This is a genomic window from Flavobacterium psychraerolatum (assembly GCF_025960985.1).
Classification (GTDB): Bacteria; Bacteroidota; Bacteroidia; order Flavobacteriales; family Flavobacteriaceae; genus Flavobacterium.
On record NZ_JAOQMX010000032.1, the window covers coordinates 1 to 57,671 of the forward strand.

General features: G+C 33.8%; 50 protein-coding genes and 1 pseudogene. 15 read left to right on the forward strand and 36 right to left on the reverse strand.

Annotation, left to right across the window (positions count from 1 at the left end):
* Both M2326_RS12125 and M2326_RS12130 read left to right on the forward strand, forming a co-directional pair.
* A pseudogene (locus M2326_RS12125) lies at nt 1-221 on the forward strand (IS4 family transposase); the annotation flags it as partial.
* Between the two features lie 318 nt (nt 222-539).
* The gene (locus M2326_RS12130) at nt 540-1,466 is read left to right on the forward strand and encodes a magnesium transporter CorA family protein (protein ID WP_264619825.1); all 927 of its coding nucleotides are present in this window, start codon (nt 540-542) and stop codon (nt 1,464-1,466) included.
* 268 nt (nt 1,467-1,734) lie between these two features.
* On the opposite strand, the gene rluF is transcribed toward M2326_RS12130, so the two are convergent.
* The 4 genes from rluF to M2326_RS12150 all read right to left on the reverse strand — a co-directional run bounded on the left by rluF (nt 1,735) and on the right by M2326_RS12150 (nt 5,403).
* Nucleotides 1,735-2,547, reverse strand: coding sequence for a 23S rRNA pseudouridine(2604) synthase RluF (gene rluF, locus M2326_RS12135; protein ID WP_264619826.1), 813 nt, complete (start codon nt 2,545-2,547; stop codon nt 1,735-1,737).
* 85 nt (nt 2,548-2,632) lie between these two features.
* A complete protein-coding gene (locus M2326_RS12140) occupies nt 2,633-3,484 on the reverse strand; it encodes an alpha/beta fold hydrolase (protein ID WP_264619827.1) in 852 nt (283 codons plus the stop codon).
* 41 nt (nt 3,485-3,525) lie between these two features.
* Nucleotides 3,526-4,305, reverse strand: coding sequence for a zinc ribbon domain-containing protein (locus tag M2326_RS12145; RefSeq protein WP_264619828.1), 780 nt, complete (start codon nt 4,303-4,305; stop codon nt 3,526-3,528).
* Between the two features lie 3 nt (nt 4,306-4,308).
* Nucleotides 4,309-5,403 carry a Nif3-like dinuclear metal center hexameric protein gene (locus M2326_RS12150; protein ID WP_264619829.1) on the reverse strand — a complete coding sequence of 365 codons (1,095 nt, stop codon included), beginning with the start codon at nt 5,401-5,403 and terminating at the stop codon, nt 4,309-4,311.
* A gap of 822 nt (nt 5,404-6,225) precedes the next feature.
* Here M2326_RS12150 and lpxK point away from each other — a divergent pair.
* Nucleotides 6,226-7,248, forward strand: a complete 1,023-nt coding sequence (lpxK, locus tag M2326_RS12155; RefSeq protein WP_264619830.1) for a tetraacyldisaccharide 4'-kinase — start codon at nt 6,226-6,228, stop codon at nt 7,246-7,248.
* 112 nt (nt 7,249-7,360) lie between these two features.
* Here lpxK and M2326_RS12160 read toward each other — a convergent pair whose 3' ends face one another.
* On the reverse strand, nt 7,361-7,870 hold the full coding sequence (locus M2326_RS12160; RefSeq protein ID WP_264619831.1) for a hypothetical protein: 510 nt from the start codon (nt 7,868-7,870) through the stop codon (nt 7,361-7,363).
* Nucleotides 7,871-8,105: 235 nt separating this feature from the next.
* Between M2326_RS12160 and M2326_RS12165 the strand changes: the two genes are divergently transcribed.
* The 3 genes from M2326_RS12165 to M2326_RS12175 all read left to right on the forward strand — a co-directional run bounded on the left by M2326_RS12165 (nt 8,106) and on the right by M2326_RS12175 (nt 10,739).
* On the forward strand, nt 8,106-9,473 hold the full coding sequence (locus M2326_RS12165; protein WP_264619832.1) for an MATE family efflux transporter: 1,368 nt from the start codon (nt 8,106-8,108) through the stop codon (nt 9,471-9,473).
* Nucleotides 9,474-9,501: 28 nt separating this feature from the next.
* Nucleotides 9,502-10,410, forward strand: coding sequence for a prohibitin family protein (locus M2326_RS12170; RefSeq protein ID WP_264619833.1), 909 nt, complete (start codon nt 9,502-9,504; stop codon nt 10,408-10,410).
* A gap of 98 nt (nt 10,411-10,508) precedes the next feature.
* Nucleotides 10,509-10,739 (forward strand): hypothetical protein, encoded by a 231-nt coding sequence (locus M2326_RS12175; RefSeq protein ID WP_239865807.1) that lies wholly within the window; start codon nt 10,509-10,511, stop codon nt 10,737-10,739.
* Between the two features lie 422 nt (nt 10,740-11,161).
* Here M2326_RS12175 and lpdA read toward each other — a convergent pair whose 3' ends face one another.
* The 3 genes from lpdA to truA form a co-directional block, all read right to left on the reverse strand.
* Nucleotides 11,162-12,550, reverse strand: a complete 1,389-nt coding sequence (gene lpdA / locus M2326_RS12180; protein WP_264619834.1) for a dihydrolipoyl dehydrogenase — start codon at nt 12,548-12,550, stop codon at nt 11,162-11,164.
* A gap of 245 nt (nt 12,551-12,795) precedes the next feature.
* The gene (locus M2326_RS12185) at nt 12,796-14,550 is read right to left on the reverse strand and encodes an ABC transporter ATP-binding protein (protein ID WP_264619835.1); all 1,755 of its coding nucleotides are present in this window, start codon (nt 14,548-14,550) and stop codon (nt 12,796-12,798) included.
* 167 nt (nt 14,551-14,717) lie between these two features.
* Complete coding sequence (gene truA / locus M2326_RS12190) at nt 14,718-15,455, reverse strand: tRNA pseudouridine(38-40) synthase TruA (RefSeq protein ID WP_264619836.1); 738 nt, start codon at nt 15,453-15,455, stop codon at nt 14,718-14,720.
* Between the two features lie 442 nt (nt 15,456-15,897).
* Here truA and M2326_RS12195 point away from each other — a divergent pair, with 442 nt between their 5' ends.
* Nucleotides 15,898-16,395, forward strand: coding sequence for a metallophosphoesterase family protein (locus M2326_RS12195; RefSeq protein ID WP_264619837.1), 498 nt, complete (start codon nt 15,898-15,900; stop codon nt 16,393-16,395).
* Here the strand turns inward: M2326_RS12195 and M2326_RS12200 are convergent, their stop codons facing one another.
* The 3 genes from M2326_RS12200 to M2326_RS12210 all read right to left on the reverse strand — a co-directional run bounded on the left by M2326_RS12200 (nt 16,396) and on the right by M2326_RS12210 (nt 19,404).
* Nucleotides 16,396-18,096 (reverse strand): ATP-binding protein, encoded by a 1,701-nt coding sequence (locus tag M2326_RS12200; RefSeq protein ID WP_264619838.1) that lies wholly within the window; start codon nt 18,094-18,096, stop codon nt 16,396-16,398.
* Nucleotides 18,097-18,117: 21 nt separating this feature from the next.
* Entirely contained in the window at nt 18,118-18,780 is a 663-nt protein-coding gene (locus tag M2326_RS12205; RefSeq protein WP_264619839.1) for a response regulator, read from the reverse strand.
* A gap of 210 nt (nt 18,781-18,990) precedes the next feature.
* On the reverse strand, nt 18,991-19,404 hold the full coding sequence (locus M2326_RS12210; RefSeq protein ID WP_264619840.1) for a DUF4293 domain-containing protein: 414 nt from the start codon (nt 19,402-19,404) through the stop codon (nt 18,991-18,993).
* A 183-nt stretch (nt 19,405-19,587) separates the two neighbouring features.
* Between M2326_RS12210 and rho the strand changes: the two genes are divergently transcribed.
* Entirely contained in the window at nt 19,588-21,321 is a 1,734-nt protein-coding gene (gene rho / locus M2326_RS12215; RefSeq protein ID WP_264619841.1) for a transcription termination factor Rho, read from the forward strand.
* A gap of 185 nt (nt 21,322-21,506) precedes the next feature.
* On the opposite strand, the gene M2326_RS12220 is transcribed toward rho, so the two are convergent.
* From M2326_RS12220 to M2326_RS12250, 7 genes are all read right to left on the reverse strand, one after another.
* Nucleotides 21,507-22,721: an RsmB/NOP family class I SAM-dependent RNA methyltransferase gene (locus tag M2326_RS12220; protein WP_264619842.1), complete on the reverse strand. Its 1,215-nt coding sequence runs from the start codon at nt 22,719-22,721 to the stop codon at nt 21,507-21,509.
* A 129-nt stretch (nt 22,722-22,850) separates the two neighbouring features.
* On the reverse strand, nt 22,851-24,827 hold the full coding sequence (locus M2326_RS12225) for a KUP/HAK/KT family potassium transporter (RefSeq protein ID WP_264619843.1): 1,977 nt from the start codon (nt 24,825-24,827) through the stop codon (nt 22,851-22,853).
* Between the two features lie 123 nt (nt 24,828-24,950).
* Nucleotides 24,951-26,153 carry a hypothetical protein gene (locus tag M2326_RS12230; protein ID WP_264619844.1) on the reverse strand — a complete coding sequence of 401 codons (1,203 nt, stop codon included), beginning with the start codon at nt 26,151-26,153 and terminating at the stop codon, nt 24,951-24,953.
* A 174-nt stretch (nt 26,154-26,327) separates the two neighbouring features.
* Nucleotides 26,328-26,780 (reverse strand): sensor of ECF-type sigma factor, encoded by a 453-nt coding sequence (locus M2326_RS12235; RefSeq protein ID WP_264619845.1) that lies wholly within the window; start codon nt 26,778-26,780, stop codon nt 26,328-26,330.
* Nucleotides 26,781-26,790: 10 nt separating this feature from the next.
* Nucleotides 26,791-27,180, reverse strand: coding sequence for a hypothetical protein (locus M2326_RS12240; RefSeq protein ID WP_264619846.1), 390 nt, complete (start codon nt 27,178-27,180; stop codon nt 26,791-26,793).
* A gap of 33 nt (nt 27,181-27,213) precedes the next feature.
* The gene (locus M2326_RS12245) at nt 27,214-27,756 is read right to left on the reverse strand and encodes an RNA polymerase sigma factor (protein WP_264619847.1); all 543 of its coding nucleotides are present in this window, start codon (nt 27,754-27,756) and stop codon (nt 27,214-27,216) included.
* 35 nt (nt 27,757-27,791) lie between these two features.
* Nucleotides 27,792-29,075: an SRPBCC family protein gene (locus M2326_RS12250; protein ID WP_264619848.1), complete on the reverse strand. Its 1,284-nt coding sequence runs from the start codon at nt 29,073-29,075 to the stop codon at nt 27,792-27,794.
* 228 nt (nt 29,076-29,303) lie between these two features.
* Here M2326_RS12250 and M2326_RS12255 point away from each other — a divergent pair, with 228 nt between their 5' ends.
* A complete protein-coding gene (locus tag M2326_RS12255) occupies nt 29,304-31,334 on the forward strand; it encodes a dipeptidyl peptidase 3 (RefSeq protein ID WP_264619849.1) in 2,031 nt (676 codons plus the stop codon).
* A 392-nt stretch (nt 31,335-31,726) separates the two neighbouring features.
* On the opposite strand, the gene gap is transcribed toward M2326_RS12255, so the two are convergent.
* From gap to recF, 12 genes are all read right to left on the reverse strand, one after another.
* Entirely contained in the window at nt 31,727-32,728 is a 1,002-nt protein-coding gene (gene gap, locus M2326_RS12260; protein WP_264619850.1) for a type I glyceraldehyde-3-phosphate dehydrogenase, read from the reverse strand.
* Between the two features lie 68 nt (nt 32,729-32,796).
* The gene (lipA, locus tag M2326_RS12265) at nt 32,797-33,666 is read right to left on the reverse strand and encodes a lipoyl synthase (RefSeq protein ID WP_264619851.1); all 870 of its coding nucleotides are present in this window, start codon (nt 33,664-33,666) and stop codon (nt 32,797-32,799) included.
* A gap of 205 nt (nt 33,667-33,871) precedes the next feature.
* Nucleotides 33,872-34,717 carry an energy transducer TonB gene (locus M2326_RS12270; RefSeq protein WP_264619852.1) on the reverse strand — a complete coding sequence of 282 codons (846 nt, stop codon included), beginning with the start codon at nt 34,715-34,717 and terminating at the stop codon, nt 33,872-33,874.
* 320 nt (nt 34,718-35,037) lie between these two features.
* Nucleotides 35,038-35,592 carry an RNA polymerase sigma factor gene (locus M2326_RS12275; protein ID WP_264619853.1) on the reverse strand — a complete coding sequence of 185 codons (555 nt, stop codon included), beginning with the start codon at nt 35,590-35,592 and terminating at the stop codon, nt 35,038-35,040.
* Nucleotides 35,583-36,689, reverse strand: a complete 1,107-nt coding sequence (locus M2326_RS12280) for a glycosyltransferase (RefSeq protein ID WP_264619854.1) — start codon at nt 36,687-36,689, stop codon at nt 35,583-35,585. The genes M2326_RS12275 and M2326_RS12280 overlap by 10 nt, the downstream gene beginning before the upstream one ends.
* Before the next feature lie 121 nt (nt 36,690-36,810).
* Nucleotides 36,811-37,824: a UDP-N-acetylmuramate dehydrogenase gene (gene murB / locus M2326_RS12285; RefSeq protein ID WP_264619855.1), complete on the reverse strand. Its 1,014-nt coding sequence runs from the start codon at nt 37,822-37,824 to the stop codon at nt 36,811-36,813.
* 47 nt (nt 37,825-37,871) lie between these two features.
* The gene (asnB, locus tag M2326_RS12290) at nt 37,872-39,719 is read right to left on the reverse strand and encodes an asparagine synthase (glutamine-hydrolyzing) (RefSeq protein ID WP_264619856.1); all 1,848 of its coding nucleotides are present in this window, start codon (nt 39,717-39,719) and stop codon (nt 37,872-37,874) included.
* Between the two features lie 6 nt (nt 39,720-39,725).
* Nucleotides 39,726-40,793, reverse strand: coding sequence for a glycosyltransferase family 4 protein (locus M2326_RS12295; RefSeq protein ID WP_264619857.1), 1,068 nt, complete (start codon nt 40,791-40,793; stop codon nt 39,726-39,728).
* Nucleotides 40,794-40,802: 9 nt separating this feature from the next.
* Entirely contained in the window at nt 40,803-41,483 is a 681-nt protein-coding gene (locus tag M2326_RS12300; protein WP_264619858.1) for a DUF2461 domain-containing protein, read from the reverse strand.
* A gap of 41 nt (nt 41,484-41,524) precedes the next feature.
* Entirely contained in the window at nt 41,525-43,651 is a 2,127-nt protein-coding gene (locus M2326_RS12305; RefSeq protein ID WP_264619859.1) for an ATP-binding response regulator, read from the reverse strand.
* Nucleotides 43,652-43,734: 83 nt separating this feature from the next.
* A complete protein-coding gene (locus tag M2326_RS12310) occupies nt 43,735-44,130 on the reverse strand; it encodes a rhodanese-like domain-containing protein (protein WP_264619860.1) in 396 nt (131 codons plus the stop codon).
* A 40-nt stretch (nt 44,131-44,170) separates the two neighbouring features.
* Nucleotides 44,171-45,250: a DNA replication/repair protein RecF gene (recF, locus tag M2326_RS12315; protein WP_264619861.1), complete on the reverse strand. Its 1,080-nt coding sequence runs from the start codon at nt 45,248-45,250 to the stop codon at nt 44,171-44,173.
* A 248-nt stretch (nt 45,251-45,498) separates the two neighbouring features.
* On the opposite strand from recF, the gene M2326_RS12320 reads away from it, so the two are divergent.
* The 6 genes from M2326_RS12320 (at nt 45,499) to M2326_RS12345 (ending at nt 51,719) form a co-directional block, all read left to right on the forward strand.
* Entirely contained in the window at nt 45,499-46,272 is a 774-nt protein-coding gene (locus tag M2326_RS12320) for a tetratricopeptide repeat protein (RefSeq protein WP_264619862.1), read from the forward strand.
* A 41-nt stretch (nt 46,273-46,313) separates the two neighbouring features.
* Nucleotides 46,314-46,886 (forward strand): 6,7-dimethyl-8-ribityllumazine synthase, encoded by a 573-nt coding sequence (gene ribH / locus M2326_RS12325; protein ID WP_264619863.1) that lies wholly within the window; start codon nt 46,314-46,316, stop codon nt 46,884-46,886.
* A 148-nt stretch (nt 46,887-47,034) separates the two neighbouring features.
* A complete protein-coding gene (mutL, locus tag M2326_RS12330) occupies nt 47,035-48,906 on the forward strand; it encodes a DNA mismatch repair endonuclease MutL (protein ID WP_264619864.1) in 1,872 nt (623 codons plus the stop codon).
* A complete protein-coding gene (locus tag M2326_RS12335) occupies nt 48,903-49,658 on the forward strand; it encodes a rhomboid family intramembrane serine protease (RefSeq protein WP_264619865.1) in 756 nt (251 codons plus the stop codon). Before mutL ends, M2326_RS12335 begins: the two co-directional genes overlap by 4 nt.
* An 80-nt stretch (nt 49,659-49,738) precedes the next feature.
* Nucleotides 49,739-50,602, forward strand: a complete 864-nt coding sequence (locus tag M2326_RS12340) for a rhomboid family intramembrane serine protease (protein ID WP_264619866.1) — start codon at nt 49,739-49,741, stop codon at nt 50,600-50,602.
* A gap of 70 nt (nt 50,603-50,672) precedes the next feature.
* Nucleotides 50,673-51,719: an endonuclease/exonuclease/phosphatase family protein gene (locus M2326_RS12345; RefSeq protein WP_264619867.1), complete on the forward strand. Its 1,047-nt coding sequence runs from the start codon at nt 50,673-50,675 to the stop codon at nt 51,717-51,719.
* Between the two features lie 150 nt (nt 51,720-51,869).
* Here the strand turns inward: M2326_RS12345 and M2326_RS12350 are convergent, their stop codons facing one another.
* The 6 genes from M2326_RS12350 to M2326_RS12375 all read right to left on the reverse strand — a co-directional run bounded on the left by M2326_RS12350 (nt 51,870) and on the right by M2326_RS12375 (nt 57,354).
* Complete coding sequence (locus M2326_RS12350; RefSeq protein WP_264619868.1) at nt 51,870-52,496, reverse strand: WbqC family protein; 627 nt, start codon at nt 52,494-52,496, stop codon at nt 51,870-51,872.
* A 231-nt stretch (nt 52,497-52,727) separates the two neighbouring features.
* Nucleotides 52,728-54,305: a signal peptidase I gene (gene lepB / locus M2326_RS12355; protein WP_264619869.1), complete on the reverse strand. Its 1,578-nt coding sequence runs from the start codon at nt 54,303-54,305 to the stop codon at nt 52,728-52,730.
* 34 nt (nt 54,306-54,339) lie between these two features.
* A complete protein-coding gene (dapB, locus tag M2326_RS12360; RefSeq protein WP_264619870.1) occupies nt 54,340-55,041 on the reverse strand; it encodes a 4-hydroxy-tetrahydrodipicolinate reductase in 702 nt (233 codons plus the stop codon).
* A 54-nt stretch (nt 55,042-55,095) separates the two neighbouring features.
* Nucleotides 55,096-55,683: a DUF5683 domain-containing protein gene (locus M2326_RS12365; RefSeq protein ID WP_264619871.1), complete on the reverse strand. Its 588-nt coding sequence runs from the start codon at nt 55,681-55,683 to the stop codon at nt 55,096-55,098.
* Entirely contained in the window at nt 55,683-56,582 is a 900-nt protein-coding gene (locus M2326_RS12370) for a ParB/RepB/Spo0J family partition protein (protein ID WP_264619872.1), read from the reverse strand. The genes M2326_RS12365 and M2326_RS12370 overlap by 1 nt, the downstream gene beginning before the upstream one ends.
* Before the next feature lie 4 nt (nt 56,583-56,586).
* On the reverse strand, nt 56,587-57,354 hold the full coding sequence (locus tag M2326_RS12375; protein ID WP_264619873.1) for a ParA family protein: 768 nt from the start codon (nt 57,352-57,354) through the stop codon (nt 56,587-56,589).
* Nucleotides 57,355-57,671 lie beyond the last annotated feature (317 nt).

Sequence of the window (57,671 nt, forward strand, 5' to 3'; positions counted from 1 at the left end):
TCTCAAATATACGTAGCCTTAATCAGTTACTTGTTATTAGAACTCATAAACAGAACAATTGCCAAGAAAGTAAAAACATTTTCTAACTTTGTTGAAAAGATAAGGGTATGTTTGGCTTTTATTTAAGTTTAGAATATGTTTGCAATCAAGTAAATGAAGGGGCTAAAAAAGTGATAAACCAAAATAAAATAGTATTTAAACCTGACTTGTTTTCTCAATAAATAAAAACAAATTCAATACTTAACGAAGGTTTTGTGAGTTTTATTTAAAACTTTCGGATAGTAGTGATACTAGTTATACTTTTTTCGTAAGGATTTAATGTAGTATTATGTGTGGTAATCGGTATTTTTATCAGGATAACACGTACGTTTTTAAATTTGTTATTTATAGTTTTAAATTTTTTTAGCATCTATTTAAAGGATACTTTTGCAGTAGTCTAAAAACTAAGAATACAATGGACGATTATTATTGGCAAAGGTAGAATTGATATAGTTCTCGAATAAATTTCAGGCAGCTATATTGTAATATATAATTTTGAAATGAGAGTTTTTTACAAAAATAATACTGGATTGACAACAACTTCTACTTGGGAGTCTAATTGTTGGATAAATATAGAATGCCCTACTCCTGAAGAAAAAGAATATTTACTTGAAGAGCTCCAATTTCCTGAATCTTTTTATAATGATATTGAAGATATTGACGAGAGACCTCGGATCGAAATAGAAAATGGTTGGTGTCTTATTTTAATGCGTATTCCAGTGAAAAGCAATGATGTGAAATTGCCTTTTCATACCATTCCGGTTGGGATAGTTTTTAAAGAAGATGTTTTTGTGACACTCAGTTTTCAAAAGACCGAGATGCTATCAGATTTTGTTCTTTATACTCAAAAGAAAAAAATAACAATCAAAGATCATTTTGATTTGGTACTAAGATTATTATTGTCGTCAAGTATTTGGTATTTAAAATATTTGAAACAAGTCAATCAGAAAATTAAATTGGCAGAAGATAATCTGGAGAAATCTATAAAAAATGAAGAATTACAAGCCTTATTACAAATCGAAAAGTGTCTGGTGTTCTTTATGACTTCTCTCAAAGGAAATGATATTTTATTACACCGCATTCGCAATATCAAATCTATAAAAGTTGTACTTGATGCCGAATTGTTAGAAGATGTAGAAATTGAATTACGTCAAGCACAAGAGACAACTAATATTTATAGTGATATCTTAACAGGTACTATGGATGCATATGCTTCGGTGATTTCCAACAATATGAACACTATTATGAAGCAAATGACATCGATCTCCATTATATTGATGATACCCACCGTAATAGCTAGCTTTTATGGAATGAATGTTCCAAATACCTTGCAACAAAATCCTCTTGGATTGTGGATTATCGTATCCGTTTCTATCGTGTTTTCTATTTTTGGTGTTCTATTGTTCAAAAGAAAGCGGTGGTTTTGATAGAATAAGAACGAATAAAAGTGGTTTCATGACATTTATTAGTGTCTTCGTAACATGTTTTTCTTTACAATGCGTTTATTAGGGTAGTTTTATGGTATACTAATACATCGCTCCATGAGAAATTATATTAATTCTGTCCGTGAACCTTTTGGAGGTTGTACGCTCTTTACATTGCTTCGCTTGATGATTACTGCATTTCTTGTCATCTTATTTTTTGTAATGTCAATTGAATTTTTGCTTGTATAGTGGTGAAGTTTATTAGCTAGGATTAATAATCTCCACGTTTCCTAAACCTCGGGTCATTTCTATTAATGAACTGAGTCCTTCTATCAGTTGGTTCTGTCTTAGGTAAACTTGCTTCTTCAGTTTTGCTAGAAGGTTCTATTAGTTCGTTCAGTTCTTTGATTTCAGTTTCGGTCAAATCACGGTAGCGTCCCACAGGAGTGTCTAGTGAAATATTGATGATTCGAATACGTTTCAAAGCGGTTACATCATAACCAAGATATTCTGTCATTCTACGAATTTGACGATTCAATCCTTGTGTTAAGACAATTTTAAAAATATATTTGGAAATTTGTTCCACTTTACATTTTCTTGTGACAGTATCAAGTATAGGGATACCGTTGCTCATGCGCTCTATAAAACGATCGGTAATCGGTTTGTTTACAGTTACAGTATATTCTTTTTCATGATTGTTTCTAGCACGGAGGATTTTGTTGACAATATCACCATCATTGGTCATAAAAATCAAACCTTCACTGGCTTTGTCCAATCGACCAATCGGAAAAATACGTTTGGGATAATTAATATAATCAACTATATTGTCATGCACATCAAGATTGGTGGTGCACTCAATTCCTACAGGTTTGTTAAAGGCTAGGTAGACTGGTTTATCGCGACTTTCTCGAATCAATTTACCATCAATGCGTACTTCGTCAGATGGAGTTACTTTTGTACCCAATTCTGGAACAAGTCCATTAATGGTCACTCTTCCTTGTTCGATATATTTGTCAGCTTCACGTCGAGAACAGAAACCTGTCTCTCCGATGAATTTATTGAGGCGTTTTATATTGTCTTCCATTCTGCAAAAATAGCGAAATTAGTTCGTGTAGTTGCGATATTGTAAGAATGAATTAAAGCTAAAAAGCAAAAAGTAACTTCTTAATTTATTTTTCAGTATCAAATAGAAATGCAATGATCTGATTGTATAAAGTATCATCATGCAATCCATGTCCTAAACCAGTAGTTTCGATAAAAACAACATCTTTCCAGGCAGCTGCTATAGCTTTTCCTTCCTTGAAGTTTACAATCTTATCATTGATGTCGTGAGCAATCAAACCTTTGGTATTTAATTGTGAAGCAAAATCTTTTCCTGTAAATTGCTGTAAGTTTATTTTTGATACAGTACTGCATTTTTCATGTAGACCTGTTACTATTTTTTTATTCAAACTAAGTAAATTAATGTAATTGTTTAGAATAATATTAAATTCATTAGGTGCGCCCAATGAAACTACTTTTTCGATAGAAGTATTTTTGTAGTGTGATTGATAGTATAAGCATGTTTTTCCTCCAAATGAATGGCCGATTAAGTATTTTGGTCGGTAACGTGTTACTAATACATCAATAGCAGATGCGTATTTAGGAATTGTAAATTCTTCTCCGCTTGATAATCCATGAGCAGGACCATCTAGAGCAATTATTGTACTTCCTGTTGCTTTTAGGTACGGTAGCATTTTCTTCCATCGAGAGGAATTGCTTTCCCATCCATGAATTAATAGGATAATGGTATCGTTTCCTTTCCAAGTATAGGTAGCGAATTCTTGTCCTTCGTTTTTAAAGGTATTGATTGTAGCAGAAGATAATGTTGCGGGTAGTTTATCGGGTGTTAATTGTCCTTTTCTGGGTTTGCTAAATAAAGTATAAGCTAAGTCATTTGCTTTTTTAGGAAAAACAAAGCTCAAGGAATTTAGATATAGACCAACCGATTTTGTAAAAATAAAATAAATTGCTTTTTTCATATAAAAAAAGCCACGCTTGAAGGCGTGGCTCATATTATGTTTTAGAAAGTAGAAAATAATTTTTCCATTTTTTCTTTTTCTTCTTCAGCTAATAGGCTATCAACTAAGATTCTTCCAGAGTGTTCATCAGTAATGATTTTCTTTCTTGAAGCAATTTCAACTTGAGTTTGCGGAGGAATAGTAAAGAAAGATCCTGCTGATGCACCTCTTTCAATAGAAACCACTGCTAATCCATTACGCACGCTAGAACGAATTCTATCGTATGCAGCTAACAAACGGTCTTCGATAGTTCCTCTATATTCAGCTGATTTTTCAGTTAATAAAGCTTCCTCTTTAGCAGTTTCAGATAGAATGTCTTCCAATTCTGCTTTCTTATGTTTCAAGTGATTTGATTTGATTTCCAATCTTTCTTTAGACTGAGAAATAACTTCTTTTTTGTGCTCGATAGAAGCTTTCATTTCTTTAATTTGCTTTTCAGCCAATTGAATTTCAAGTTCTTGAAATTCAACTTCTTTAGTTAAAGAGTTAAATTCTCTGTTATTACGAACAGTTTCTTGTTGCTTTGTGTATTTTTTTATAGATTCTTTATGTTCATCTATTGCGTTTTTTTTCGCTTTGATTTGATCTTCAATAGTCTCAAGATCAGTCTTTAATTTTTCAGAACGTGTACTTAAGCCTGCTACTTCATCTTCTAAATCCTCTACTTCTAAAGGAAGCTCACCTCTCACGTTTCTAATTTCGTCAATTCTGGTATCGATTATTTGTAAATCAAAAATCGCTCTTAACTTTTCCTCAACGCTTAATTCTTTCGTATTCGTCATATTCTATAGGTACTTAACTGGATTTGTATTTTCTTCAGATAAAATGATTGCAAAATTAAGTATTTTTTTTCTAAGATACTCTACAATATAGTTTTTTGTATAGCGTTCTGATTCAAAATGTCCAATATCAGCCAAAATTAGTTGATTTTCGGCTTCATAAAACTGATGGTACTTTAAATCAGCAGTCAAAAAAGCATCTGCTCCACAATTAATAGCATTTTTTATAGCATAACTACCAGATCCTCCGAGAACCGCAACTTTCTTAATTTCTTTCCCCAAAAATGAAGAATGTCGAATTCCATTCGATTGCATTTTATCTTTTACCATCATCATAAAATCCTGCTCATTCATGGCTTCTTTCAGTTCACCTACCATTCCCAAGCCTATATTTTGGTGTGCGTTGAGAAGGTCATACAATTCATAAGCCACTTCTTCGTAGATGTGGTTTGCAAACAAAGTTTTTAATATTTTACTTTGCAAATGTTTCTCAAACGTTACTTCAATTTTGACTTCATTACTTTCTACAAAGTCAAATTGAGCACCAACTTGGGGATTACTGTGCTCGTTCCCTATATAGGTACCCTTGCCTGGACTTGTGAAGCTGCAATTTTCATAATTGCCAATGTTTCCAGCCCCAGCTTCAAACAAGGCATTACGTACCTGTGCAGCATTTTCTGGAATAGTAAAGGTGACTAATTTTTGAATAAAATTTGTCTTCGGAATCAATACTTTAGTATTTTGCAACCCTAAAGCATCACAAAATATTTTATTTACACCATCTTGATGGTTGTCTAAGGCAGTATGTACTGCATATATCGAAATGTCATTTTTAATCGCTTTGAGTACAGCGCGTTCTACGTAATTTTTACCCGTAATTTTTTTTAGCCCCGAAAAAAGTATCGGATGAAAACAAACTACCAAGTTACATTTTTTGGCAACGGCTTCGTCAATCACATTTTCGAGTGCATCATGACATACTAAAACGCCAATAGCTTCGTTGTTGTCATCACCAACCAACAGGCCTACATTATCAAAATCTTCGGCATAACCCAAGGGTGCCATCACTTCGAGTACAGAAAGGATTTCTTTTATTTTCAAAATATATCTTTTATTATAATGTTTTGGGCGTGTCCCTGCATAGTTTCGTCGTTCCTCCTTACTATTTCGGGCCGGGCTTTTCGCTATATCTTTTTTGTCCCGAAAAAAAAAACGGGACAAAAAAGGATGTCGCTACAATCCCTCACGCAACTAACTCCAAATATAATTCATTTATCGAAATTACATCTAGTAAATTGATAATTCAATACATTTCAAATGTTATAATTGATTATGCACAAGTCGCAGCAGATTTCAAATGAATGTTTTGATAGAAAATTTGATACTTCAAATTTTGTACCTTTGTACTTCAAATTTATAGTTATGAAAAATGTTACTTTGAAAATAGACCAACGTTCCAAAGCAGGAAATGCATTCTTGCTCATGGCAGTGACTTCTTTAAAGTAGTCTAAAGTATTGATTGTAGATAGTAATTTGGACTAAGGCAACAAGAAAATTGTGCTTATAACTTTGAGTTTGTAGAAGAGATACTGGAAGGTTTCAAAAACTTAAACGGCAAAAAAAAGATTGAATTAAATCCATATGATGTATGGGGATGTATTCTGTAGTTTTCGATCGCAATGCTCAAAAAAAATTAAAGTCCAATATGAAATAAGAAATCAAACTAATGTGAAAAAAAAATAAATTTTTTGGTTGAGTTAACGAAAATCCCGTTTGAGTTAATAGCTAATCCAGAAACTTTAAATTTTTAGTATTTTACCCTAGAAAAATCAACAAAAAAGATAGACTCATTTATAAAGTTGAAGAAGATATAGTGACTGTATTTGCAATCGCTGTAATGAGACATTATTTGGATAAATAATTATGAAGATACTCAGAAAATTACTTTTTCCGTTTGCCATTATTTATGGTATAGTAACAAAAATCCGAAATTTCCTTTTTGATCAAGGAATAAAAAAATCAACCTCTTTTAATGTTCCAGTAATTGCGGTGGGAAACCTGAGTGTAGGAGGAACTGGCAAAACACCACAAATCGAATATTTAGTTCGAATGTTGAGTGGTTTTTATAAAGTAGCAACATTAAGCCGAGGTTATAAAAGGCAATCTGAAGGGTTTGTATTGGCTGATGAAAAAGCCAATGCGCTAATTCTAGGAGACGAACCTTTTCAATACTATAAAAAATTCCCAAAAATTCAAGTCGCTGTAGATGCGAATAGAACAAATGGAATAGAACAATTGCTTTCGCAAAAAATAAAACCCGAAATTATTTTGCTTGATGATGCCTACCAACATCGAAAAGTAAAGGCGGGTATGTATATTTTGCTTTCTGCCTACGGAGATCTGTATGCAGATGATTTTATATTACCTATGGGGAATTTAAGAGAAAGTAGGAGTGGAGCCAAACGGGCAAAAATAGTTGTAGTGACCAAATGTCCAGCATCACTTTCTACAGAAGATCAAAATAAAATAGCAAATAAGCTTCGCTTAAATGCTGATCAAGAACTGTATTTCTCTATTATTCAATACGATACAGTTGTTCAAGGTAAAAACGGGCAGTTAACTGTGATTTCTATCAAAGGTACAGACAAAGTTTTGCTAGCTGGAATAGCAAAGCCAAAACCTTTTTTTGAATATTTAAAAAAGGAGACAGACCTTTGTTTGACATATCCTGATCACCACCATTTTTCGGATGCTGATTTGAATTCGATTCTAGAGAAAGCTAAAGGTAAAATTATCATTACCACTGAAAAAGATTATGTACGCTTAAAAGATAGTATGCTCCAAAAGCAATTGTATTATCTACCTATTCAAAGCCGATTATTAGCAAAAACAGACCAATTTAAAGATACAATACTGGATTTTGTGAAAACGACTCATGCAATGTAATTGTATGATTTTAGATAAAAAAAAACAACCTTCTCTTTATAGATAAGGTTGTTTTTTTATAAACAAATTTGAGATGCACTATGTTATATGCGAAACCAATGTTTATATATTCTTATAATTTAAAACCATAAGCCAAACGCAAAGCGATTTGATGGGTATCATATTCTGTGTATCCTTCGTATCGTACACTTACATCAACAAATTTCGTAGCGTACCCAATTCCAGGTGCATATAAATACGTATGTTGGTTAACTTTGTTGGTTACGGCAAAAGCTCCACCTACTTCTCCTAATACATAGAAACGATCTTCCCAAATGAAGGCTTTGAATCCAGCTTTTACTGGAATAATTCCTAAATCTGCACGATCATTGCTAATGAATAAATTGGTAAAACCAGTAGTCAAAATCAAAGAAGTCTTTTTTGATAAATCATATTGCAATCTAGCATCCGCTCCTAAAGCATAATTGTAGACATCTTCATTAGTAGGTGCTCCAATATTCAAACCGAATCCTAAACGGAAATTTTGATCATAGCTTGATTTTTTTTGCGCAAATGTTGTTGCGCTTACAAATAGTGCGAATCCTGCTAAGGCTAGGTGTTTAAATTTTACCGTCATTTTCATAAATTTTAATTTTTAATAATAATTTGTATTGCTTCACTACAATTTTGATGCCAGATCAATATTGTTTCGGCAAAAGTATAAATATGTTTGAAGATGATGTTATAGAATTTATTGAAATTGTTATAGTATTTTTAGTTTTCCATTTTACCTCTGCTTTGTAATCTGGATAAAATTATAGAATGGACCTTTAAATTCAATGCTTCTGCTTACCTTTGCCCACTCAAAAAAAAACAAAGTGACTCTATCTACTTATACCAAAGAATTCGGATATAATTTTAAATTGGCTTACCCAATAATTATTGGGATGTTAGGGCATACTATTGTAGGTATTGTTGATAATGTGATGGTAGGTCGAATAGGTCCAACTGAATTGGCTGCTGCTTCATTGGCAAATAGCTTGGTATTTGTAGCAATGTCTTTAGGGATTGGTTTTTCTACAGCAATAACGCCTATGGCTGCCGCCGCAGACGGGAAAAAAGATATTCAAGCGGGTAGAAATGCCTTTCATCATGGATTGTATTTGTGTACAATATTAGGCCTGATGTTGTTTGGGGTGATTCTTATTGCAAAACCCTTTATAGGTATGATGGGACAACCAGATAATGTAGTGGCTTTGGCTAGGCCTTTTATGGATATTGTTGCTTTCTCTTTGGTACCTTTAATTATCTTTCAAGGTTACAAACAATTTGCCGATGGAATGAGCGAGACCAAATATTCAATGTGGGCTACCCTACTGGGTAATGTTGTGAATGTAATTTTAAATTATGTCTTAATTTACGGTATTTGGATTTTTCCAGAAATGGGTTTTATCGGAGCTGCAGTAGGGACTTTGGTTTCTCGATTTGTAATGCTAGGGTATATGCACTACAAAATGAAAAAAAATGAAAAATTTCATCCGTTTTTTGAAGGGTTCTCGATTAAGAAAATACAAAAATCTGTTAATGTTGAAATTATAAAATTGGGTGCGCCTTCGGCTATGCAAATGTTTTTTGAGGTCGGATTATTTACTGGAGCAGTTTGGCTTTCGGGACGATTGGGGATTGCAAATCAAGCAGCAAATCAAATAGCATTAAGTTTGGCATCGTTTACCTTTATGTTTGCAATGGGGTTGAGTGTTGCAGCAACGATTAGAGTAGGGAATCAAAAAGGGTTGGGTGATTATAAAAAACTCAGAGTTGTAGCACTATCAATTTTTTTGTTGGCTATTTTACTCGAAATTATATTTGCTGGCGTTTTTGTGTTGTTTCATGATTATTTACCACTGTGGTTTATTGATAAAAATAATCTAGCCGATTTGGTCAAAAATACAGAAGTAGTAACCATTGCCTCTCAATTGTTACTAGTGGCTGCTGTTTTTCAAATTTCAGATGGGATTCAAGTGGTGATGCTTGGTGCATTACGTGGGTTGCAAGATGTAAAAATTCCAATGTATATTACGTTTTTGGCCTATTCAGTTGTAGGTTTTCCAGTTTGTATTTGGTTGGGTTTATTTACTGAATTAAAAGCAGTGGGGATCTGGATAGGACTTTTAGCGGGTTTAACAACAGCGGCTTTATTTTTGTATCTTCGCTTTAATTATTTGACCAAAAAGTTGATTGGTTAATAAGAAAATAACCCCAAAATAAAATAAAATGATTGTATTTGTACTTATTGGTATTGTTTTAATAATTATTAGTTTTTCGGTACATGCAAATCCTAGTCCACTGACAAAGTTTTCTAATATTTTTAGAATTATTGGATTTATTTTGGCTTTAATCGGTGTTTTTTCGACTGCATTTAAGCAAATAGATGCTGGTCAAGTAGGGGTAAAATCATTATACGGAAATGTTGAGCCAGATATATTAGAAAGTGGCTTGCATGTAATAAATCCTTTGTTGGATGTAACCACTTTTGACATTCAAACTCAAAATTATACGATGTCTGCTGAGCAAGGAGAGGGTGCGCAGCAGGGAGATGATGCTATCCGGGTTTTGTCTAATGATGGACTTGAAGTGGTGATTGATTTAACTGTGCTGTATAAAGTGATGCCAACGGATGCTCCTAAGATTTTTAAAGGTATTGGTGTTAATTATAATGATAAAATTGTGCGTCCCGTTACAAGAACTCGTATTCGTGACAATGCAGTTTATTATGATGCCGTAGCCTTGTATTCAACAAAAAGAAACGAATTTCAGGATAGAATTTTCAAAAGTATTGAAGCTGATTTTAAAAGAAGAGGTTTGATTTTGGAGCAATTGTTGATTCGAAATATTAATTTACCTGCTTCGGTAAAAACGACTATCGAAAGTAAAATTAATGCAGAACAAGATGCACAAAAAATGCAATTTGTTCTCCAAAAAGAAAAACAAGAAGCCGAACGTAAAAGGGTAGAAGCACAAGGTATTGCTGATTATCAAAGAATTATTTCTCTTGGTTTGACCGACAAGCAGTTACAATATGAAACGATAAAAGCTCAAAAAGAATTGGCTGCCTCACCGAATACTAAAATCATTTTTATGAATGGTAAAGGAAGTGCACCGATTATATTATCAGATAAATAAATTTCTTAATAACGAGTATCAATGGAGGATTTTTGATTAATAATCATGGATTTTATCCCGTAACTCATAACTCATATTTACAACTCATAACTCACAAAATGGAATTACCAAAATTTTTACTAGGGGACAATACCGATTGTCCAGAAGATATCTTCATTATACACTTGGACTACCCAAGATTTATTATTAATCTAAAGGATGATGAAGTCGAATTTATAGAAGAAGCCGAAGATTTAGATGAAGCTGAACTAAACGTAGAAATGGAAGGTTTGATTGAAGCAGCCAACTCTTTTTACGACCGTGAAATGGAACGTTACGAGAAGGAATAGAAATATTTTCCAGTAAAAAAAAGTAAAGCACAAATCAGAAAGGGTTTGTGTTTTTTTTGTTTTTATTGTGTGAGGGTTTGCGGTTTGACAAACTAGTCTGCATAGTTTGTAAAGTTGAAGTGTCTCATGAAAGGTGAGCAACTTTTCGGTGAAGCTTTCAGCGTGACAAATAGCTACTTGTATTTAATGACTAAACCAGAAGTGCTTGAATAATATATTGTAATTGGATTGCTTCGCTAATTAGTTATCGCTCGTGTGAGGTGAAGCTCTTTTTTTTATCTCATTTTTTTTACGAAAAAAAAGCGTAAATAATATCCTCGACCCGTAGTTGCGAGGAGGAAGACAAAGCAATCTAAGTGGTGCGTCCAAAAAAAAATCCGATTCACTTTCGTAAATCGGATTTTGATATATTTGGGTTGTTCTTACAAGTGAATAACTTCTCCGTAAGCATCTGCAACTGCTTCCATAACCGCTTCACTCATGGTTGGGTGAGGGTGTATAGATTTTAAGATTTCATGTCCTGTAGTTTCTAGTTTACGAGCTACAACTGCCTCAGCAATCATATCGGTAACACCAGCACCAATCATGTGACATCCTAACCATTCGCCGTATTTGGCATCGAAGATTACTTTTACAAACCCGTCTGAGTTTCCAGAAGCTTGTGCTTTTCCAGAAGCTGAGAAAGGGAATTTACCAATTTTCAAATCGTAACCTTTTTCTTTCGCTTGTTTTTCAGTCATACCTACTGAAGCAATTTCTGGAGTAGCGTAAGTACAACCTGGTACGTTTCCGTAATCGATTGGGTCTACGTGCATTCCTGCAATTTTTTCTACACAGTTGATTCCTTCTGCAGATGCTACGTGAGCCAATGCTTGTCCTGGAGTAATATCACCAATTGCGTAGTAACCTGGGATGTTAGTTTGGTTGTAAGCGTTAACTAAGATTTTATCTCTATCTGTAACAATTCCTACTTCTTCCAATCCGATGTTTTCGATGTTAGTTTTGATTCCAACAGCAGATAATAAGATGTCAGCTTCAAGAACTACTTCACCTTTTGCAGTTTTCACGAAAGCTTTAACTCCTTTTCCTGTAGTGTCAATACGTTCCACAGAAGAGTTTACCATTACATCAATTCCAGATTTTTTCAAAGATTTTTCCATTTGTTTAGAAATATCTTCGTCTTCTACAGGAACAACGTTAGGCATGAATTCAACAATAGTTACTTTTGTTCCCATTGAATTGTAAAAATGAGCAAATTCTACTCCAATTGCACCAGAACCTACAACAATCATGGATTCTGGTTGTTTTGGTAAAGACATTGCTTGACGGTAGCCAATTACTTTCACACCATCTTGCGGTAAGTTTGGTAACTCACGAGAGCGAGCTCCAGTTGCAATGATAATATGGTCTGCACTATATTCTGTTACTTTATTGTCTTTGTCTATAACGTCTACTTTTTTACCTGGTTTGATTTTTCCAAAACCATTAATAACATCAATTTTGTTTTTTTTCATCAAAAAAGTAACCCCTTTGCTCATTCCAGAGGCAACACCACGGCTGCGTTGAATTACTGCAGGGAAATCTTTGTCAAAAGAAGAAACCGTCAAACCGTAGTCAGAAGCATGTTTTAGATAATCAAAAACTTGGGCAGATTTCAATAATGCTTTAGTAGGGATACAACCCCAATTCAAACAAATTCCACCAAGATTTTCTTTTTCAATTACGGCTACTTTAAAACCTAATTGTGATGCTCTAATGGCTGTAACATATCCGCCTGGGCCACTTCCTAAAACTATGATGTCGTATTTCATTTTTTTTTGTTTTATGTTTTTTTAGTTGTAAAGGGGAACATCATTACGTACATTTTAATTTCACGTAGTAACGATGTTAAATTATAAGGCGAATTTACGGATTTATTCTGTTTTGAAAAAGTTTCAAAGGAATAAACTATGAAACTAACAAAATTCTAATAAATAAAGATTATTTTATATCGTTTTTAGCAATTTATTTGTTGTTATGACAAGGGTTTTAAGATTTTGTTTGCTCACTAAGTTGGCTAGTTGGCAATCTTGAACTGCGAATCATATAAATTTTTATAATAACCAGATTCCCTATTAATTAATTCCTGATGTGTTCCTTGTTCTACAATCAATCCTTGATCCATTACTACAATTTTATCAGCATTGACAATGGTTGCCAATCGATGTGCAATTACAATCGAAGTTCTACCTTGTGTGATTGTCTCGGTAGCATTTTGGATCAATTCTTCAGAATACGTATCGATTGAAGAGGTGGCTTCGTCCAATATCAAAATACTTGGATTACTCACATAGGCACGTAAGAATGCGATTAACTGGCGTTGTCCTGAGGATAACATCACACCACGCTCTTTTACATCAAAGTCATAACCATCGGGTAAACTCATAACAAATTCATGGACACCAATTTCTTTGGCAGCATTATAAACTTGTTCTCTTGTAATTTCTGGATTATTCAAAGTAATGTTGTTATAGATGGTATCTGCAAATAGAAAAACATCTTGCAGTACTACTGCTATTTGCTTGCGCAATGAGCTCAAGGTATATTCTTCAATATTATGATTGTCAATGCAAATGGTACCCCTATTAATTTCATAAAAACGATTTAGTAAATTGATAATAGTTGATTTTCCGGCACCTGTTGATCCTACTATGGCAACGGTATCTCCTGCTTTTACCTCTAAGTCTATTCCTTTTATGACCTCTTCGTTGGGGATGTATCCAAAATGGACCTGTTGAAAAGAAATGTTTCCTGCAAAAATAGGTGCTTCCTGTTTTCCTGTATCTTGAGTTTGGTCTTGAGTATCCAAAATATCAAATACACGATTGGCAGCAATCATACCTAGTTGCATCTCATTGAATTTATCTGCTATTTGACGCAGCGGATTAAACAACATTCCAATAAACATCGTGTACGAAAACAAATCTCCAAAAGTAGTGAAGGTATCACCGTTTAAAATTTTAATTCCACCATATAGCACAACGAAACCTAAGGCGAGTGACGAGATAATATCTGCAATTGGGAAGAAAATCGAGTTGTATAAAATCGTTTTTATCCAAGCTGTTTTGTGTTTGTGATTGATGTTTTTAAATTTTTCTGATTCAATATTTTCGCGGTTAAAAAGTTGGACAATCTTCATACCTGTAACGCGCTCCTGTACAAACGTATTCATGTTTGAAATTTCATTCCGAACTTCCTCAAAAGCGACTTGCATCTTGCGTTGAAAAATACGGGTAAAAAACACCAAAATTGGCATAGCAATAATCACAATCCACGTCAGTTTCCAGTTCATATACAGCATGAAACCAAGTACCACAACCATTTTCATCAAGTCACTTATAATCATAAAAAGTCCTTGGCTAAAGATACGAGCGATAGCTTCAATGTCAGACACTGAGCGGGTTACTAGTTGTCCTACGGGAACCAAATCAAAATATTTCATCCTGAAGCTTAAAATGTGTTTGAAGAGTTTAATACGGATGTCCTTGACGATATCTTGACCAAGCCAGTTGGCCCAGTACACAAAATAAAATTGAGAAAACACCTCTAGTAATAATACTGCACCCATCAACGAGATGTAGCCCAAAAGGCCGTGTGGGTCTTCAGTCTGGATATAGCCATCTACAGTTTGCTTTAGTAAATACGGACGCAATGCCGCAAATACAGATAAAGAAACGGCAAAAATGACCACGCCATTAAATCGCATTTTGTACGGCTTGGTATATTGTAGGATTCTTTTGAATAATCTTATATCGAATGCTTTTGCTTCCATTGTTATTGCTGTTTAGTTCCTTTTTTGGGAGCTATTTATTTTTTGTCATTTCATTTATACCTCGACCTGCTATTCGTTTCAATCTTTTTATCCCGAAAAAAACGGTATAAAAAGGATTTTCACTGCTATCAGGGCTAATGAGAATTTTTTATTTTCAAAATCAGGTATTACTCCAAATAGGGATATACAATTTTGGTTAAATACAAACCGTGCGCTGGTACCGAAGTGCCTGCTTTATCTCTGCTTTTACTTTTTATAATATTCTCAAAATCTTCCAAACTTATTTTGTTCATTCCCACATTGACCATTGTACCTACAATAGCACGCACCATATTTCGCAAAAAGCGATTGGCCGAAATGGTGAATACCAAATTACTACCTTTTTCTTGCCACTCTGCTTCAAATATTGTGCAGTCAAAAGTGTTTACATCTGTATTTACTTTTGAGAAACATTGAAAATTGATGTGGTTAAATAAAATTTGCGATGCTTGATTCATTAGACCGATATCCAGTTTTTGTTTTAAAAACCAACTTTGTCTGTCCAAAAAAACATCTTTTACGGTGTTGATGTGGTATTGATACGTTCTTTTTGTCGCGTCAAAACGACAATGTGCTTCGTTTGCAACGGAGATAATATCATAAATTGCAATGTCTTTGGGCAAATAGGAGTTGAGTTTGTGTACTAGTTTTTGCGAATCGATCGTTTGCTCGTAATCAAAATGAGCAAACATTTCTCGTGCATGTACACCTGTATCAGTACGACCTGCACCCATGGCGTTGATTTCAGTATTTAGTATAACAGATAGCGCATTGTTCAGTATTTCTTGCACAGAAACTGCGTTGGGCTGGTATTGCCAACCATGGTAAGGTGTTCCGTTATATGCTAATTTTATAAAATATCTCAAGACTGTGGTATCGCAAATTTGTAAAGCCCCAAAGGTACAAAGTTTTTGTGTTGTAAAAAGGTTAAAAAAAAGGATTAATGATTTTTCAGTAATGATTTTTACTTTCAGATTTATGACTTATGAAAGGCTCAGAGGGCTTTTTGAGTGTATTTTTTGTAGTAATCAACTCTTGTAATTTGAGGTTTTAAGGGTGTGAAAACATTTATGCTCTGGTTGATCATTATTATTGATTGGGCTTCTTTTTTTTACAAATACTATTGATGTGCTGTTTTGCGTGAATGATAGGAGCAAGCTACCGAAGTAGTGCGGATAGCATGACAGCAATAGGTAAAGGGGCTTTGTGAGTGCAAACTTGCATGAGCCCCTTTTTCTATTGGTGACACGCCCTATTGGCTATTTTGCTACGTTGGAACTTTGTATCTTTGGTTTTTTAAATTTGAAAATGAAAAAAATACTACTGCTTTCGGACACGCACAGTCATATTGATGATACAATTTTGAAATACGTGGCACAGGCCGATGAGATTTGGCATGCTGGTGATATTGGTGATTTGGCAGTTACGGATACATTGAAGAAGCACAAGCCTTTACGTGCAGTTTATGGTAATATTGATGATGCGACTGCTAGGTTGGAGTTTCCTTTGCACGACCGTTTTATGTGCGAGGGGGTTGACGTTTGGATGACACATATAGGTGGCTATCCAGGGAGATATAACCCGAATATTAGACTTGAATTGGCGGCGAATCCCCCTAAATTATTTATTTGTGGGCATTCGCATATTTTAAAAGTGCAGTTTGATAAAAAACTTAATTTATTACATATGAACCCGGGGGCTTGTGGTAAAAGTGGTTTTCATCAAGTGCGCACCATGTTGCGTTTTGTGATTGATGGAGATAAAATTAAAGACTTGGAAATTATCGAAATAGAAAAGCGGGGGTAGTTATTTTTTATAGGTGATTGGTGCTATGATTGAAATTGTGGTTCCGGAATTAAGTACAGATTTGATGTTAATTTTTCCTTCCATGTTTTTAATACGGGCTCGTATTTGATTTATACCAAAACCTTCAATGATATTAATTTTTTTGGTATCAAATCCGTATCCATCATCTGTGATGTCTATGTGTAGAGCGCCATCATTTTCATTAAGTGTTAGGCTTGCTTGGGTAGCATTGCTGTGTTTAATGATGTTGTTGAGGAGTTCTGTGATGATGAAATACATTTTTAGTTCAAAATCCTCATGGTACCTTTTTTTACAGTCTTCGGAGCTGTTATATTCAAAATGGATGCTGGAGTTGGAGTTTTTTTCGCACAAATCATGAAGGGCAAAGTAAAGTCCAAAACGGGCTAGAAGTGAAGGAAGGAGTTCGTGTGAAAGGTCTCTAATTTTGTCATGCGCATCTCTTAGGATGGACTTGGTCTTGATTAATTCCTCTGATTTTATAGGGCTTTTGGCATTCAATACGCTTAAATGCATGTCTGCTGATGATAGTAATGCGCTAATGTTATCATGCAAAAAGGAGGCTATTTTTTTTCGTTCAAATTCTTGACCGTTGATATTGGCGTTGATGATGTTGAGCTGTATTTTGCTTTGGATATTTTTAATTTTATTCTTTTGTTTCAGTTTACTATTTTGGAAGAAAAAGTAAAACAAGATGATTATAATGATCAATGCCGAAATGATAATAACGCTAATTCGTTTGTTTCGAGATTGATTTTCTATCATCAATTGTTCTTGGGATTTAAACTTGTTTTCGATATTGTCAATTTCTCTTTTATACTCATCCATTTGAAGATTAATACCTGCTAGATTTGTTTTTTTTAGTTTTTCTTCGTCGTTTAATTCCGTTGTTAATTTATTGTATGTATTTAGGTTTTTATAAGCTTGTTCGAAGTTCTTGTTGTCAAACAAGAATTTAGAATATTCAAGATGAGTAAAGGATAAGTCTGATTTTTCGTCTCCGTTACGACCATAGTCTATTGCATTTTTAAAATACCGTATAGCTGCTTCATTGTTTTTATTGTGTGCTTGATACATAGCATTCAGCATGTTGATTGCTACTTGAGTGGATTTGTTTCCAAATTTACTATGGTATTTATTGATGTAGTTTAAATATGGTAAACCATTGTCAAATTGATGATTGTCAAAGTAAGCCCAGGTAATATTAAGTTTTGTAAAAACCATTTGTGTAGTGTCCTTGGCTAAAGCGCTGTATGCTAATGATTTTTTGTAATATTCAATTCCTGTTGCATATTCTTTTTTGTCAAAACAATAAATGTTACCAATGTTGTTGTTTATCCAATTCTTGAGTTTGTTATTATCTGTTTTTTCGGCGTATAATAATCCTTTTTTGTAATAAAAAAAGGCTTTTTCGAATTCTGCGATTTCGTCAAAATTGGCGGCAATTGTATTGTATGAATTGGCAATGAGTTGATTACTATTGATGTTTATGGAATATTGTAGTGCCTTTCTAGCGAGAATTAATGATTCCTCATTTTTATCAAGATGCATCAATCGAGTAGCTTCTTTAACTAATTCTAATGTTTCTTCTTTGGTAGGTTGGCTGTTTTGCGAATAAGAAGGTTGCCCAAGAAAATTGAAAATAAAAAATAACAACAATAAAAAAGTTCGTATTACTTTCATAGCGGAAGTGAAGTGTACTATTTATGCTTCGATTAAATTGTTTTTAATCGCAAATTTAACAATACTAATGGTATTTTTTGCTTGTAGCTTTTTGATGATGTTTTTGCGATGTGTTTCAACCGTATTAGTGCTAATGTATAATTGTTCACTAATTTCTTTTCCACTGTATTCTAAGGCAATTAAGGTTAGGATTTCTATTTCTCTTTCGGTTAATAGGGAGTTAACATTTGAATTGCTTTTTACTAATTTTGGGATGTTCTTTGTTGCTGTACGGAAAATTTTTTCTCTCACTACGTTACAAAAGTATTCTTCTCCATTGGAAACGGATTGAATTGCTTCGACAATATTTTCACCAGCACATTGTTTTGTCAAATAGCCAGAAGCCCCTAAGCGCATTACTTCTTTAATAATCTTTAGGTCATCATAGCTAGAAAGTACAATTACTTTGCAGGGGAAACCTTTTTTGTTGAATTCTTTTAGGACTTCTATTCCGTCTTTTACGGGCATGCTAATGTCTAGTATTAATACTTGCGTATTGTTGCTGCTGACTTCATCAAAAAGAATGCTACCGTCTAATGAAAGTCCTACTACTTCAAAATTTGAGATAGTATTGAGTAGCGTTTTCATGCCATCAATTAAAACATGATGATCGTCGGCAAGATGAATGCGGATATTTTCTTCCATTGGATTTCTGATGAATTTCAAATTTAATAAAAAAAAAGGTAAATCAGTTTATATGTGAAGACTTCATTAAAAAATAATATTATTTTTATAGAATATGTAGTTTTTTATGTGATTATTTGTTTTAATCCTAAAGTGTTTTGAATGTTTCCACAAAAAAACCCGAATATAAAATTCGGGTTTTCTTCGCACTAATAAACTAATGTTATAGGATTATCTCAATCTTTCCACTGATTTTACAAGATCTTCATCCTTTTTGATGGCCTTATTAGCTAAAACTAATAACACGATAGAAAAAATAGGTAGAAACATCCCAATACCTTTCTCTGAAACCATTTCGGTCTCTCCAGATACATTTAATGAACGATATACAAACAATCCTAATAAAATTAAATTTAATATTATATTCAATCGGTCAATGACAAATTGATTTTGTCTTTTTTTAAATGAAATGATACCCAAGATACTAAAGGTGGTGCTTAAGCCAAAAAGAATTACATAGACCTGGTTTTGCATAAAGAAAAAATCTGTCTCATTGTTCAAAGTCCATAAAGGGAAGATGAATGGTAAGATTCCTGTCATTATAAAAGCGAGGAAGAGATATACGGTTTGAATTCTTTGTATCATTAAATGCATTGTTTGTAGTACAAAAATATATTTTCTTTTTTAGAAATACTATTGTATCATTAAATTTTATTCGTATTATTGCATAACAATACCGTAAGCACTTCATACTGCGGGCTATTCAAGTTAAAAAATACTATACATTCTTTTCAGTATTTCTCAATTAATTAAATTCAAAGAACATTCATGTTTGAAATTTCTGCATTAAAACAGATGAAGCTTTCTGAGCTTCAAGAAATCGCAAAAGCGGCCAAGACTATAAAATTTAACGGTGTCAAGAAAGAAACGTTAATTGGTTTGATATTAGAACAACAAGTACCTACGCCTCAAAATGTTGTACCTGCTGCTGAGCACAAAGTAGAAGAGATTAATGAGGACGATAAGCCGAAGAGAGCTCGCATTATTCCAGTAAAAAAGACAGCTATTCATAAAAATGCTATACAGCCCGATATAGAAGTCACTGAGGCTGAAGTGGTTGAGAGTATTGCTGCTAAAGCTGAAGAGGTAGTGTTACAAAACACACCAGTAGAGCCTGTAAGTAGTGAAACTACTACTGATAAAAAAGGACCTAAAATTGTTAAGTTTAGTAAATCGGCTTACGAGAAGAAAATTGCTACAAAAAAAGAAAAAGAAGCAGCTCCTGTCGCAAGCAAGGAGAATGAACAAAATATTGAAAATGTAACTGCTGAAGTTGCTGAACCAGTTATTCCTGCGAAAAAAATAAATCCAAATCAACTTAACAAGCAAAATCCAAACCCAAATTTTAAAGCTAAGAAAAATAACTTTAGAGATGCTGATTTTGAGTTTGATGGAATCATAGAAAGTGAAGGTGTATTAGAAATGATGCCAGATGGTTATGGTTTCTTACGTTCCTCTGATTATAATTACTTAGCATCTCCAGATGATATTTATTTATCTACATCACAAATTAGATTGTTTGGACTTAAAACAGGTGATACTGTAAAAGGTGTGGTACGCCCTCCGAAAGAAGGAGAGAAGTTTTTTCCTTTAGTTCGTGTACTGAAAATTAACGGTCATGATCCACAAGTAGTAAGAGATAGGGTTTCGTTTGAACACCTTACTCCAGTCTTTCCATCCGAAAAATTCAAATTAGCGGAGAGAGAAAGTACAATTTCGACACGTATTATCGATTTGTTTTCTCCAATTGGAAAAGGACAACGTGGTATGATTGTAGCTCAACCCAAAACGGGTAAAACTATGTTGTTGAAAGAAATTGCTAACGCAATTGCAGCCAACCATCCAGAAGTATATTTGATTGTTTTATTGATTGATGAACGTCCTGAAGAGGTTACGGATATGCAACGTAGCGTACGTGGTGAAGTTATTGCTTCAACTTTTGATAGAGAACCGCAAGAACACGTGAAGATTGCTAATATTGTCCTTGAAAAAGCGAAGAGATTAGTGGAATGTGGTCATGATGTAGTAATTCTTTTGGATTCTATAACTCGTTTAGCACGTGCTTACAATACAGTACAACCAGCGTCTGGAAAAGTATTGAGTGGTGGTGTAGATGCAAATGCATTACAAAAACCTAAACGTTTTTTTGGTGCTGCTCGTAATGTAGAAAACGGTGGTTCATTAAGTATTATTGCAACTGCTTTGACCGAAACAGGTTCTAAAATGGATGAAGTGATCTTTGAAGAATTTAAAGGTACCGGTAATATGGAATTGCAGTTGGATCGTAAAATTGCAAACAAACGTATCTTTCCAGCGATTGATTTGACTTCTTCGAGTACAAGACGGGATGATTTATTATTGGATGAAAATACATTGCAAAGGATGTGGATTATGCGTAAATATCTTGCCGATATGAATCCTGTGGAAGCAATGAGTTTTATTAATGATCGTTTTAGAAAAACAAGAAATAATGAAGAGTTCTTGATTTCGATGAACGACTAAATCAAATTTCAAAATCTAAAACAGTGGAATGTTTATTGGTTATGAGAAAAAATAAATAAAATTTCAATCGAAATTTTTAAAATATAATGAAAACCAAAAAGCTCCGATTTCTTATGAAATCGGAGCTTTTTTATTCTAGACAATTCAATTGATTTTTGACCGTTGAAGTTGATCTTTAATTTTTTTTAAGCTTTTCTTTCTAGTAAAGCCATATAAAAACCATCAAATCCAGATTCTGAAGCCAAAATTTTATCATCTTTTATGAAAGTGAATTGTTTTCCTATTTCAGTTGTTAAAAAACGTTCCACTTGTTCTTGATTTTCGGATGGTAAAATAGAGCAGGTTGCATAAACTAGTTTTCCACCTGGTTTAACAATTTTAGAATAACTTTCTAAAACCTCAGCTTGTATTTTACGAATATTATCGATGAATTCCGGTTGTAGTTTCCATTTAGCATCTGGATTTCTTTTCAAAACTCCTAATCCACTACATGGGGCATCAATCAATACACGGTCTGCTTTTTCGTGCAAACGCTTAATAATTTTTGTACTATCAATAATACGGTACTCTATATTAAAAGCACCATCACGTTTGGCTCTAATTTTTAATTGCTTTAATTTGCTTTCGTACAAATCCATTGCGATCAACTGTCCTTTATTTTCCATTAGGGCAGCAATATGCAATGCTTTTCCTCCAGCTCCTGCACAAGTATCCACCACTCTCATTCCTGGTTTTACATCTAGATAGGCAGCTACTAATTGTGAATTAGCATCTTGTACTTCAAAAAAACCTTGTTTGAAGACATCTGTCATAAAGACATTTGCTCTTTCTTTCAAAACCAAAGCATCTGGTTGGTTCTCTAAGATTTCTGTTTCAATGTCCAAATCCATTAATATGGCTCTTAGGTTTTCTCTAGTAGTCTTTAATGTATTTGTTCTTAAAATAACTTTGGCAGGTTGGTTTTGAGCAGTAATTTCTTTAGACCAAACTTCTTCACCAAGTTCTTTTACACAAACTTCATCCATCCAGTCTGGAATAGACTCTTTTATAGCACGTGTTTTTGATAGTTCATCAAAACGACCTTTTATTTTTCTTTCTGGAGTTCCTTCCAATTGACGCCAATCTGGAATAGGATACCCTCTTAAAACTGCCCAAACAGAGAACATTCTCCATAAATTGTCACGGTCAAAAGGTTCTTTTACTTCGGCAACTTCTGCGTATAATCTTTTCCAACGAACGACTTCATATATGGTTTCGGCAACGAATTTTCTATCCGAACTTCCCCAACGTTTGTCTTTTTTTAAAGCTCTTGCAACCACTTTATCAGCATATTCTCCTTCATTAAATATGGCATTTAGAGAATCAATTGTGGTGTAAACTAAATTTCTGTGTAATCTCATTTTAAATAATTGAGTTGCAAAGGTACTATTAATTGGTTTGAAAGTTTAATTTTAAATTCATGAAAGTCATTAAATTTTTCGAAAACAAAAAAAAAACACCGTTTTTATAAAGAACGGTGTTTTTGAGATTTATTTTTTTTGCGTTTTTTCGACTCGCGTTAGTCCTATGAGCTCAGGTGCATGTAGTACCATAGGAAATTTTTCAATTTTAACAGAACTGCTGTCGAGTCCGAATGCGCTTTCTTCGGATAAACTTAATTTCTTGATCAGAAAGTAAGAATTCATAACGATTTTTTCAAACCAAATTAAATCACTATCATTTGAAAGGAACTTCTCAGATAATACAAATTTAAAGTCTCCTATAATATTATTTTTGTTAAGGGATTCGTACCTGCTAGTGATGTCAACCTCTCCTTTTTTTACCATATCCTTAATCACCTCTTTAAACATTAAGTTGATTTTGGTTGGTTCTCTAAACCCTAAGTTGAAATCTACTCTATACAAATCATCCTTCAATATTTCGGTGACACGGTACTCTGTTTTATAGGGCTCTGTCAAAATATTTACGTGAACAAACCAATAGATATCTGCTCTTTTTGGTCTTTTTTGTAAAATGGAGTACATAACTTTTTCCTCTATTTCATCAGCACGATTGGCATTAGTCATGTAAACAAGATGTGTTGCGTATTTTGGAATGGTAAGATCGACACTCAATTCTTTTAATACCTTTTTGTAATCTTTAGTCTTTACAATTTTAGTATAACTTTTATTGATTTTTTTAGCAAGGTACCAAGTGGTCATTATTGAAATTAATACCATTGCGATCATAAGGGTAACGTATCCTCCATCTGCAAATTTGGTAATGTTGGCAGCAAGGAAACTTAGTTCGATCGTTAAGTAAATAGTGATTAGAGGTATCATAAGATACAATTTCACTCTTTTCATTATCAAGTAAAAATTTAGTAAAATGGTAGTCATGATCATGCAAAGAATAATAGCTAAGCCATAGGCATGCTCCATATTGCTAGACTCTTCAAAATGAATTACTATGCCAACACAACCCAAAAATAATAACCAGTTAATAGAGGGGATGTATAATTGTCCTTTTAATTCAGTAGGATATTTTATTCTAACTTTTGGCCAAAAGTTCAAACGCATGGCCTCATTTATCAAAGTAAATGAACCTGTTATCAAAGCCTGAGAAGCGATTACCGCTGCTAGAGTTGCAATAACAATCCCAAAAGGTTGAAACCAATCTGCCATGATAAGATAAAATGGGTTTCCATTTTTTCCTCCTAACGTTTCCAAGGTTTGACCTTCATGATGAATTAAATAAGCACCTTGTCCAAAATAATTTAAAAGCAAAGTTATTTTTACAAAAATCCAGCTAACACGAATATTTTTACGTCCACAATGTCCCATATCTGAATAGAGGGCTTCTGCTCCTGTGGTACATAGGAAAACCAAACCTAAAACGAAAAACCCATCGGGATGTATTTTTAGTAAATGATAAGCATAGTAAGGATTAAAAGCTTTTACTACTTCTGGATATTTGGCTATTTGAATAGTTCCAAGAACCCCTAGCATTGAAAACCAAATTAGCATCATTGGAGCAAAGAATTTACCTACCAATTTGGTTCCAAATTGTTGAATAGAGAATAAGACAAATAAAATACCGATTACTATAGGTACCGTATTCATATCGGGGTAAAAAGTTTTAATTCCTTCTACAGCTGAAGATACAGAAATTGGAGGTGTGATAATCCCGTCAGCAAGTAAGGCGCTTCCTCCAATAATGGCAGGGACAATCAACCATTTTATTTTTGTTTTTTTTACCAAAGCATACAATGCAAATATCCCACCTTCACCATGATTGTCAGCACTTAAAGTGATAAGTACATATTTTATAGTCGTTTGCAGTGTTAAAGTCCAGAAAACAGCAGAAATCCCTCCTAGTACAATATCATTATTAATAGTATGGTCGCCAAGAATAGCTTTCATAACGTATAATGGTGAAGTACCAATATCTCCGTAGATGATTCCTAGTGTTATTAATAGACCACCTAATGTTAATTTGGAATGTAAATCTTTGTGCGATGTGCTCATGTAGTATTTTTAAAAACAATTCAAATTTACTCTTTTTATATAAATATGATTTGAAATTCATAAAAAAAGCACAAAAAAAACACAGTCTGTTAAACTGTGCTTATTGTTGGTTGTATATTGTATTTAGGTTCTTGTGTTACTATTTGAGGTAGTAGAGTAATTTCGTCCGCTATTTTCCGACCTTTGTGGAGTGCTTTCTCTAGATGAGCTAGATCTATTTTCTATTGATCTACTTGTATTTTGTGATGACTGTGGTCTTACAACATTTCTAGATGAGGTAGCTCTGTTTTGAGAATAATCCCTAGAGCTCTCTGTTCTCTGTGGTCTTACTTCTCTAGATGAGGTAGTTCTATTTTGAGTATAATCTCTAGAGGTCTCTGTTCTCTGTGGTATTGTTTCTCTAGCTGAGGTAGCTCTATTTTGAGTATAATCTCTAGAGGTTTCATTTCTTTGAGGAGTAGATTGTCTGGTTGCATATCCATTATTTGTAGCGTATCCCCTTTGATTTTGATTGCTTTGCATTGAATTACCTCTAGAACTTACCTCTCTATAAGTTTTACTATCATTGTAAGATGTATAACTTCTACTTCTTCTTTGGTCTAAATCGTAACGGTTGCTCATAGAAGAGTTACGACTAGCAAAATTATAATTTGGATGCATTCGTTCGTATCCATTAGACCTATTAGAATTATACAAAACGGCTGCATAGTTACTACGTCTGCTACTTACATAATTGTAGCTGTTATTGAAGTTGATCGATACTTGGATGTTGGAACGATATCTATAACTTGGGTAAGGATTCCATGTATTGTAGTAACTTGGGTAAGAATTCCAATAACAGTTAGATACATAAGGACGGTAATTTGTTACATAAAATGAAGCGTATATTAGGGGAGATCTATAATAAACGGGTTCATAAATGTAATTAGACCCATATATATACTCGTTACCTACAAATTGAACTTGAATTTTGTTATAACGGTCGCGTTCAACATCAATAGTGGCTACATCTTGATACACATCTCTATCCAATACAGATTGAATTATAACTACGTGTGTATTTCTATCTACAGTTTCTATAACGCGCAAATAATCAACTTGATTATCATAATTCAAATCTAGATTAGAAATTTGAATTATCGGATCGTTTAATTTTCTTTCAAAATCTTGTAGATTACGTGATTCACCAAATAAGGATGCTACTGCTCTCAGGTCTAAGTTATCGCTTATTTCATTGTTCACCGCATTTACGCTATTGTACTGTGCTTGTATTTGCATGGCAAAAACGGTAGTTAATAAGCTTGCTATGATTATTTTAGTTTTCATGATCGAGAGATTTAGTATTGCTTACTGATAAATATCCAATTATTGTGCCAATAAATTTCAGTAGCGAATTACAAGCTTTTATAAATGTATGTTACACTTTTATATAAAAAAAAACACCTAATCTTTAACTTTATGTTTTAGAATTAGGTGATGTGTATGAAATAATTAGAAAAGTTAGTTTTTGCTATTCTTTTCTTTGTATTGTTGAAGTAATTTTCTGTTAAAATCTTCCTCAGCCTTTTTCAGTTTTAGGATTTTTACTTTTGGAAGAATCTTTTTTAAATTGTTAATTAAACCTTTGCGTAGTAGGTAGAGTTCTTCGTCTGTGCTCTCGATTTGTCTTAATATAGTAGTAGCATCCTTTTCATTCATCTTATCCAAAAGGTTTCCTTTCATTAAATTACGATAAGACTTTACTTTCTCATGTCTAATTTCGAATTGTTTGTCGTCAAACGCATTGTAAATGGGCCAGAATTTTGCTGTTTCCCAATTTGTTAAATTTAGTTCAGAATTAAAGAAAGAAACTTTAAGTTCTTTAACTTGATTCTTCTTTTCTTTCATTCCATCTTGAGCAAAACAGCTCAAAGAAGAGATAAGAAGGAGAAAGAGTATTTTCTTAAATTTCATAGGTGTATATTTAATTAGTATCAGATGGCACATTTATATTCATGTCATTCCCAATGGCTACCTCTTCTTTTAGAGCTTCAATGTCTTCTTCGTCTAATAAATTAATGATATCATATTGAGAAACATTAGATTGGTACGTTAAATAGGACTCTATCGAAGAATCATCAAGTTCGGTGGTTTTTGTTAATGATGAAAATAATTTGGGCATTAGTAGTGCAATTATAAAAATAGCTGCGACCATTAATATGACACTTTTCTTATTTTGGAAAATAGAAAGTACTTTTGCTTCTTTTTCAGGTAATTGTAGCATTACTCTTTCTGAAAAATTTTCAAAATAATTGTCTGGAGTTATAAATCCAGTACTTATTTTAGGAGTTGTATCTAATTTGAATTCTTTCATGATATTGTTTAGACTAAATAGGAATCTAAAGGTTTAATTGTTGGTGACAAAAGCTTCTATTTTTTTTACTGCATGATGATAAGAGGCTTTTAGAGCACCTACAGAGGTTCCTAATATCTCTGATATCTCTTCGTATTTTAACTCCTCAAAGTATTTCATTTTAAAAACGAGACGTTGTTTCTCGGGCAAGGTAACTATGGCTTGCTGCAATTTGATTTGTATTTCATCTCCATCAAAATAACTATCTGATTTCAAATTATCAATGGCTTTATTTTGCAAAGCTTCTGAGGTGATTCCGCTTTTCTTTGCTTTTTGATTCAAAAAAGTAAGAGCTTCATTGGTTGCAATACGGTACATCCATGAGAATAGTTTACTTTCTCCTTTAAAATTTTTTAAATGTTGAAAAACTTTTATGAATGTATTTTGAAGAACATCATCCGTATCATCATGATTCAAAACGATATTTCGAATATGATTGTACAATGGCTTTTGATAATCAACCAAAAGTTTTTGAAACGCTTCATTTTGCGTCTTGGGATTTAATAAGCGTTCAATAAAATCTTTTTCTTCAAGCAAAATGATAGTGGTTCAGTGGTATTGTTAGCTGTTTATTAAAATTCAGAATTCTCATCTTTAACATCTGTTTCAACGGGAACAGGTTTTTTTATTTCTATCTTTTTTACTTCAATTTTTTTCACAGCAGAGGTAGTCGCTGGTAAAGGGTGAACTTTAACAGGAGCCAGTTTTGGTTTAGCAACTGGTTTTGGTTGGCTGTATGTACTTGTTCCCGTAACAGGAGCTGTTGTCTCAGTTAACTCATGCTCTGGTATTGATTCTGTTGTTCCTTGAGTAGCAGGTGTCTTTACGGGTGCGATATACGTTTGGAATAACGGAATATACGTTTCGCTAACCCATTTTGATGGGTTTTTAATATCATCCTTACCTGTTATAAACAATTCAACATGTGAAATTTTAGGATCTACTTTAATTTGGTTTTTATTTACAAAAGCTAGTGCTTTTTCATAAGCTTTTTGAGAGTGTGTATAGTCACCAGTCAATGTTACTTTTACTGCTTGTCCTGCTTCTAGCTTGCCTGATAAGATATCACTTCCAGGGCTTATAAATATTTCTTTTAGTATTGGAATACAAATAGAAACTTTTGCAATATTTTTTGTTAAATCATAAGTTTGATAGATTACAAATGGTTTTCCAATAACCTCTATGTTGTTTTCTTCGCAAAAAGCAGTAATTTTTGGTGTTACAATTTGACTGTTCTTAATTACTTTCGAAATTTCAGTAGTAAAAGATTGGTACAAATAATATATGATAGGTCTTTTTACGATTCCATTATCAGTAACGGCAAAAGTATTAATTTCGTAATCAAGTGTTTTGTCTAGGTTGTTAAGGCTTTTTTCATACATTTTTCCAATCATTGCATCTGGACCACCCATAAAAGCAGCGTATATTTTAAGCATAAAACTCATGTTTCCTTTGGTTCTCCAGGTCACCTTAGTACCTCCAATAGTGTCTTTGAACTTCCAAGAAACAACTGATAGACTATTGTTGAAAATCATTTTTTGTGAGATACTGTCGTTTTCTTTTGTAAAAATAGTAGTCATTTCACCATCTCCATCCTTTCCTTCCCAAGAAAATGAAGCACCTTTTCCAATCGTTTTTTCGCCATAGATAAACTTCATTTCTGGATCTTCCTCAGCCCAAGAACCAAAATCTTCCCAGTTTTTATAGTCAATAACATAGTTGTAAACAGATGATTGTGAGGAGTTAATAACTTTACTTCTTTCTATATTGAATTCCCCTTTTTGAGTAGCTATAAAAATTGATAAAGCTACAAAACTTAGTAGTATTAATAAAAATATATATTTTAAAATGCGCATGATATCTGGATTAATTTGAACTGTAAAGTTATATATTTTATTTATAATGTGTGCGTACTGTTCAAAAAATGTATAAAGGACAACTGTATACGAGCTTTATTCCAGTTTTTGTCATGAGTATTTGATTGTAAGCATTTAATTTAAGTGATGAGGGTAAGTGTTCACTAACTTTTTTTTAAGTGTCAACTTATGTTTATATTTGTGTTATAATTTTAACAAAATAGACACATGAAGTTTTATTATCATGCTAGCCTTGCGCTAACTTTGTTTGCATCGTTCGTGAGTAACGCACAGCAAGTAGATCAAAAAAAAGAAGGTTCGGATACTTCTTTTGAATTCCAAGTAGAACAATTCTCAGATATAAAAGTTTTGCGCTACCAAATTCCAGGATGGGAGAACTTGACTCTCAAAGAACAAAAATTAGTGTACTATCTTACTCAAGCAGGAACATCAGGTAGGGATATTATGTGGGATCAAAATTACAAGTACAATCTAAAAATTAGAAAAGCTTTAGAGCATATCTACCTTAATTATAAAGGAGATAAAACGACTGCTGATTGGAATAATTTTGAAATTTACTTAAAAAGAGTTTGGTTTTCCAATGGGATCCATCATCATTATTCAAATGATAAAATTAAACCAGATTTTTCTAAAGCTTATTTAGTTTTGATTGCAAAAAGTACCAAAACTATTTTGGAGCCCGCAATTGTAACTGTAATTTTTGACCAAAAGGATGCCAAGAAAGTAAACTTGGATGAGGCAAAAGGTTTGGTAGAAGGTTCTGCAATTAATTTTTATGGTAACGGTATTACACACAAAGAAGTAGAAACTTTCTATGCTCAAAAAAAGAGTCCGGATGCTACTAAACCTTACTCTTTTGGATTAAACTCCAAGTTAGTTCGAAACAAAAAAGGTCAATTAGAAGAAAAAGTTTGGAAAAGCAATGGAATGTATGGTGCTGCTATTGATAAAATTATTTTTTGGTTGGAAAAAGCCAAAACAGTTGCAGAGAATACCAAACAAGCTGATGCATTGAGTTTGTTAATCGAATACTACAAAACAGGAAGTTTAAAAACATGGGATGATTATAACATCGCTTGGTTACAAGCCACAGAAGGGAATATTGATTACATTAACGGTTTTATAGAGGTCTATAATGACCCAGTAGGATATAGAGGATCGTATGAAACAGTAGTACAAATCAAAGATTTTGACATGTCCAAAAAAATGGAGGTTTTGTCACATAATGCACAATGGTTTGAGGATAACTCTCCGCTAGATCCATCTCACAAAAAGAAAAATGTAGTTGGTGTATCCTATAAAACGGTGATTGTTGCTGGTGAAGCTGGTGATGCATCCCCAAGTACACCAATCGGTGTCAATCTTCCAAACGCAGATTGGATTCGTTCGACATACGGTTCAAAATCAGTTTCTCTTGGTAATCTTGTGGATGCTTACGGAAAATCGGCTGGAAAAGGAAGGCTAGAAGAGTTTGTGAATGATGCAGAAGAATTGGAAAGAGCCAAAAAGTATGGGGAAATTGGAGATAAATTACACACCGCATTGCACGAAGTTGTTGGACATGCTTCTGGAAAGATTAATGAAGGTGTTGGGACTCCAAAAGAAACGTTGAAAAGTTATGCTTCTACCATGGAGGAAGGTCGTGCCGATCTAGTAGCTTTATACTATTTATACAATCCAAAAATTCAAGAACTTGGACTAGTTGATGATTGGCAAAAGGTAGGTATGGAAACCTACGATAGTTATCTTCGTAACGGATTATTGACACAATTAATCCGAATTAAAGTAGGTGAAAGTATCGAGGAAGCACACATGAGAAATCGTCAATGGGTAAGTTCATGGGTTTTTGAAAAAGGGTTGAAAAATAATACAGTGGAAAAAATTACTCGTAACGGAAAAACATACCTTAATATTAATGACTACGAAAAACTACACAAACTGTTTGGTCAATTGTTGAGAGAAGTACAGCGAATTAAGTCTGAAGGTGACTATGAAGCAGCCAAAGCATTGGTTGAGAATTACGGAATAAAAGTAGATGAAAAGCTGCATGCAGAAATTATAGAGCGAAACAAGCAATTTCCATCAGCGCCATATAGTGGTTTTGTAAATCCATTTTTGACTCCAAAAGTGGATGCTAAAGGCGAAATTATTTCGATTGAAGTAATACAACCCAAAACATTTGCGGAACAAATGTTATTCTACTCCAAAAACTTTAGCTTTCTGCCAGATGTAAATTAAATTTAAAAAAAAAATAGAATCCATTAAAACCACAAATCGCACAGAGTATTCGGTGTGTTTTGTGGTTTTTTTTATGGATGAATTTTATTGATGAAAAAAAGTTGAGTTCAGATTTGGGCGTGTCCCTCCGTAAAAACTTCGGGCCGGGCTATTCGTTACAAGTCCTCAACAAGTTTCGCTCTCGCTTTACTTGTTTGTGGGCTTTTCACTGCTATCCCTCACGTAAAATTAAGTTTAAACGTAAGACAATAACAACAACAATAACAACAACAACATAGAAAAGCCTTTAATTACAATTGAATTTACAATTGTAATTAAAGGCTTTTCTTCTTTAAGGTAACATGGCACATATAAGCGATATGTTTTTTTATTTTAATTAAAAACAATAAGTACTACTTCTGGTTTGAAGTATAAGTAATCAAGTCGATAATTCGTGATGAATATCCAATTTCATTATCATACCATCCTACCACTTTTACCATTTTGTCAATCACAGATGTTAATTGTGCGTCAAATAAACACGAATGAGGATTACCCAAAATGTCAACAGATACAATAGGATCTTCAGTGTAATCTAGGATTCCTTTTAGATTGGTTTGTGCTGCTTTTTCAAAAGCTTGATTAATTTCTTCGATGCTTACATTTCGTTTAACGTTAAAGGTAATGTCAGTCAAAGAACCATCTGGCACAGGAACACGTATGCCACAACCACCCAATTTATTATCTAGTGATGGGAAAATTTTTGTCAAAGCTTTGGCAGCTCCTGTAGTAGTAGGGACAATTGATTGACTAGCGCCACGAGCTCGTCGCAAATCTCTGTGTGGTTGGTCGTGTAAACTTTGGTCGGTTGTGTAGGAATGTATGGTCGTAATGTAGGCTTGTTCTATACCGCATAACTCCTCAATCACTTTAATCATAGGAGCAGCATTGTTGGTCGTACAACTCGCATTCGAAATAATCGTTTCCGTTCCATCCAGGATGTATTCATTTACGCCTAAGACTACAGTTTTTATAGAGTCTACTTCGGCAGGAGCAGAGAGGATTACTTTTTTGGCCCCAGCCAAAACATGTGCATTGATTTCGTCAAAGGTTTTATATTTCCCTGTTGATTCCACCACATAATCAATAGCATGGCTTTTCCAGTCTAGATTGGCTATGTTTGTCTCGTGAAAAAACAAAAAGTGCTGATCGTCAACAAAAATGCCTTTGTCGTCGGCAGTAACTTTAGAGGGCAAGACACCGTGAATACTATCGTATTTTAATAAATGTGCCATCGTTTTGGTGTCGGCAATATCATTGATAGCAATAACTTCTATGTTAGGATGGTTGAGCAAAAGACGAAAAAGATTTCGACCAATACGTCCAAAACCGTTGATGGCAATTCTAGTTTTCAAATGCAAATAGTGATAAAGTAGTGGTTTAATTGACAATTAAGTATCCAATTAAACCACTATATATTTAGTTATAAAATATGTTTTTGTGCTTTGTATGAGGAACGAACCAATGGTCCACTTTCAACATGTCGAAAACCCAATTCCAAACCATATTGCTCGTATATAGCAAACTGTTCTGGCGTTATGAATTCTTTTACGGGTAAATGTTTTTTACTAGGTTGTAAGTATTGTCCAATGGTTACTACATCTACATTAGCATTGCGAAGGTCTCTCATGGTTTGGAAAACTTCTTCTTCTTGTTCACCAAGGCCTAACATGATTCCAGATTTAGTTCGGCTAATTCCTTTTTCTTTTAGGTAGCGTAAAACTTCTAGGCTACGGTCGTATTTTGCTTGAATACGTACCTCACGAGTCAATCTACGTACCGTTTCCATGTTGTGTGAAACTACCTCGGGGTTAGCTTCTACGATACGGTCTATATTTCTTTCGATTCCTTGAAAATCAGGTATTAAAGTCTCTAGAGTAGTGTTTGGATTCATTCGACGAATTGCTTTTACAGTTTCAATCCAAATAATTGAACCTCCATCTTTCAAATCATCACGGTCAACGCTGGTTATTACAGCATGCTTGATGTTCATGATTTTGATCGAACGTGCCACTTTTTCTGGTTCATCCCAATCTACCGTTTCAGGGCGCCCAGTTTTTACACCACAAAAACCGCATGAGCGTGTACATGTATTTCCTAAAATCATAAAAGTTGCCGTTCCTTCTCCCCAACATTCACCCATATTTGGGCAACTTCCAGAGGTACAGATGGTATTCAAACTATATTTGTCCACCAAACTACGAAGTTCAGTATATTTTTTTCCTATTGGGAGTTTTACCCTAAGCCATTTTGGTTTTGCAATAGGAGCAGTAGTATCTAAAACAGTTTCCATATATTAATTTTCAAGGTACAAAGATAAGGAACTGAATTTAAAAAGGCTGTCTAACTTAGAGTTGGTTTACTATAGATATGTTAAAAAAAACAGCATCAAATTAGATGCTGTTTAACGTTTATTAGTTTCGAAATTTTAATAAAAAAAAAGTAATGAGGAATTTAATGAAATTAGAGTGCTGTCCCTTTTTATTTTTCCTTATAGATTAATTCATTTGAACAGAAATGGGCATACTGTATGCAGTACGAACAGGTTGGGAATCAATTTGACCTGGAGTCCATTTGGTTTTTAATGATTTTAATACTCGAAGTGCTTCTTGTGCTAAACCATAGCCAGGGTTATTTTTTACTTGAATATCACTCATGCTACCATCTTTTTCGACTACAAAATAAACCATAATGCGAACCATTTTCTCTTCATTTATTTCTGAAGTTTCAAAATTTCGACCTACGTAATCATAGAATTTTTCGATTCCACCAGGAAAACCAGGCAGCTTATCTAGTGTTGCAGTGGTTACGATTGTATTTCCAAAATCAGTCCCATTATTGGCTCTTTTATCAGTATTTGTTGGTGATGATGCTCCTGTATAAATGGTTAATTTGTCTCCTATTATAGCATTAGGGTCTATAGATGGTATAATAATAACATCTGTTTTAGGAGCATCAGGTGTAGCCAAACTAGCTTGTACAATACTTGGATGTGCTAAGTTTTTGATTTCCGTTTTTTCTATTATTAGTTGTGGTTTAATTTCGGTGGTAACAGTTTTAATTTCTAGATTTGGTTTCTCTATTGGTGGAGTCAAATTAACTAGTGTTATTTGTTCATCAATCTGGGGGAGCGCTTCTTCAATCATAGGTATTTCTATGACTTGAAAACTGTGTAAAACTTTTGGTATTGCAAATAATAATGCACATATTGAAATACTGACTAATAATGCCATTATAGAAGTTTTAGTGCTTTCTCGGCGCAGTTGAAAAGCTCCATACTCTTTGTTTCTGTTTTCGAATACTAGATTAATCCAGTTGGATTCGTAAATACTTGATTTTGACATAATTCATTTGGTGTTAATGGTTAGGTAGCAATCAAATCATAAGCAGAGGGGTTTATTGATATAACGTATTAGTAAGAAAAATATTGTGATAGAGTTGGAGGATTTTGTATAGGAATGTAACTTATATTCGCTCATGATAGTAGCGGTGGGTCCCAAAATTTCTATCTTGTTTTTTACACTGCTATTGAGCGACGATAGGAAGCTACAGTAGGAACAAATAAACAAACATACTAATGGAGGGCTAAAGCGGTTAGCAGTATTACACGTAAAAGCATACTGTTACTTGTATTGGGATAAAATAATAGGGGAATAGAGGAGAGTTATTTTCGTTTGTCTCGAATGATTTCTGCCAATAATTTTTTAGCTCTAAGAAGTTTTACCTTGATATTGTTTAGTGGCTCATCAATGGTATTGGCAATTTCTTGATAGCTCATTTCTTGAAAGTAACGTAACTGAATCACTTCTTGGTAATGGGGTTTCAATTCCTTAATGTAGCGTAGAAGTTGCGAAAGATTTTGCTCGGTGATGAGTTCATCTTCGGCAGAGGGGGTCGTATCGGCAATGTTATAGGCTTTCAGGTCTTCCTTTTCGGTTATTTCTACAAAAAGGCTAGCTCTGTTTTTGCGTAACAAATCGATATGTACGTTTTTGGCAATACTGATGAGCCAGGTATTGAACTGAAATTCAGGATTATAAGTGGCTATTTTGTCGAAAGCTTTTGAGAAGGTTTCGATGGTGATGTCCTCGGCATTGGTTTCGTTCTCAGTACGTTTGAGCATAAAGCCATAGACCTCGTTCCAATAAAAATTCAATAGAAAGGTGAAAGCAGTTTGGTCGCCTCGTTTTGCTTTTTCTATTTGATTTGTTATTTCCAATGTACTGGTTTTGAAAAAAGATTAGAGATAAAAATATTCATTTGTGACAAAATTAAAAATAATTCTACAAATGGAAACCAATATTTGAGATCATTTTCTTTTAATTTCCCTGCTGATAGACCAACTATTGTCCATGCACAGATGTATCTAGTTATTACTAAGCTTAAAACAATAATCCATTGAAATTGAAACGCAAGTAATAGTATTGCCAGTGCAAAAAATAAAAATTGAGAACTATAAAAAGTGCCCAATTGGATTTTGTCAAGTGTTTTATAGTGATTTGCAGTAGATACATGTCGTCTTTTCTGTACCATCCATTCTTTGTAGGTCGTTTTTGGTTTAGAATAAGTAAAACTTTCTGGACTGTATGCGATTGTTGTATTTGTTGATTTAGCGGCTTCATTGATGAATAAATCATCGTCACCTGATCGAATTTGGATATGGTTGATAAAACCATTTACATTGAAAAACTCCTCTTTTTTGTAGGCTAGATTACGACCAACACCCATATATGGATGTCCTGCTTTGGCCCATGATAAAAATTGAACAGCTGTAATAACCGTTTCAAAACGAATAATTTTGTTTAAAAAAGATTTGGCTATTTTTTCGTACCCTCCATACCCTAATACAATGGTTTTATGCATGGTGAATTGTGAACTCATAGCTGTAATCCAATCTTTGGAGGTTGGGTAGCAATCAGCGTCTGTGAAAATTAAATAGTCTTTTTTGGCTGATTTGATGCCGAGAGTCAAAGCATACTTTTTATTTCCCCAAAAGGCTTCATTGTTTTCTACTTTGACTAGTCGAACGTTATCGTATTCTTTTTCAAATGCTTCAAAGATTTCCAACGTGTTGTCGCTTGACGCATCATCAATTAATACAATTTCAAAATCGGGATAGTTTTGTTCTGCCAATAGAGGAATAAATTTGACTACATTGTCTTCTTCGTTTTTTGCACAAACAATGACTGAGATAGCAATTCTTTTTGGCGTGATTTTTTGTGGTTTTGCAAATGCAAAATGGCTAAAGATACCTAAGTAATACACTAATTGAACAACAACAATAAGGACAAAAAAGTAAAGTAATAGTATAAGCATCGGACTTTAATAAGTTATTTTAAATCGTGTGCAAAGGTATGAATACAATTATGATTTGTAAATGTTCTTGTCTGAATTTTAAAATAAAATTTTTAAGCTTTTTTTGAGTTGCCTTCGAGGGCTAAATGACATTTACTTCAGCTTCGATTCTGATGCCAAAAGTCTTAAGGATAGTTTGTTGGATATCTTTGGAAACAGCCAAGATTTCTTGACCTGTTGCAGTACCGTAATTCACCAAAACTAGTGCTTGGTTCTTGTGTACGCCTGCATCCCCAAATCGTTTTCCTTTGAAGCCAGCTTGTTCAATGAGCCATCCTGCAGGTACTTTTACCTCAGTTTCAGAGATGTCATAAAATTTCATATCGGGAAATTTGGCATGAATAGGAGCGAATTCTTTTTTACTTACAATAGGGTTTTTGAAGAAGCTTCCGCTGTTCCCTAGCTCCTTGGGATTTGGAAGTTTGCTTTTTCGAATGGCAATAACTGCAGTACTCACCTCTTTTAGGCTTGGATTAATAATATTATGTTTGGCTAATTCGGTGGTAATATCACCGTATGAAGTATTGATTTTATGATTGTTTTTGGTTAGTTTAAAAATGACCGATGTAATAATAAATTGGTCTTTCACATCGTTTTTAAAAATGCTTTCACGATATCCAAAGCGACATTCGTCCTTTATGAAAATTCTGTTTTCTTGGTTTTCAATGTTTATAGCTTCGCAAGAAACAAAGCTATCTTTGATTTCGGCACCATACGCGCCGATATTTTGTACAGGCGTTGTACCTACATTTCCCGGGATGAGGGACATGTTTTCGAGTCCGCCAAAATTTTGGTCAATGGTCCACAATACAAATTCATGCCAGTTTTCGCCTGCTTGACTTTCTACCCAAACAAAATTATCATCCTCTTGGATTACTTTTTTTCCTTTCAAATCAATGTGAATCACAAGTGCATCAATATTTTGAGTTAGTAGCATGTTGCTACCACCACCCAAAATAAACTTCTTCTCCATTTTGTTCTGTGACAAGATAGTTTTCAATTCGCTGACCGAATGAACGGCAATAAATTGTTTAGCTTGTGCTTCTATTCCAAAAGTATTGAAGTTTTTTAATGAAAAATTTGATTGTAATTCCATAAAGTAGTGTGGTAATCAATTAATAAAATTGTTTTCAAAAATAAGAATTAAAATTGAGTCGTATAGTTTTTTAACCAAATATGCATCATAAACAATGGCATAATGTAGGGCAACATTCTACTATCTCCATTTTGGAAACTGTTAATGAGTTTGGTACTGTCTATATTTTCAAAATAGGACATTCTAAAAAGGTCACTTTGAGCAAAAGACTGCATTTCATCTTGGAATGCTGGTGTTTTTAACAAATAATTATTCCAAGGAGCGCTTAGTCCCACTTTTTTGAAAGTAAGTATTTCTGGTGGAAGTCGGTCTTGCATAGCTGTTTTTTGAATGTATTTCCCCTTCTTACCTGTAAATAGCCATTTGTCATTAAGAGATCCAAGTCCTGCTATTAATCTTTGGTCTAGAAATGGCTCTCTACATTCGATAGAAGCGCCCATGGTTGTTCGATCATTTCTATTTAAAAGTGATTGCATATAAGTATGCTGATCAAAGTACAGTGCTTGTCTTTGTAGGTTGTTTGGGTACAAGGATGCGGCTTCGTCTATTATTTTTTTTCGAAAATCATTTTTAGGTTCTTGAGTGATTCCAAAAAGGTTTGCAATTTCTTTAGGGTAAATGTTGGAGCTGTTATATGAAATTAAATCCTGTGGATGTTTGATTTGTGAATATCGAATTAATTTTTCGTACCTCGAATTGTTCTTGAAAAGGTTGCTCTGCCCAAGAGTACTAATTAAGTTCAAAATCCATGGGTTTTTGAGTGCTTTGTAGCGTACATAACCGCCCATGAGTTCATCTGCTCCTTCGCCAGAGAGTAATACTTTTACTTTGGACTGCGCCAGTTGTGCAATGCTTAGTAAATGGGGTTCGTTGAGGTGCATTAGTGGTTCGTCTTGGTAGTAGGTTGCTTTTATCATACTTTCAAATAGCAAATTATTGTCTATTTGTAATGTATTGAAACTGTAATTGTACTTATCAGACAGCATTTTTGCCAAATGAGATTCGTTGTGTTGGTCTTCTTTGAATCCAATATTAAAAGTTTGAATGTTTTTATAATTTTGAAATTTTAAAGAAGCGAGAGTAGAAGAGGAGTCCAGTCCTCCGCTAAGAAGTACCCCTACCGGTACGTCGCTCACCATTCTTAGTCGCACCGAATCGTCAAAGGTTTCTGTGAACCATTCTAATGGGTTTTTTATAATAGGCTGGTTTTGGATTTCTATTTTTAAATCCCACCATTTTTCATGTGTTACTTTTCCAGATTCATCTATGGTCAAGATATGTCCTGGAAGGACTTCTTTTATATTTTGATATAAAGTGTTTTCTCCTGCAACAAAACGGTTAAAAATATATTCTTCGAGTCCGTCTAAGTCAATTTTTAAGGGAATACCCGCTGTAAATAATGCTTTTTGTTCAGATGCAAAATAAAAACTATCGTTATGAAAAGTATAATATAATGGCTTAACACCCATTCGATCCCGAACTAAAATCAATTTTTTTTCAAAGCTATCCCAAATGGCGAAGGCAAACATTCCGTTAAGTTTGGGTAACATATCCAATCCTATGTGGCGATACAGTTGCAAAAGGACTTCGGTGTCTGAGCTTGTTTTTTGTACAAAACCATTCGATTTTAATTCGGGATAAAAGTCTTTGTAATTATAAATTTCGCCATTGTATACCATTACATAACGTTGGTCTTCAGATATAAATGGTTGGTGTCCTCCTTGAGATGTGTCTAGTATCGAAAGGCGTCGCTGACCAAGGCCTATATTCTTTTCGATGAAAATACCTTTATCGTCGGGTCCGCGATGTGCCAAGGAATCCCGCATGCGTACAAGGATTTTTGGATCTACTTTTCTTGAACTTTGTAAATGAAAAATTCCGTTTATGCCGCACATAGGTAGTTATAGATTTTGAATATTGTCAATTAATTCGTGGTATTTTTCGGCAATTAAAGTCATGTTTGTTTCGTAATTGGCCTGATTTTGAACTAGTTTTTGATTGGTAATTACAGCATTTTTTCGATATGAAAAATCCTCAAATGTAGTTAAAATAGTTTGGGCAAGTTCTTTGAAGTCATCTACAGGGACTAAGGAGCCGTTTTGATTGTTTGTAATCCATTCCTGGTTTCCAGCAATATCCGAAACAATAGGGTAGCATTGACTTGCCATGGCCTCAAATAAAGAAGCAGAAACGCCTTCGGTATTAGGCATACTGATGTAAAAGTTATTTTGCTGTAGCAAATGAGGTAATTCAGAATAGAGTTTTCGTCCTAAAAAATGTACTTTTTTGGTAAGTTGTAAATCCTTTACTGTTTTTTTTAATACTGCTAATTGATTACCATCACCCACAAAAGTAAGTTCGAAATCAATTCCTTTTTTATCCAAAATAGAAAAAGCTTTTAGGATAATTTCATGTCTGTATTCTAGAGCAAGTGAGCGGGTTACAATTGCTTTTATTTTGTTGAATTCTGAAATTTTTTTTTGGCTGAATATTTTTATATCAATACCTTTTGGTAAGAGTAGAATTTTTTGGGGGTCTACCTTCGCTTCTACCATCGCAGGAACCATTACTTTTCCCCAAGCATGAATAAGGCTCGATCGTTGGAAAGCATAACGCTGGATAATTTTTTTTAAAGGATAAGAAAAAGAATGCATAGGCCATAAATCGGTACTCCCTTGTTGGGCAATCACTATTATGGGGGCATTAGATATCGCTGCCAAGAATCCGTAACTCGTGGTGCGTTCTGCAATTACCAAATCGGGTTTTTGTTTTCCAATGATTCGGTTAATTTTGAACAAAGCAGTTGCAAATTCCAAAAAACGAAAAGTTCTATTAATTAAAGAATTTGAAGGTGTCCTTAGTTCCCAGCATATTATTTCAAAATGGCCAAATTCCTTTAGACCATTCATCCAAATAATAGCATCGGCCCTGTATGTTTCTCCCAAAAAAAGTATTTTTCTTTTTTTCATGCTTTGTTGTTAGAACTCTTCTTCAGCAGTCAATGCACGGTTCATGAACTCATTAAGCGGTTTTAAGAGGATGAGCTTTTTGCTCATTTTCGAAACAAAATCTTTTTGGGTAATTTCAGTAACATCAAATTTCTGGAGTACTTCAAAGCTTTTTAGTTTCAATAATTCAACCGCAGGGTGATCTTTGTCGTATCCTCGTGGAGGGTTTTTTAAGCAGCTTTTATCGTTTCTAGAAAAGGTACCGAATTCTTTTTTGAAGACTTTATTTTCGATAATAGATTCCAAATCTTCATGAAAAAAAGCGATTTCTTTACGTACTTTTTTCAAATCATCTGGAACTGGTGCATACAACCCTCCAGCAATAAAACTAGCGCCACGTTCTATGTGTACATAATAACCTGCTCGATTATTTCCTTTAGTTCCAGAAGAAAGCCACACGCCAATGTGTGATTTATAAGGTGATTTGTCTTTTGAAAACCGAATGTCACGATTGATTCTAAAGGTGCAGTTTTTGATTTCTAGTAATTCCAAGGAAGGATCTAAGGGCTTCATCGCATCTAGAAAACTAGTAACCAAGTGATGATAGTCTTTTTTGAAAATGTCGTACCTTTTTTTATTTGCAAGAAACCAATCTCTGTTGTTGTTGGCTTTTAAATCATCTAGAAAGTCTAGGCTGTCTGTTGAAAGCATAAGTCAAGGGGTATGTTTAGCTGTTGTTATATTATTTTTAATTACGAGAGCATTTCTAGTAGTTTACCGTAAAATTCTTCTTTAGTAAATGGCTTTGTTAGGACACTATCAATTTGTGCCTTTTCGAGATCCATGTTTCTCATGTGAATATCACCAGTGATTGCAATTATTTTGCAAGAATTGTTTTTATTAATCAAGGCCTTTGTCTCTTTGACTAAATCTAGTCCAGACTTTCCAGCAATATTTAAATCTGTTATTAAAATATCCACAATTTCAGTTTGAAGATAGAGGGCGATTTGTTCGTATTTTTTAAAAGATACAACATGAAATCCAGCTTTTTCAACCATTTTATGGATTAACGAAAGTGAAATGGAATCATCATCAATAATTGCTATTTTTAATTTTTTGTTAGTATTTTTTTGTTTGAGAGTAGCTTGTATATTAGTCACAGACGTTGGAGCTTCTTCCAATAATAAACTGAATGAAATTTCGGTACCTTTGTCTAATTCACTTTCTATTGAAATCTCACCGTTATATAGTTCAACTATTTCCTTACAGAGATTTAAGCCTAAACCTGCTCCGAGTTTATTTTCTTCTAAATGGAATTCACTTTGAAATTTAGTATTGAATACTTTGTTTAAATCTTCCTTTGGAATACCAACTCCTGTGTCTTTGATTTTTACATTAAAACTATATTTATTGCCTGTAGGAAGTAGTTGACAATTAATAGTTATCATTCCTTTTTTTGTGAATTTAATTGCATTTCCGATAATATTGTAAAAAAGTTGATGAATTTTTCCATTATCAATTAGTAAATTGGCATTTGTTGAAGGATCAATATTGGTTATTAAATCAATTTTTTTGGATTCGGTTAACGATTTTAATGATTCTAAAATCGAATTCAACTCTTCTTGTAAATTTGTTTTAGTATTGTATGTGACTAATTTAGAGCTTTCATGTTTGAAAAACTCGAGTATTTGATTTACAGTAATTTGTAAAGAATTTGAAGTAAAATGTAATACATTAATGTTATCTATGATGTTTGTTTTATTCTTCTTTAACTTGGTGGTTATATTTGAAATGATATTCAATGGAGCTCTCATTTCATGACTAAGCATCCCTATAAGTCTATTTTTGAATTCAAGATTTTTCTCTATTTCAACCTTAGATTTTTCTAAATTATTTTCTCGAATATAGGCATAAATAGTGTATAGAAGCAATAGGATAGTAATCACACCTAATACCAGCAATAGATCTAGAATAGAATGCTTTTGTGCTTTTATATCTGAATTATAGACTTGTAGTTCTTTGTAGTATTTTGTTTTAATAATAACTTCATTTGATAGCGAGTATATCGTTAAAAGTTCTTGACTTTTAGTTAATATAATTTGATTTATTATCAATAGCTGTCTGTCTTTTTCCTGTAATTCAAAATAGGTGTTTTTTAATTTTAACATCTCTATTTCGTAGTATTTATCAGTAAAAAGGAAGATGTTTTTTAATTGCTCTTCAAATGTTCCCGTTTTGATATCATTTTTATAAACCATTTTGATCATAGATTTGACCTCTACTTTATTGGTTTCAGCCTTACTAGCAATGGCATTTCCAATTCTTCCAAATAGACCTTTTTGGGGAGCTTTTGTTATGGTTTTTGTTGTGTCGAATGTTATTGAGTTTAAAATAGAAGTATAGTTGTACTTTTTAATCGCAAAATTGAAAGGTTTAGTTTTACTCGCGAGTGTAAAATCTATTCTCATTAGAGAGTCTAAGTCTGTTTGAAGTTTGATAACCTTTCCCTCTATCGCCTGCTTTGATTTAATTACTGTTGAAAAATCATAATTATGATTTGAAATTATTTTTATACTATCCAAATATAAAGTCATCTTTTCAAGTGAGCTTTTATATTTAGACAATGTAGCAGGATTATGAGTTTGCAAGTAATCGTTAAAACAATTCTCTGCTTCAAAATAATTTTTTTGTGCAAGATTAGAGTAGATTAAAGACTTGGTAGGTTTGACAATATCATCAATTGCAGTAGTTAGATTGTTTTGTTTTTCTTTTTGCGTTAACCATGTTTTAAATATTAAAATCTGAACTATTAATATTATAATAAATAGAATAATGTGAATAGTTTTCCTCTTTTTGGTCGAGATAATTATTGTATTCATGCTTTATAGTGAAATAAAATTTTGTTAATGAGTAAACTTCTGATTATCAATGAATTTAACATTCATACTTATTAACTAATTTATTAATTTTTATTACTTTTTAACCCTTCTGCACTCCATTGCATAAATCCACCCTGCAATTCGTAGATGTCAGTAAATCCAAGATCTTTAAGTTTAGTTGCAGCTTTTTTACTTCGGGCACCACTTTTACAATATACAAAAACGGGTTTTGTTTTATCTAGTTGTTCTGCTTCACTTTCAAAAGTATTTCCTTTCCAATCAATATTAGTCGCATTTATAAGATGTTCATTATCAAATTCTTCAGGAGTACGTACATCCACAATTTGGGGGTTATTAGTTGATAATATTTTTTCAGCAAATAAAGTTGGCTCAACGGGAACTCTATTTTGTGCTTGTTGTTTTTGACAACTTATTAAAGTGAATAGAGTAACGGTAAAAAGGAATATACGAAATTTCATTAGAATAGAATTTAGATTTTTTTTTGCCTAAAGATAATAATTATAACTCAAAAATTTGATATGATTGATGAGTCGATTTGACAATGGCTTCAGTACGATCTGGGTGTGTGTCTGAAATGAATAATTGTCCAAAAGCATCACTATTTACCATTTCGATAATTTTTGAAACGCGATTTTCGTCTAATTTATCAAAAATATCATCAAAAAGTAATAAAGGTTTTACGCCACTCTGTTTTTTTAGAAAATCAAATTGAGCCAACTTCAAGGCGATTAAATATGATTTTTGTTGTCCTTGGGAACCAAATTTTTTGATAGGATGTTCGTCAATTTCGAATAATAAGTCGTCTTTGTGGATTCCTACACTAGTGTATTGCAAAGCGCGATCTTTGTTAATATTGTTCTCTAACAGTGTTTGTAAATCAGTGTTATGCAAGTGACTTTCATATACCAATTGCACACTCTCTGCAGAACCAGTTATAGCTTGATGGTAGCCATTAAATATAGGGAGGAATTGCGCAATAAATTCTTTTCTCTTTTCAAAAATGTATTTGCTATAGCCGTCCAATTGTTCATTGTAAATGGCTAAAGTATCTTTTTCGAAAACATGATTGAGTGCAAAATATTTGAGTAAAGCATTTCGCTGAACGATCGTTTTTTGGTATAATATTAATTGCTTCAAATAATAATTGTCCAATTGTGATATGACGCTGTCCATAAATTTACGACGCGTTTCACTGCCTTCTACAATAAGATCTCGGTCGGCCGGAGAAATAATCACGAGAGGTATAAACCCAATATGATCTGAGAATTTGTCATACACTTTACCGTTGCGTTTTAGGATTTTCTTTTGTCCTTTCTTTAGGCTACATATTAATTGTTCAGTTCGTTCTTCTTTGATGAATTCTGCGTCAATCACAAAGAACTCTTCTCCGTGCTTGATATTTTGAACAGCCAATGGATTAAAGTAGCTTTTTCCGTATGCCAAATGATATATTGCATCCAAAACATTCGTTTTTCCGATACCATTTTTCCCCACAAAACATATAATCTTGCTTTCAAAATCGAAATTGGCTTCTGAAAAATTTTTATAATTGAATAATGAAATTTTTTTTAAATACATTCTTTTTGAAATCTTACTGTTGTTGAGGTAGTTATCGTTTTTGAGTGCTGTTTTTAAAGCTTTTGCAAATTATTGAAAATTATTGAAATAAAACCTTTTTAGACTTTTTTACTCAGCTTAAAATGTAAGGACTGCTAATTTGTAGCCTATAATGTTACTGTTTTTTGTAAATAATTTATAAAAAGCGTATTTTTTTGCGTGAGTTTGAATAAAAATTTTATTTTTGCGGTTCACTAAATTTAATTGAAATGGCTACTTATAATAAAAGAGGATATAAAACACCAAAAGAAAAAGAAGTTAAAGATGCTGTTGAAGACGTAATCATTGATGGGAAAGACAGTACTACTGCTGAGGTTTTTTCAAAATTAGATGAAACGGCTTCTAAAACAGAAGACTGGGTTGCTAAAAATCAAAAAATAATTATTGGTTTTGTAGGAGCTGTTGCTTTGTTTACTGTTGGATATCTAGCCTACCAGAAATTTATTGCTGAGCCAAAACAAGATGATGCAGCAAACGAAATGTTTGTAGCACAACAAAATTTTGAAAAAGCAACTAATGGAATTGCAAGTGATTCTCTTTACAAATTAGCCTTAAACGGTTCTGAAGGTAAATTTGGATTTATTAAAATAGCTGATGAATATTCTGGTACAGATGCAGGTAACCTAGCAAACTATTATGCAGGTATTGCTTACTTGAATACAGGTAAATTTGCTGAAGCGATTGATTATTTGGGTAAATTTAGCTCAGAAGATATGATTTTGAGTGCTTTGGCAAAAGGAGCAATCGGTGATGCACACGCTGAGAAAAATGAACAAGATGATGCTTTGTCTTTTTATGTAAAAGCAGCTGAAACGAATAAAAATGATTTTACTACGCCACGTTTCTTGTTGAAAGCAGGTAAAACAGCATTGGCTTTGGGTAAAAAGGCAGACGCTTTGAAATATTTTACAGATATTAAAGAAAACTACGAAAACACTCCAGAAGGTGCTTCTGTAGATGCATTGATTGGATTGGCTCAATAAGTTGAGAGAATAGAAAACAACATCTAAAATCAGGATAAACTATGGCAACTGAAAATAAAAATTTATCTGTTTATGATAAAAGTACACTCCCTAATGCGAAAGATTTTCGTTTTGGAGTAGTAGTGTCAGAATGGAATGAGCAAATTACAGAGGGATTGTACAAAGGTGCACTTGAGGCTTTTTTGGATAACGAAGTTCCGGAAGCAAATATTATTCGATGGAATGTTCCAGGAAGTTTTGAGTTGATTTACGGAAGTAAAAAAATGTTGCAAACACAAAACGTAGATGCCGTTATCGCTATCGGTTGTGTAATTCAAGGACAAACTAAACATTTTGATTTTGTATGTGAAGGAGTTACACAAGGAATTAAAGATTTGAATGTTCAGTCTGATGTTCCAGTTATTTTTTGTGTATTAACGGATAATACGCAGCAACAATCCATTGATAGAAGTGGAGGAGTTTATGGAAATAAAGGAACCGAAGCAGCTATTGCAGCTATCAAAATGGCCTATATTCGTCAACAAGCTTCATTGGCCCACGAATATAAAAAACCCGCTTTATTAAGTTCTGGTCAATTACAGATAGATAATGAGCCTCTGAAAATAGAGGAATAAAAAAGTACAACTATTTCATTAATAAACCTATACTGTAATAATTTACAGTGTAGGTTTTTTTGTTTTATTTATGATTGTAGATTTTCTATAAACACACATAAATTCCTTAAATTTGGCACTTTAAACTATAAAATCGAAATTATTTTCAATGTCTAGTATTATCCAATTACTTCCTGATCATGTTGCCAATCAAATTGCCGCTGGAGAAGTCGTTCAAAGGCCAGCTTCGGTGGTGAAGGAATTGATGGAAAACGCCGTTGATGCCAAAGCTACTGATATCAAACTTATTATCAAAGACGCAGGGAAAGCCTTGGTGCAAGTCATTGACAATGGTGGGGGGATGAGCATTACCGATGCTCGTTTGTGTTTTGAGCGTCATGCTACTTCCAAAATTCGTTTAGCAGAAGATTTATTCTCATTAGGAACCAAGGGGTTTCGGGGCGAAGCTTTGGCTTCTATTGCGGCGATTGCTCATGTCGAGATGAAAACGAAACAAGAGCAAGATGAGTTAGGTACACAAATCGTGATTGAAGGCAGTAAATTTGTTTCACAAGAAGCTGCTGTATTACCCAAAGGAACCTCCTTTGCCGTCAAAAACTTGTTTTTTAATATTCCAGCACGACGAAATTTTTTGAAGTCTGATACGGTAGAATACCGCCATATAGTTGATGAATTTCAGCGTGTTGCTTTGGCACATCCTACAATTCATTTTACATTTTATCATAATGGTAGTGAGATGTTCAATTTGCCGTCATCGACTTTAAGGCAGCGTGTTGTGAATGTTTTTGCTGGTAAAACCAATGAGAAAATAGTCCCGGTACAAGAAGATACAGATATTGTCACTATTCAAGGTTTTGTGAGTAAACCCGAATTTGCTAAAAAAAGTAGGGGTGAGCAATTCTTTTTTGTCAACGATCGTTTTATTAAAAGTGGTTATTTGCACCATGCAATTATGGCAGCTTACGATGGGATTTTGAAAGATGGAGCACAACCAAGTTATTTTTTGTACTTAACCGTGCCACCAAATACAATTGACATCAACATACATCCAACTAAAACTGAAATTAAGTTTGATGACGAGCATGCAATGTATGCTATTTTGAGAGCATCCATTAAGCATAGTTTGGGGCAGTTTAATATTGCACCAGTATTAGATTTTGATAGAGATGCCAATCTTGATACACCATACAGTTTTAAGGATCTCGGAGGAGCAACACCGACCATTCAGGTGGATCGTACTTTTAATCCTTTTTCGGATGATAAAATAAACAAACATTATGCTGGAGGTGGTGGAGGAGGAAATGTTTCGTATAAAAAAACAGCATCTACAGCCAACTGGGAAAGCTTGTATGTAGGACTCGACAAGGAAGAAGAGTTTGTTGCGACTAGTGGTATTGAATTTGAAAGCGAAATGGTGACGGGGTCTTTATTTAACGATGGAGAAATTGAGCAAACAGTTCAAAATACTTATCAAATTCATCGTAAATATATCGTTTCTCCCATCAAATCTGGAATGGTTATCGTAGATCAGCAAAGAGCACATCAACGAGTGCTATATGAGCAATTTTTGACCAATATGACGGTCAATCAAGCCTCGAGCCAGCAATTATTGTTTCCTTTAGAATTGTATTTTTCCACTACCGAAATGGAATTAATAGCCGACTTAAAATTATCTTTGGTCAATACCGGATTTATATTTGATGATTCCTATGGTGAACATGTAGTAATCAACGGAATTCCTGTAAATGTGGTCGAAAGTGAAGTCTCTATTTTATTGGAACAATTGTTGAGCGATTTGCAAGATGGTATTCCCGAGAATAGTTTCAGTCAAAATGATTCGATTGCCAAATCGATGTCGCGAAGTTTGGCTGTAAAAACAGGAACGTCGTTGACAATCAAAGAACAAGAAAATTTAGTTAATGGACTTTTTGCCTGCAAAGAGCCCAATGTATCCCCTTTTCAAAAACCTACCTTCATCACGATGCGTGTTGAAGATATTGATAAAAAATTTGCAGTATGAGAAATGTAACCGAAACGGTCAAACAATTAATAATTATCAATGTCCTATTTTTTATAGGTACAACTATCGTTGGAGATCCTGCGTATAAAATTTTGGCCATGTTTTTTCCAGAAAACGCAGACTTCAAAGGCTGGCAAATTATTACACATATGTTTATGCATGGTGGTTTGATGCATATCTTTTTCAATATGTTTGCTTTGTATTCTTTTGGATCTGCCATGGAGCACTTTTGGGGAGGTAAAAAGTTTTTGTTCTTCTATATTTCTTGTGGTTTGGGTGCAGCAGCATTGCACACTGCAATCAATTACTATTATTTTAACGAAGCCTTGGATATTATCACTGCAAATGGATTTACTAAAGCAGAGGTATTGCAGCTTTTAAACCAAGGAAAAATTAATACACATTGGCAAGATATTCTTACCGTTACACAATTTACCAATTTTACAAGTGCGTTTGGAGGAGTTATGGTGGGAGCCTCAGGAGCTATTTACGGAGTAGTTGTTGCTTTTGCTTTCATGTTTCCTGATGCAGAATTATCGTTAATGTTTATACCGATTCCGATCAAAGCAAAGTATTTTGTACCTGGTTTGGTCTTGATCGATTTGTATATGGGTATTTCTGGTCAATCCTTATTTGGGGGTTCTGGAGGAGGTGGTATTGCACATTTTGCTCATGTAGGAGGTGCATTATGTGGACTTTTCATCATGTGGTATTGGAAAAAAAACCAGTTTAATGGAAATCGTTGGAATTAGTAGGTTTTTAAATAATAGACTTTAAAAGTGCAAACTGCTGTGTTTCAGATTAAGTTCTCACCAATTAATTCAAAATAGAAATGAATATAGTAGAAGATTTAAAATTACAATATAAAGTTGGAGGAATAGCACATCGATTAATTTACTGGAATGTGGGTTGTTTTTTGATCTCCTTGGTTTTTTTCTATCAGTTTCAAGGAGGTGATTTTAATTTTCCTTCATGGATAGCCTTAAAGACAGATCCAATACCATTTGTTTATGCTCCTTGGACCTTTTTGACCTATGCATTTTTTCATGATGGATTTATGCATTTGTTCTTTAATATGATGGTGTTGAATTTTTCCAGTACATTGTTTTTGACTTATTTTACACAAAAACAATTTTTAGGATTGTATTTTTTATCGGCAATTTTCGCTGGAATTGTATTTGTGGCAAGTTATTATTTTCTAAATATCAGTTCGGGAATTGTAGGTGCTTCAGCGGCAATAATGGCTATTTTAGTGGCTGCAACTACTTACCAACCTTTAATGAATGTGCGTTTGATGTTGATTGGAAATGTGAAATTGTGGCATATTACAGCTGTAATTTTAATTTTGGATCTAATGCAATTTCGTTTGGGAAATACAGGGGGACATATTTCTCATTTATCAGGAGCTATTTTCGGATTCATTTTTGTCAGATTATTACAAAATGGAATCGATTTGAGTGCTCCCGTTTCTAGTGTAATTAATTTTTTTTCCAATTTGTTTAATAAATCATCAAAAACACCGTTTAGGACTGTACATAAGAATTATACCAAACCTGTTGAGAAAAGTGAGTCTAGAGTGATTACTAAAGATAAATCTCAAAAACAGATTGATGAAATTCTAGATAAGATTAGTCAATCAGGTTACGATAGTTTGACCAAGCAGGAGAAAGAGTTTTTGTTTAAAGTAGGGAAGTAAGATTGATATCTTGATCTTTCACCTAGATTTATAAAATTATTGGTAGTTTTCATACCGAATAAAAAATGATATGAAAAAGCTTTCGTGGTTCAATAGAGGAATGTTTTTTTTAAATATAGTATTAACAGTAGTCACGTTTGTCGCGTACATTTTGCCTTTTTTGGCTCCCAAAATGTTTCCGATATTATCTGTGCTGACCTTATTCATGCCTTTTTTTTTCATAATGAATGGTTTGTTTTTTATGTACTGGGCAATCCAGTTCAAAAAACGAATGGTACTTTCTGGTTTAGTCTTATTAATGGGGATTACCTTTATCAATAAATTTTATAAATTTTCTGTAAAAGAATATCCAGAAGATGAGAAAGACTTTGTAGTAATGAGCTATAATGTTCGTTTGCTAAATCTTTTTAAGTGGTTGGACAGAGATGATGTTCCGCTCGATATTCTGACATTTATAAATGATAAGAATCCTAATATATTATGTATTCAAGAATATTCGCAGTCAGCCAACATTGACTTGAAAATTTACCCGCATAAGTACATCTATATGACGGGGAATAAAATAAGAACCGGTCAAGCAATTTTTTCTAAATTCCCTATTATCGATCAGGGAAATATTGTTTTTCCCCACTCCAACAACAATGTAATCTATGCTGATATAAAAAAAGGTAAAGATATTATTCGAGTGTACAACATGCATTTGCAATCAATTAAAATTTCGCCTGATGTGAATGAGATCAATGACAATATTGATGCTATGAACCAAGGGAAGTCGCAAATGATGTTATTTCGAATTAGTAAAGCTTTTAAGCAGCAGCAGGACCAAGCCGAAATATTAAAGGAACATAAAAGACACTGTAAATATCCTGTGATTATCTGTGGCGACATGAATAATAGTGCGTTCTCTTATGTGTATCGTAATATAAAAGGAAATCTAAAAGATAGTTTTGAAGAAGCTGGACTTGGCTTTGGTAAAACCTATAAGTTCAGGTATTACCCTGCTAGAATTGACTATATTTTTGTGGATCAAAGCATAAAAGTAAAAACCTTTGAAAGTTTTTCGGATTTTGAATACTCCGATCATTATCCTATCATGGCTAAAATAGCGTTGGACTAGTCTTCTTTTTAATTCTAGAAATATATTTTAACGTAAAATATTAAGTACAGTTAAAAACTTCTATACTAAGAAAAAATACAAAACTAATCCTTTGTACACATTTTAGCGACTACCTTTTACTTGTAGTTGTTATTGTAGTAATGTTATATATTACGGCAATTGTAAGGATTGATTTCTTGCATAATCAATCGTGAATTTTCCTTCGTTGAATAAGAGGTCAAGAACACTTAGGTTATTTATGAAACCATATTTATCATCAAATACTTGTTGGTATGGTTCAAAAGTAGAAGGGTCTTTTTTTCCGTTGGCTAAAAAACGATAATCTTTGATAAGATTAGGATCTACCTCATGGAAATATTCTGTTGTGGTGGTATACTTTAGTTGTAAGCGCAAGCACTTAGTAAGCGTCTCAAATACTTCGTAGTTTAAGTCTAGTAAAAATTTGTATTTTTTCTCGAATAAAGGCGTTAGATCGTCTATGAAATATTCGTAGAAAGGCGAACTCCTGTAGGCTGCTTCGAGCGATTTGTAATGTTGTTTTTGCCAATCAAAGTCTGAATCAATCAAAATATCTTTTGTCTTTTGATGATTGTCTTTGGAGTGTTTAGTGGGGATATTCAATAACTGAAGTCCGTTGGGACTGTAGATGTAAGCGCGGTTTCTATTGGTTTGTTTTTGGAAATTATCTTCTTGTTCGAAAACAATTTTATCTGCCTGTATCATAGCCGAAAAATGACTGATGGATGGGAAATAGGTAGGGAGAAGTAAAGTATTCATCTGGATACGTTATAAATTGTTTCGGGTGTTAAAGTAATAAACGATGGAATCTTGGTAGGTTTCGATGACTAGTTAATTTCGCTTGTAGCGTTTGCGTGAGGGATAGTAGTGAAAAGCCCACAGCTAAGTGCAGCGATAGCGGAACTTAGCGAGGACTTGTAACGAATAGCCCGACCCGCTTTTTTTTGCGGGTCACGCCCAAAGTTAAGCTATAAATACCTTAATATTTAGCTAGATATCGTCGTTGCTTTTTCTTTTTTTATAAAAATGTTCCCCTACGAAATATATTGCCAAGAATATTAAGAAATATTTTAAGTACGATTGTGGTTGTCCTTCACCACTTACCGTTGTGAAAACGCGATCCCAACGTACTTTGTTGATTCCTTTACCATTTGCATCTAAGCTTAGCCAAATGAAAATTGGTTTTCCTACAATATGATCTTCTGGAACAAATCCCCAGTAACGGCTATCCTCGGAGTTGTGGCGGTTGTCTCCCATCATCCAATAATAATCTTGTTTGAAAGTATAGGTGGTAACTATTTGACCGTTTAAACGAATTTCGCTTCCTGTTACTTTTAGATCATTATTGTTTCCATTCTCGTCTTTTTCGTAAGTTTTGATTATTCTTTCGTAAAAAGGGAGTGTCTCTTGGTTTAATGCTACTGTTTTTCCAGCTTGTGGAATATAAATTGGTCCAAAGTTATCTCTATTCCATTTATGAATATGAGGAAAAATACCTTCTTCAACTCCTTTAGCAATAACTTGCTTAACGGCTGTAATTCCAGGGGTATTTTTTAATCTTTCTGCACTAGCTGCAGTTAATGCTCTGAAGAATACCGTATCGCGAGATTGTTCGTTCTTGAAACCAGCACCATCTGTAATGTCTAATTCTTTAATTAAAGATTCAAAATCAATAGGCGTTTTTCCATCAATTGCAACGGCATAAGAAAATTGTGGCTTCGCTCTTTCAGGCATGGCCAATACTTTTCCGTCAATGTAAACGATTCCATCTTTGATAGAAAGGTTGTCACCCGGTATACCTACGCATCTTTTAACGTAATTGGATTCCTTGTCAACTGGTTTGATTACACCTGGACGACCTTTTGGCTCAAAAAAGTAATGCACGGTATCTACAGGCCAGTTAAAAACGACAATATCTGTTCGGTTTACTTTTTCAATTCCTGGCAACCTCATATAAGGTAGTTGAGGGAAGTCTAAGTAGGATTTCTTTTTGGTGCCTGGTATAGAATCGTGTACCATAGGCAAAGCTACGGTAGTCATAGGGACTCTTGCTCCAAAGTTGGCTTTGCTTACAAAAAGGTAATCACCAATTAATAACGATTTCTCTAAGGAAGATGTTGGGATGGTGAAGGGCTGTATGATATAGGTGTGTACAATAGTTGCAACTACGATGGCAAAAAGTAGAGAGCTAATGGTATCAGCAGTTTTATTTTCTGGGACTAGGCTACGGTCGGCAACGTACGTTAATTTTTGGGTATAGTTAATATAACCAACATATAGTCCACAAGTAAAAACAGCCAAAAGGGTATCAATAGTACTGCGTTTTCCAAAACTTCTTATGGTTTCTACCCATATTACAGGAAACATAATAAGGTTGATAATTGGAATGAAAAGTAAAACTGTCCACCAACTAGGGCGTCCTATGATTTTCATTAATACGATAGCATTGTAAACAGGAACGGCAGCTTCCCATTTATTTCTTCCTGCAGCTTCGTACATTTTCCAAGTCGCTACAAAGTGTACAACTTGAATGAAAAGAAAAAACACAAACCATTGAAATAGGGTCATAGATTCTTAGTATTAGTGGTTAGATATTTTGTTGTTATTTGATGTTTAATACATCTTTCATGGTGAATATACCTTGTTTTCCGGCAAGCCATTCTGCAGCAACGACTGCACCAAAAGCAAAACCTTCACGAGTGTGAGCAGTATGCTTGATTTCGATACTGTCCACATTTGAATCGTAGTTCACTGTATGTGTCCCTGGTACTTCGTCCAAGCGCACAGCTTTAATATGAATTTCATTTTCTTTGGCTTCGTCAAGTGTCCATTTAGTGTAGTTACTGTTTTCGATCACGCCTTGTGCTAGTGAAATTGCAGTTCCACTTGGAGCATCAAGTTTATGAATGTGGTGAATCTCTTCCATACTGACGTTGTAACTGTCTAAAGTCGACATCATTTTGGCTAAATAATTATTCAACTCAAAAAAGATATTAACACCAAGACTAAAGTTGGAACTAGAAATAAAGCCTCCATTTTTTTCTTTACACAGAGCAATCATTTCTGTATAATGCTCTAACCATCCCGTTGTCCCAGAAACTACGGGTACATTGGCATGAAAACAACTAGAGATATTTGCAACTGCAGCCATGGGAACGCTGAAGTCGATGGCAACATCAGCAGATTCTAGACCATCATAGGTATTGAATTCGTCTTTTCTTAAAACGATTTCGTGACCTCTTTCTATAGCAATTCTTTCGATTACTTGACCCATTTTTCCGTATCCTAAAAGCGCAATTTTCATTTCTTGTTTTTTATAAATTAAAAATATAAGTTTGAAGTTATATTTATATATGATTTAAAAGTTATAATTCATCGTCAAACCTACTCTAGTTTTTGCCGTCAAATCATTTTGGTATAGGCTAGGTTTGAATGATAAATTGTCATCTACATTAAACTGGAGTAAAGCAGCGTCAACGTTGGCATCAATGATGTTAAGTACATAAAAACCAACAATAAACAAGGCTGATAAATCTCGGTTACGTTGGTAGAATTTTTGAGCACTTATCAATCGGCTATCATCTAAGTAACTGTATTTGTCATTTGTAAAACCTTCGAGTCTTTGTTTGTAAGCATCCCGAAAAGAATGGTACTTTTTTTGACTGTCAAGATAAAAATACAAACTGGTTCCTATAGCACCATACACCAATGGGATTTTCCAGTATTTTTTATTATAAGCTTGTCCCAATCCTGGCAAAACTGCCGAATAAAAAGCGGCTTTTGCTGGTGTCAATGGATCTATGTCGTTGGATTTTACAAAAGGCTTATCAGACTTGAGAATCAGGTTGTCTTTAATAACAACTGGTTCTGCTTGCCCTCCTTGAGAAAAAACAAAAGATGTTCCAAGTAGAAACAGGAATACCGTTAAGGATACTATTTTATTCACTATCCTTTGATTAATTCCATTATTCGATTAAAATCGTCTTCCGATATAAAAGGAATTGTGATTTTTCCTTTACCGTTTCCAGCTACTTTAATATCTACTTTGTTTCCAAAATACCTGTTGAAAGTTCGTTTTTGATCTTCATCGACTTCAAACGAAACTACTTTTGCTTTGGTTGCTGGTTTCGGTTTTAAACTTTCGTGGTAATTTTTTACTAAGGCTTCCGTATCTCGTACCGAAAGGTTTTGACTTACAATTTTTTGATAAATATCGGTTTGTCTGTCCAGATCTTCAATGTTGATGATTGCACGACCGTGTCCCATACTAATGAAGCCATCACGAATACCGGTTTGTATAATCGGATCTAGTTTCAAAAGACGCAAATAGTTTGCAATCGTAGATCGTTTTTTACCCACACGATCACTCATTTGTTCCTGTGTCAATTGAATTTCATCAATTAAACGTTGGTACGAAAGTGCGATTTCGATAGGGTCTAAATCATGACGTTGAATATTTTCTACCAATGCCATTACCAATGATTCATTGTCATTCGCTATACGAATATAGGCAGGTATTGTAGTTAATCCCACAAGAGTTGAAGCTCTAAGACGGCGCTCCCCTGAAATTAATTGGTATTTGTTGAAGTCTAATTTTCTTACCGTAATTGGCTGTATAACTCCCAATTCTTTAATAGAAACGGCAAGTTCTCTTAATGCTTCTTCGTTAAAATTGCTTCTAGGTTGGAAAGGATTGATTTCGATAGCATCAATTTCAAGCTCAATGATATTCCCAACGACTTTGTCAGCGTTTTTATCTGTTGCCGATGTAATATCGTTTTCTGGATCTTTTAATAAGGCAGATAATCCTCTTCCTAGTGCTTGTTTTTTTATTGCTTTGGCCATAAAATTAGTTGCTGTTTTTCTTTATTACTTCTTCAGCAAGACTCAAATAATTGACTGCTCCTTTGCTGGTTGCGTCATAGTTGATAATGCTTTCTCCAAAACTAGGAGCCTCACTCAACTTCACATTTCTTTGTATAATGGTATCAAAAACCATATCGTTAAAGTGTTTTTGAACCTCTTCAACTACTTGGTTAGACAAACGCAATCTCGAATCGTACATGGTTAACAATAAACCTTCGATGTCTAAATCTGGATTGTGTATTTTTTGTATACTTTTAATTGTGTTCAAAAGTTTACCTAAACCTTCCAACGCAAAATATTCACACTGGATTGGAATAATTACTGAGTCGGCCGCTGTAAGTGCGTTCAACGTAAGCAATCCTAACGAAGGGGCGCAATCAATAATGATAAAATCATATTGATCTTTGACACTTTCCAATGCTTTTTTAAGCATGTATTCTCTATTTTCCTTATCTACCAATTCGATTTCGATGGCCACAAGGTCGATGTGAGCAGGAATTACATCTACGTTTGGAGCAGTACATTTGATAATAGCTTCCATTGGTGTGTTGCTGTGTTCCAAGATTTGATAGGTACCAATCTCCACATTCTCAACATCAATTCCAACTCCTGAACTTGCATTCGCTTGAGGGTCAGCATCAATAAGTAAAACTTTTTTTTCTAAAACGCCTAAGGAAGCTGCCAGATTCACTGACGTTGTTGTTTTTCCAACTCCTCCTTTTTGATTAGCAATCGCAATGATTTTGCCCATTTATTTTGTGTAAATTTTGAACGGTAAAAATACAATTTATTATGGTTTCTAAAAATCTAATTTGTTAACATTTGTTAATCATCGATATTATGGATTTAATGCCCGATTAACATGTAAAATGGGAGTTTTTTGGATTCCAGATAGCTATCGGTATACGAAAAATGCAGTTCTGGATATTTGTTGTAATCTTTTTTTGAAGTAGAAAAAATCTCGAAAATGGATTCTTACTACCCTACCTCACATAAATTTAGCATTGTTTATAAAGATTGGATTTCTTTGTATTTTAAAAGAGTGAAAGTAAAACTTCCTAGGTGTTG

Bases quoted from the DNA above. Each gene is read 5' to 3' on its own strand.
- M2326_RS12160 (WP_264619831.1), bottom strand. From the start codon at position 7,870: ATGAAAATGACGGTAAAATTTAAACACCTAGCCTTAGCAGGATTCGCA.
- M2326_RS12145 (WP_264619828.1), bottom strand. From the start codon at position 4,305: ATGACGAATACGAAAGAATTAAGCGTTGAGGAAAAGTTAAGAGCGATT.
- M2326_RS12270 (WP_264619852.1), bottom strand. From the start codon at position 34,717: ATGTCAAAATCAAGTATTTACGAATCCAACTGGATTAATCTAGTATTC.
- lepB (WP_264619869.1), bottom strand. From the start codon at position 54,305: ATGACCCTATTTCAATGGTTTGTGTTTTTTCTTTTCATTCAAGTTGTA.
- M2326_RS12240 (WP_264619846.1), bottom strand. From the start codon at position 27,180: ATGAAAGAATTCAAATTAGATACAACTCCTAAAATAAGTACTGGATTT.
- M2326_RS12170 (WP_264619833.1), top strand. From the start codon at position 9,502: ATGATTGTATTTGTACTTATTGGTATTGTTTTAATAATTATTAGTTTT.
- M2326_RS12295 (WP_264619857.1), bottom strand. From the start codon at position 40,793: ATGAAAAAAAGAAAAATACTTTTTTTGGGAGAAACATACAGGGCCGAT.
- M2326_RS12200 (WP_264619838.1), bottom strand. From the start codon at position 18,096: ATGAAAGTAATACGAACTTTTTTATTGTTGTTATTTTTTATTTTCAAT.
- M2326_RS12320 (WP_264619862.1), top strand. From the start codon at position 45,499: ATGGCTACTTATAATAAAAGAGGATATAAAACACCAAAAGAAAAAGAA.
- M2326_RS12210 (WP_264619840.1), bottom strand. From the start codon at position 19,404: ATGATACAAAGAATTCAAACCGTATATCTCTTCCTCGCTTTTATAATG.
- murB (WP_264619855.1), bottom strand. From the start codon at position 37,824: ATGGAATTACAATCAAATTTTTCATTAAAAAACTTCAATACTTTTGGA.
- M2326_RS12305 (WP_264619859.1), bottom strand. From the start codon at position 43,651: ATGAATACAATAATTATCTCGACCAAAAAGAGGAAAACTATTCACATT.
- dapB (WP_264619870.1), bottom strand. From the start codon at position 55,041: ATGAAAATTGCGCTTTTAGGATACGGAAAAATGGGTCAAGTAATCGAA.
- M2326_RS12195 (WP_264619837.1), top strand. From the start codon at position 15,898: ATGAAAAAAATACTACTGCTTTCGGACACGCACAGTCATATTGATGAT.
- M2326_RS12310 (WP_264619860.1), bottom strand. From the start codon at position 44,130: ATGAAATTTCGTATATTCCTTTTTACCGTTACTCTATTCACTTTAATA.
- ribH (WP_264619863.1), top strand. From the start codon at position 46,314: ATGGCAACTGAAAATAAAAATTTATCTGTTTATGATAAAAGTACACTC.
- lipA (WP_264619851.1), bottom strand. From the start codon at position 33,666: ATGGAAACTGTTTTAGATACTACTGCTCCTATTGCAAAACCAAAATGG.
- M2326_RS12375 (WP_264619873.1), bottom strand. From the start codon at position 57,354: ATGGGCAAAATCATTGCGATTGCTAATCAAAAAGGAGGAGTTGGAAAA.
- M2326_RS12300 (WP_264619858.1), bottom strand. From the start codon at position 41,483: ATGCTTTCAACAGACAGCCTAGACTTTCTAGATGATTTAAAAGCCAAC.
- M2326_RS12255 (WP_264619849.1), top strand. From the start codon at position 29,304: ATGAAGTTTTATTATCATGCTAGCCTTGCGCTAACTTTGTTTGCATCG.
- M2326_RS12225 (WP_264619843.1), bottom strand. From the start codon at position 24,827: ATGAGCACATCGCACAAAGATTTACATTCCAAATTAACATTAGGTGGT.
- M2326_RS12220 (WP_264619842.1), bottom strand. From the start codon at position 22,721: ATGAGATTACACAGAAATTTAGTTTACACCACAATTGATTCTCTAAAT.
- M2326_RS12340 (WP_264619866.1), top strand. From the start codon at position 49,739: ATGAATATAGTAGAAGATTTAAAATTACAATATAAAGTTGGAGGAATA.
- M2326_RS12250 (WP_264619848.1), bottom strand. From the start codon at position 29,075: ATGCGCATTTTAAAATATATATTTTTATTAATACTACTAAGTTTTGTA.
- M2326_RS12280 (WP_264619854.1), bottom strand. From the start codon at position 36,689: ATGCTTATACTATTACTTTACTTTTTTGTCCTTATTGTTGTTGTTCAA.
- rho (WP_264619841.1), top strand. From the start codon at position 19,588: ATGTTTGAAATTTCTGCATTAAAACAGATGAAGCTTTCTGAGCTTCAA.
- M2326_RS12130 (WP_264619825.1), top strand. From the start codon at position 540: ATGAGAGTTTTTTACAAAAATAATACTGGATTGACAACAACTTCTACT.
- M2326_RS12230 (WP_264619844.1), bottom strand. From the start codon at position 26,153: ATGAAAACTAAAATAATCATAGCAAGCTTATTAACTACCGTTTTTGCC.
- asnB (WP_264619856.1), bottom strand. From the start codon at position 39,719: ATGTGCGGCATAAACGGAATTTTTCATTTACAAAGTTCAAGAAAAGTA.
- recF (WP_264619861.1), bottom strand. From the start codon at position 45,250: ATGTATTTAAAAAAAATTTCATTATTCAATTATAAAAATTTTTCAGAA.
- M2326_RS12235 (WP_264619845.1), bottom strand. From the start codon at position 26,780: ATGAAATTTAAGAAAATACTCTTTCTCCTTCTTATCTCTTCTTTGAGC.
- M2326_RS12345 (WP_264619867.1), top strand. From the start codon at position 50,673: ATGAAAAAGCTTTCGTGGTTCAATAGAGGAATGTTTTTTTTAAATATA.
- lpxK (WP_264619830.1), top strand. From the start codon at position 6,226: ATGAAGATACTCAGAAAATTACTTTTTCCGTTTGCCATTATTTATGGT.
- M2326_RS12370 (WP_264619872.1), bottom strand. From the start codon at position 56,582: ATGGCCAAAGCAATAAAAAAACAAGCACTAGGAAGAGGATTATCTGCC.
- lpdA (WP_264619834.1), bottom strand. From the start codon at position 12,550: ATGAAATACGACATCATAGTTTTAGGAAGTGGCCCAGGCGGATATGTT.
- M2326_RS12205 (WP_264619839.1), bottom strand. From the start codon at position 18,780: ATGGAAGAAAATATCCGCATTCATCTTGCCGACGATCATCATGTTTTA.
- M2326_RS12335 (WP_264619865.1), top strand. From the start codon at position 48,903: ATGAGAAATGTAACCGAAACGGTCAAACAATTAATAATTATCAATGTC.
- mutL (WP_264619864.1), top strand. From the start codon at position 47,035: ATGTCTAGTATTATCCAATTACTTCCTGATCATGTTGCCAATCAAATT.
- M2326_RS12185 (WP_264619835.1), bottom strand. From the start codon at position 14,550: ATGGAAGCAAAAGCATTCGATATAAGATTATTCAAAAGAATCCTACAA.
- rluF (WP_264619826.1), bottom strand. From the start codon at position 2,547: ATGGAAGACAATATAAAACGCCTCAATAAATTCATCGGAGAGACAGGT.
- M2326_RS12175 (WP_239865807.1), top strand. From the start codon at position 10,509: ATGGAATTACCAAAATTTTTACTAGGGGACAATACCGATTGTCCAGAA.
- M2326_RS12140 (WP_264619827.1), bottom strand. From the start codon at position 3,484: ATGAAAAAAGCAATTTATTTTATTTTTACAAAATCGGTTGGTCTATAT.
- M2326_RS12350 (WP_264619868.1), bottom strand. From the start codon at position 52,496: ATGAATACTTTACTTCTCCCTACCTATTTCCCATCCATCAGTCATTTT.